Consider the following 51,929-nt stretch of genomic DNA (forward strand, 5'->3'; position numbering starts at 1 on the left):
GTGGTGCTACGTCGTCGCGGGCACGGGCGTCGCGACCGTCGACGGCGCGGACGATCGGATCGAGCCCGGCGACCTGCTCCTGATCGAGGCCGGCGAGGCCCACGCGATCGAGAACGACGGCGACGAGCCGCTGCGGACGGTCACCTTCTACACCCCGCCCCGATCCGATCGGTGAGTCCACAGGAGTTGCTCGACCGCACCCCGGTGCTAAGGCGGTGGCCGTCGAACCTCGAACCATGCCAGATCCGTTCGTCGCGATCGGTGGCGACGCAGCCGGCCTAAGCGCCGCCAGCAAGTGCAAGCGCGAACAGCCAGAGCGGGACGTGATCGTCTTCGAGAAGGGGTCGTGGGTGTCCTATTCGCACTGCGGGATGCCCTACTTCGTGAAAGGCGAGGTCGAACGGCTGGACGAGCTGCTGTCGCTGTCGCCCGCGGAGATCCGGGAGCGCGGGATCGACCTCCGACGAGGGCACGAGGTCGTGGCGATCGACAGCGACGAACGCGTCCTCACCGTCGAGACGAGCGCGGGCGACCGTCTCGAACAGCCCTACGGCGACCTCCTGATCGGGACCGGCGCGCGTGCGGTCACGACGCCGATCGAGGGGAGCGGTCTCGACGGCGTCCACACGATGCACGGGCTGGACTCGGCCGCGGCCGTCCGTGCGCACCTGCTCGATCCGGCGGTCGACGCCGTCGCCGACGTGGGCGGCGAGGAGTTCGTCGACCGGGAACCGGTCGAGCGCTACGCCGCGTTCGAGCCCCCCGAGACCGTGGCGATCGTCGGCGGGGGCTACGTCGGCATCGAGATGGCAGAGGCGTTCAGCGCCCACGGGCTGGACGTTCACCTCTTCCAGCGTGGCGAGCACGTCCTCCCGCCCTTCGGCGAAGCGGTCGCCGAGGTCGTCGAGGCAGAACTCGCCGCCGAGGGCGTCACGCTCCACCTCGGCGAGGAGGTCCAGCGCCTCGACGGCGACGACGGCCGAGTCGAGCGCCTCGTCTGTGCCGGCGGCGCGTCGCTGGCGATCGATCTGGCGCTCGTGGGCATCGGGATCCGCCCCAACACGGACCTCCTCGCCGACACGCTGATCGAGACCGGGGTCGCCGACGCCGTCGCGGTCGACGACTACGGCCGGACGAACGTCGGCGGCGTCTACGCGGCGGGCGACTGTGCGACGATGCGCCACGCGGTCACCGGCGAGCACGACTGGGTGCCGCTGGGCCTGACTGCGAACCGGGCGGGGCGATCGATCGGTGCGACCGTCGCAGGCGACCCGACGCCGGTGGGCGACATCGCGGGGACCGCCGTCGTCAAAGCCTTCGAGCAGGAGTGTGGCCGGACCGGTCTCGTCGATCCCGAAGCGGCCAGCGACGCCGGCTTCGATCCGGTCAGCGAGACGATCACCGCCGGCTCGCGGTCGGGCTACTATCCCGGCGGGGCCGAGACGACGGTGACGCTGGTCGCCGACCGGGACAGCGGCCGGCTGCTGGGCGGGACCATCGTCGGCACCGACCGCGCGGCGATCCGGATCGACGTCGTCGCGGTGGCGCTGGAACAGGACGCGACCGTGGGAGAACTGGAGCGGTCCGACCTGGCCTACGCGCCGCCGTTCTCGCCCGTCTGGGACCCCGTCCTGACGGCCGCGAAGGTGCTCAGTTCGTCGGTCGAAGAGCGCTACTGACCGAGCACGCGGGCCGACTCGAACCGGTCGTCGGTCAGGTAGACCGCGTCGTCGTCGACCGCGACGGCGACCGCGTCGAGCGCGTCGCCGGCACAGGGACCGTGCGTACACGTCCCCTCGCCGCCGGAGAACTGCGCACCGTGTTTGTGACAGACGAGATCGTCGCCGCGGACGATCGCGCCGGTCCCCGGATCGAGCGGGACCTCCGGTCGGTGGGGACAGGAGTTGCGCCAGGCGACGACCGCGTCGTCGATCCGCCGCAGGATGCAGTCGACGCCGTGGGACGGGCCGCGGGCCTCGAACCGAATGGTCGAGTCCGACGGGACCGCGTCGAGGTCGACGATCCGTCTGGGGTCGTCTCCGACCACCGGGCCGTCGTCGTCCGACGCGCTCTCACCGAGGTCGAACCGGACGGTCGCGTCGCCGGCCGAGAGCGCGCACTCGCCGTCCGAGAACAGCGCCGTCTCGGTCTCGCCGTCGTGTTCGACCGTCACACGGAACCGGTCACTCATCGCCCACACTCGATTCGGCTAGCCTAAAAGATTGCCGATCGGCGGGAGCGTCGTAACGGTGTAGTGTCGTCGGGTCGAGTGACTACGTATGGACTCCGAAGACGTCGCCGTCGACGTGGAAGTCGAGGTAGAACTGGACACGGCCGAACTCGAAGCCGAGATCGAGGACGCGACCGAGTACGAGGCGACTCTCGAAGGCGACGGCATCGAGATCGAACTGGAGGCAGCAGTCGAGTTCACCGGCGAGGACTGATCGGCGAGGCGAGACCGTCGCTCGCACCGTCTGCGTCGGGCTGACAAACGGTAATTGCGGCAGCACTCGCCGCCGTGTCACTGGGCCGGGACGCTCTCGTCGCCGTCCAGCAGGAGGTCGTCGAGTCGGTCGGCGACGATGGGACTGACCGTGTCGACGACCTCGCGGGCCTCTCGTTCCGGAGCGTCCAGTTCGAGCACCTCCTCGAAGAACGCCGACAGCGTCCGGTAGGTGTCGTACAGCTCGGTCGCCCGCTCGCGCCCGCGATCGGTCAGCGTGACGCCCTCGTACGGTTCGTAGTCGACGAGTCCGTCGTCTGCGAGGCGCTGGAGCATCTCCGTGGTTGCCGACGGAGAGCGACCCATCGTCCGTGCCACGGTGCCCGGCTCGACCGGCGGTCCGTCGGTCCGTTCTCGATCGTAGACGACGACCAGGTACTGAGCGACGCGCTTCATCGGGCTCAGCGGCGCACGTCGACGACGAGGTCCGTCGCGATCCACCCCTCCGTGTTGTCCGACTCGATGAAGGTGCGCGTCCCGGGGCAGGTCTCGCACACGTCGATCGACGGGCGATCTGTCGCCGGCTCGCCCGCGCGGTCGTCGGGCGCAGTCGTCGTTGCCATACCCGTATTTTAGGCACACCTAAAATTAAAGCTTCGGGTGATCGCGGCCGCCGGCAGACGAGAGTCCCGTCGCTGTTCGACGTTTGTTTAGTCGCGCCTAAAAGTGTGGGGTGTCGATCGCCGAACGCTTACTGCATCGCGCTCTCGGTGACGAGCGTGTCGTCTTCGAGGTAGTGTTCGATGTGGTGGACCGCGTCCTCCAGCTCGACCAGCTGCTCGCGGAGCATCTGTGCGCTGGCGTGGTCGCCGAGTCCCTCGGTGAGCTCGATGTGGCTCCGAGCGGACTCGATGATCTCGCCGTACACCTCTACGTCGTTGGCCAGCGAGGTTCGGATGTCGTACACGTCCTCGTCCTCGGGCTCGACGGTCGCCTCGGATTCGAGCGTCGCGGCGCTCGCGTGCGGGACACCGCCCAGCGCCTGGACGCGCTCTGCGAGTTCGTCGGCGGCCTCCTCGGCCTCTTCTGCGGCCTCGCCGAGGAACAGGTGGAGATCGCGGAACTCGGCACCCTCGACGTTCCAGTGGTGCTTTCGGAGCTGGTGGTACAGCACGTAGACGTTCGCCAGGTCGGCGTTGAGCGCGTCGACGATCTGCTCGACTTTCTCCTGTTCGAGTCGGAGTGCTTCGCTGGCTTCGACGGTACCGGCCTGCTTCAGGGTCGACTGTTTCTGACTCATACTCAGTGGTTCGTCCCCGACCCACTTCAAACTTTTCAAAATTTTTATATTTTTTCGCACCGCCTAAACCGGGCGACGCGTCCGGCGGCGTCACTCCCCGTCGCGCTCTTTGAGCCACTCGTCCAGGAGGTCGCGGATCGCCGCCTCGCGGTTGTCGCGGTGCTCGGCGAAGGCCTTCTCGTCGATCGCGTCGAGCAGCTCCTCGTCCAGTTCGAGCTCCACGGCTTCCAGATCCAGGTACGCCTCGTCCATCGGGTGGGAGCGACGAACCCCGCAGATAAATAGCCTCGTCAGACGACCGTCTGGCGTTCGTGTGACGCCCACCACGCGGCGAGATCGGGTCCTCGACGGGCGGAACGGTTTCGGCACCGGAGTACGTACGGTAACATATGTCACACAGTGTCGACCGCTCCGAGCTGACAGACACCGAACGGGCGGCCTTGCACCGGCTGCAGCTGGGTGTCGAACACGTCCACCGAGGGTACGGGTCGCTGCTGGCCTGTCACCACAGCATCGGCCACGGGATGGACCACTTCGAGGCCGCCCGCGAACTGCTCTCTGAGGCGGGCCACGAGGCGTACGCCGAGGCGTTGCGAGAGGACATCCTCCCGGCGGGACTCGTCGACGACCGGTGGACCTACGAACTCGTCGACGCGGCCCGGACGGGGTTCGTCGACGACGTAGCGACGCTCGAAGCGGCGATTCGGGCGGACCTCGCCGACGGCGAACGACACGTCAGCGAGCGACGGCTACAGCGCCGCTGGCGCAGGCGAGCCGAGGGCAGAGACAGAGAGTAGCGACGACGGCGTCACTCGGTGAGGCTCGGGTGCGTCTCCGGCGGCTCCGGGTGGGGCTCGGCGAGCGTCTCGCGTAGTCGCTCCCGAGCCCGTTCTTCCCGCCGACGGCGTTCGTCGGCGTCGATCTCCTCACATCCCGGCGGCAGGTCGCGACCGCGGTCGGTGAAGTAGCCTTCGGGGGCGACCCAGTCGTGGTAGAACGGCGCGTCGTCGTCGGTCAGCAGCGTCACGGCCACCTCGGCCCCGTGGCCGGCACAGACGACGGCCTGGTGGGGTTTCTCGGCCAGCCGACCGGCCGCGTAGAGGCCCTCGACGCCGGTGCGTCCGTGCTCGTCCGTGTCGACGAAGGTCTTGCCCCGGTCGAGCAGACCGACGCCGTCGATCTCGCTCAGGTAGCTCGTCTCGTTTTTCGTCGCCGCGATCACGTAGTCGCTCGTGTACCGCTCTCCGGCGTCGGTCTCGACGGTGAAGCCGTCCGACGAGTGGGTGACGGTCTCGACGGTCGCCAGCCGCCGCTGGGCTCCCGCCCGCTGGACCTGTTCGCCCAGCAGATCGAGGAACTGGCGGGCGTCGATCCCGGCGGGGAAGCCGGGGACGTTCTCCAAGTGGGCGTTACGCCGGAGGATCGAGCCGCCAGCGTCGAGCACGAGCGTCTCGAAGTCGGCGCGAGCGGTGAAGACGCCGGCCGACAGGCCAGCGACGCCGCCGCCGACGATCAGTACGTCGTAGTGTTCGGGCATGTGTCAGGGTCGTGTTCGGAGTGAGTATAGCAGCGTCGAATCGTTCGGTCGGCTGTGGAACGTCTCGGTCGAGCACCGCCGGTCGACACGTCAGCGCGTGACGATCTCGGCGACTCGCTGGCGGTCGAAGAGCCGTGCGCCCTCGGGGATCTCCGGGTAGTGATCGCCGTCGGTGTAGGCCGGCCACTCGCCGAAGATCTCGGGGTAGAGCTGTTTGGCACCCATCTCCAGCTGGAAGAGATTCATGATCGGCCCCTGGTAGCGCATCCCCGCCGGGTAGACGCGATCGTTCTCGACCGCCGAGAGCTGGCTGCCGGAGGCGCTGTCTTCGAGTCGCGTGCGCGTGTCGGTGATGCTGTAGTCGGGCGTCATCCCCCAGAGGTGGAGGAACACGTCCGGATCGGCTTCCAGCATCGTCTCGTAGTCGACCGTCCCCCAGAGGCCGCCCCAGTCCTGATCGGCGAAGGCGTCGGTCGCACCGAGCGGGCGTGTGTCGGCCAGCCAGTAGCCGGGCTCGTTGAGGTGGTACGTCCAGAAAGTCTCGCCGTCGCCCGAGAGGGTCGCACGCACCGCGGTCGGCCGGTCCTCGACGGGCGGGAGCTGTGACTGGATCCGTTCGACGAGATCGGCGTGGACGGCGGCCAGCGCCTCGTAGCGTTCGCGCTCTCGAAACACGTCGGCGACCGCGCCGAACAGCTCCCAGAGGTCGTAGTACTGGTAGTCGTCGTACCCTTCGGGCGGCTGGCCGTGGGTCCCGCTGTAGAAGTTCCCGAACCACGGACCCAGCTGGGTCGCGACCTCCTCGATGTCGTCTGTGTCCCAGTTGTCCTGTGTCGTGACCCACGCCGGATCGGTCAGGTGGACGTCGGCGTCGTGGGTGTACAGCCGTTCTTTCGAGAAGCCGTCGGCGAGCGGGTCCGACAGCCGCTCCCAATCGAGCGAGACGCCGTCGAGGTGATGGTAGTAGTGGTTCATCGTCGTCCCGGACATCTCGGGGACGTAGACGCTCTGGACCGCGTCGCCGTGACCCAGCGCGACGGCCATATCGAGGTACTGCGGGTAGACGGTAAACACCGTCTCGGGGACGGCGTCGAACGACACCGTACCGGCCGGCGACAGCGTCGCGGTGTGACCGGCGTCGGTCGTCGTCTCCGTCCGAGTCCGAGGCTGGGCCGTGTCGTCGGAGGTCGATCCGTCGCTGCCGTCTGGTTCCGTCGCGTCGCTGCCCGCACAGCCCGCGAGGGCCGTCCCGGCGGCGATCGAACTCGCGACGAACCGTCGACGTGTCGAGGAGTGGTCGTCTGCCATTGCTTTTCGGCTTGCCTAAAACGGTAAATGCCTTGCGATTTTTAGGTGTGCCGAATAAACCGGAACTGATACAAGTGATGTTAGGGACACCTAAAACATACATGGCCGGGACCCACCCAACCGACACGCCCACCGAGGCGGGCCACCAGCGCAGTTGGCTCACCGGCCGTCTCGCGGCCTTCTGTCTCGCCAGCGCGGCGATCACAGTGTTCGCGGGACTGCTACAGGTGAGCTTCGGCTCGTACTCGATGACGATCGCGGCGGCCTGGCGCTCCGTGTTCGACCCCTCGATCGTCTTCGACCCCGCCGTCTGGAACGCCCTCCTGCTGGGCGGAGAGTTGCCCGAGATGTCCAACGAATCGCTGATCGTCTGGAACATTCGCCTCCCGCGAGTGCTCGTCGCCGTCGTCACCGGCGCGACGCTCGGCGTCTCGGGTGCCATCTTCCAGGCGGTGACCCGCAACGAACTCGCCAGCCCCTACATCCTGGGCGTCAGCTCCGGTGCGGGGCTGGCCGTCCTGCTGACGCTGGTCGTGTTCAGCGGCCTCGCGCCGTTCCTGCCGCTGATCGCGGCGGCCGGCGGGACCGTCGCGTTCGCGCTCGTCTACGCGATCGCCTGGAAGGGCGGGACCAGTCCGGTCCGGCTGGTGCTTGCCGGCGTCATCGTCGGCACCGTCTTCCAGTCGCTCCAGACCGGCCTGTTCTTCTTCGCGGACGACCTCGGGGTCGTCCAGTCGGCGATCGCCTGGACGACCGGCTCGCTGACCGGCACCGACTGGGAGCAGGTGCGGCTGTCGATCGTTCCGGCGACGTTCGCGATCGTGCTCGCGCTGGCCGGCGCGCGACAGCTCAACGTCCTCCTGCTCGGCGAACGCACCGCTCAGTCGCTCGGCATGCGAGTCGAGCGGGTGCGCTTCCTGCTGTCCGGCGTCGCGATTCTCGCGGCCAGTACGGCCATCGCCGTCGCCGGCATCGTCGGCTTCGTCGGGCTGATCGTCCCCCACATCGTGCGCAACGTCGTCGGGGGCGACTACCGCCGGCTGATGATCGGTTGCCTGTTCGCCGGACCCGCGCTGATGGTCGTCGCCGACGTGGGCGCACGCCTCGCGCTGAGTCCGGTACAGGTCCCGGTCGGCGTGGTGACGGGACTGATCGGTGGCCCGTACTTCCTGTACCTGATGCGCAAACAGCAACAGATGGGTGAGATCTGATGGCGGAACTGGACGACCAGCCCGGAACGGTCCGGGAGTGGGCTACCGACGCCGACGGGGTGCCGATCGAGAGTGCGATCGTCGCCGAGGACCTCGACTTGCGCTATCCGACCAGCGAGGAAACCGTCGTCGACTGTGCCCGTCTCGACGTGCCGGAAGGCGAGGTGACGGCACTGGTCGGCCCCAACGGGAGCGGGAAGTCGACGCTGCTGAAGGCGCTGGCGAACCACCTCGAACCCGAGGCCGGGACGGTCCGACTCCACGGCGAGGACATCCAGACGTTCCAGCAGTCTCAGCTGGCGCGGGAACTGGGCGTGCTCTCCCAGGAGAACGAGTCGCCCGATTCGATCACCGTCGAAGACCTGGCCTACCACGGTCGCTACCCTCACCGAGGCTTTTTCGACGCCGTCGGCCCGGAGGATCGCCAGGCCGTCGAGCAAGCCCTGGAGCAGGCGGGCGTCGAACACCTGCGAGACACCGAACTGGGGCAGCTCTCGGGCGGCCAGAAACAGCTGGCCTGGATCGCGATGGTGCTGGCCCAGCAGACCGACGTGCTCTTGCTCGACGAGCCGACGACGTTCCTCGACCTGCACCACCAGTTTCGGGTGCTGGAGACGGTCCGACAGCTCAACGAGCGCGAGGACGTGACCGTCGCCGTCGTCCTCCACGACATCGCGCAGGCCGCCCGCTTCGCCGACAACCTCGTCGCGATGCGAGACGGCCAGCTGTACGACTGGGGGCCGCCCCGCGAGGTCGTCACCGAGCAGCTCCTCGCCGACGTGTTCGGCGTCGAGGCCCGCATCCAGCACGAACCGGAGTTGCAGATCCTTCCCCAGCGGGCTCTCTCGGAGTGACTCCGCCGGACAGAATTACCCTGTCGTCACCGCCACCTTGAAGTCGTACTCGACGCCGGTCAGGTCCTCGGAGACGTGCCAGAGTTTGCTCGCGGTCGCCGTGTTGTACGAACGGGCGCTCGAATCCTGCACCGCGGGCGCACCGCGCATGTGCAGCAGTCCACCGGGGCCGACGTACTCGCCGCCGGAGATCTCGTCGTGGGTCGCCGCGTACAGCATCGGGAGTGCGCCCTGGGCCGCCGACTGGGCGACGAGAGCGTTGGCGGCCTGTGCGATCGCAGCGCCGATCGCCCCCGCCCCCGCCTCGCCGGCCCGTCGCTGGAGGTCGCTGTCGGCGTAGCCGGGGTGACAGACCACGCTCGTCACGTCGATCCCCGCCTCGTCGGCCCGTCGGTCGAGTTCGTAGCCAAAGAGGACGTTCGCGAGCTTGCTCTGTGAGTAGGCCGACCATCGACCGTACGATCGCTCGCCCTGGAGGTCCTCGAAGTCGATCTCGCCGTTCTGGTGGGCACCGCTGGACTGGGTGACGACGCGCGCGCCGTCGGTCGCGGCGAGCGTATCCAGCAGGTGACCGGTCAGCGCGAAGTGACCCAGGTGGTTGATCCCGAGTTGCCGTTCGAAGCCGTCGGCGGTCTCGCCGCGGGGCAGCGCCATCACGCCCGCGTTGTTACAGAGCACGTGTAGCTCGTCGTATGCAGACGTAAACGCCTCGGCGAAGTCGGCGACGGCGTCGAGATCGGCGAGGTCACACGCCATCACGTCGAGGTCGGCGTTGGCGACGCTGCGGTCGATCTCGCGTGCCGCGCGCTCGCCGCGCTCGGTCGACCGACAGGCCATGACGACGGTCGCGCCCCGCCGGGCGAAGGCCTTCGTGGCCTCGTAGCCGATCCCGCTGTTCGCGCCCGTGACGACGACCGTTCGGTCGTCCAACGACGGCATGTCGCGTGCTGTCCAGTCAGTCATCACTCGCTCTAGCGGGTCGCCACACAGAAAGGTGGTACCAAACGGCGGGAGAAGAGCGACCGCACACAGTCCGTGTGACACGCTACCTTGTCTCGCCGAATAGTTATCTGTCTCGGGCTCGTCTTTACGTTGTGAGCGAGAATTCCGGGCGTCGAAACCTTCGAATGCCCAACGACGACGAGCTGTTCGCCGTAGTGACAGAGCACAACGGCGGCAATCACGTACGCGTGCAGTGCGAAGACGGCAAGGAGCGCATGGGTCGGATCCCCGGCCGAATGAAGTTCCGGACGTGGATCGAGACGGACGACGTGGTCCTCGTGGAACCGTGGGACTGGCAGGACGAGAAGGCCAACATCGAGTGGCGCTACACCAGCCAGGACGCCGACCAGCTGCGCGACGAAGGCCACATTCAGTGATCTAGCCGCCCGGTCGGGCGTGCAAAGGCGATATTTCTGCACTGCAAACGACGGGTAGCGACGCGAGCGGTGGCACAAGATGTGGTCACAGACGAGACGACGATTACTCCGAGCCAGTCTGTGCGCCCCACAGCTCCGCGTAGCGCCCGCCCTGCTGGCGAAGCGTGTCGTGGTCGCCGCGTTCGACGACCGCGCCGTCTTCCAGCACCAGGATCGTGTCCGCACCGATCACCGTCGAGAGGCGGTGGGCGACGACGAAGGTGGTTCGGTCTTCGGTCAGCGCGTCGAGACTCTCCTGGATGCGCTGTTCGGTGTCGGTGTCCACGTCGCTGGTGGCCTCGTCGAGGATGAGGATCTCGGGGTCTTGCAGGACGACGCGGGCGATGGCGATACGCTGGCGCTGACCACCCGAGAGCTTGACGCCGCGTTCGCCGACGCGGGTGTCGTAGCCGTCGGGGAGGCGCTGGATGAACTCGTGGGCCTCGGCGGCTTTGGCGGCCTCGCGGACGGCCTCGTCGGGCTCGTCGAAGCGGCCATAGCGGATGTTCTCGCCGATGGTGCCGTCGAAGAGGAACGCGTCCTGCGAGACGTAGCCGACGTGCTGGCGCAGGCTCGCGAGTTCGAGGTCCCTGATGTCGGTGCCGTCGACCGCGACGCGGCCCTCGTCGACGTCGTACAGCCGCAAGAGCAGCCGACAGAGCGTCGACTTGCCAGCGCCGGTCGAGCCGACGAAGGCGACGGTCTCGCCGGGGTCGGCCTCGAAGGAGACGTGCTCGATCACGTAGTCCTCGTCTGTCTCGTCACCGTCGAGGGCCGCGAACCCGCCGTCGGTCTCGGTCTCGTCCTCGGGGACGGCGGGGCCGTGGTCGTCGGTCAACAACTCCGGATAGGAGAAACACACGTCCTCGTAGGTGACCCGACCCTCGGGGTCGCCGAGACGCGTTGCGTCCTCGCGGTCGGTGATCCGCACCGGGATGTCGGCCAGGCCGAACACGCGGGCCGCAGAGACCTTCGCGTTCTGGATCTGGTCGACGATGTTCGAGACCTCCGCCAGCGGCGCGACGAACCGCTGGGTCATGAACACGAAGGTGACGAAGACCCCGACGCTCAACTCGCCGGTGAGCGGCCCCGGGGCGTCGAAGATGATCCAGTAGCCGCCGACGAGGAAAGTCGCGGCGAAGGAGAAGCCGGCCAACAGTTCCATCCCCGGCCGGTAGAAGTACGAGAGCTTCAGCACGTCCATCGTCGTCTCGAAGACGCCGTGTGAGGCGTCACGCACGCGGTCGACCTCGTAGTCCTCGCTGCCGGTCACCTTCGCGAGGATGACGCCAGTGATCCCGTTCTCGATGTGGGTGTTGAAGTCGGCCATCGCGGACTGGCGTGCCTCGTAGCGGGGTTCGATCACCCGCATGAACCAGACCGTGAAGCCGCCGATCAGCGGGATCGCCACGAGGGTCACCAGCGCGAGTTGCCAGTTGAGCGCGAAGAGGATCGCGGCGATGCCCAGCACCATCACGATCAGGCGCACTCCGTTCATCAGCGCGTTGTCGAGGAACAGTTCGAGGTTCTGGGAGTCGTTGCTCAGAATCGACATCACCTCGCCGGTCTGCTTGTCGTCGAAGAAGGCGGCGTCGAGTCGGAGCATCTTCTCGAAGCTATCGGAGCGGACGGAGTGCATCACGCCGTGGGCGAAGAAGTTCGCCGAGACGCCGTAGATCCAGGTGAAAAGGGCCGTCGCGAGGAAGGAGCCGGCGATCAGCGCCACCGAGAGCCAGAACTGTGCGACCTCTCCAGGGGGAATCCAGGCCTGTGGCAGGAACAACAGCGAGTACTCGCTGGTCTCCTCGCGGAACAGCGCGTCGATGGCGGTCCCGAGGACGACCGGCGGCGACAGCGAGGCCATCTGGGCCAGCAGGTTCGCGACCAGCCCGAGCACGAGCCAGCGCGTTCGCGACGTACCGTAGTCTGCGAACAACCGCATCAGCGGCCGGTCGATCCGCGTCCGGTAGCGATCGAACGGCGTCTGATCGTCGGTAGACATGTTCGACTGACTATCCAGTCAGGGGTAAAATGGCGTCGGAACGATGCCGTCGCCCCATTGTGACCGTCCGTCGCGAACCTCGTCACCGCTGGCGAGTCGCGTCACGAAGCGAGGCGTCACTCCCGCGCGTCGTCGACAGTCTCGGCCAGCCGTCGGGTCGCCGCCGCGGGGTCGTCGGCGGCGGTGATCGCCGTGATGACCGCGACGCCGTCGGCACCCGCCTCGACCACCGGAGCGGCGTTGTCGGGCGTGATGCCGCCGATGCCGACGACCGGGATCGAGACGGCGTCCGCGATGGCCGCGATCCGCTCGGGGCCGATGGCGTGCTCGTCGTCGTCGATGTCGTCCTTGCTCCCCGTCGCGTACACCGCGCCGACGCCCAGGTAGTCCGCACCGGCGGCCTCGGCGGCGACGGCGTCCTCGACGAACGAGACCGAGCGCCCGAGCACGGCGTCCTCGCCCAGCAGCTCCCGAGCCACCGAGAGCGGGAGGTCGTCGTCGCCGAGGTGGACGCCGTCGGCGTCGATCGCCCGGGCCAGATCGATCCGGTCGTTGACGATCAGCGGGACGCCGGCCGCGCGAGTCTGTTCGCGAACTCGACGGCCGACGGCGAGACGCTCGCGCGCAGCGAGGTCCTTCTCTCGGAGCTGGACGACATCGACGCCGCCGTCGATCGCCGCCGCGACGATCTCGGGGGTCGACCGCTCTGCGGAGTGGCTGGCCTGCGTGACGAGGTAGACGCCGTAGTCCATGTGGGTGGCGTCGCCCTCGGGGGAGTCACCACTTTCGTTTGTCCCCGAGAGGAGCGACGGCGGCGGCCGAAGATAAAGAGTCAAACGTGGCAATCGGCTGGGGCTCGATATGGACTCGCTGTGGGCACTCGGGGCCAGCGTCGACCTCGATTTGCTGGGGCGGTTCGCCTACATGCTGGCGCTGGTGGCCGCCGGCTTCGGCGCTCGCCGCCTCGGCGTGCTCACCGACGTTCGCAACGAGCGACTCGGACAAGTCGCCTTCTACGTCCTGTTGCCCGCGCTCGTCTTCACTTCGACCTACGACAAGCGACTGGGCGAGCTGCTCTCGGTCGCGCTCGTGGCTGGACTGGTCGTCGTCATCGGGACGCTGGTCGCCCTCTCGCTGGTGAGCAACCGCGGTGGCGACGACGACGTTCGCAGCGTGGCCGTGATCCAGTCGTACCACGGCAACTTCGGGTACTTCGGCGTGCCCGTCGTGGCGGCGACGCTGGGCTCGACCGCCGCGGCGACCGCGAGCATCATCCTCGGACTGGGGGCACTAATCCAGATCCCGCTGACGATCCTCGTCCTCGTCCGGATCAACGAGACCGAGGCCGACTTCCTGGGCGAACTCCGGAATCTCGTGACGAACCCAATCTTGCTGACACTCGGCGTCGGCCTCGCCTTCGCGACGCTGCGGCTGGACCTCCCGACGGCCGCGGGGACCGGGCTCGACTGGCTGTCGACGCTCGCGCTCCCGGTCGCGCTGCTCGCGGTCGGGGGCTCGCTCGACCCGCGAGGCCACGAGATTCCGCTGACCCGGACCGCAACGGTGGTCGGGCTGAAGGTGCTGGTGATGCCACTGGTCGCGTGGCTCGTGTTCTCCGGGTTCGGAGCCGACGCGCTGACGCGCAACGCCGCGCTCGTCATGTTCGGCTCACCCACCGCCGTCTCCACGTACGTCTACGCCACCGAACTCGGCGGTGACTCGGCGTTTGCCTCCGTCAACGTCTTCGCGACGACAGTCGCCTCGATCGTCTCGCTGTTCTTCCTGTTGCTGGTGATCGCGTAGCTGCCGGCGGGAGCCAGACGGAAGCACCGCGGACGGATCAGACACCGCGCACCCACCGGCCCGAAGGTATGTATGTCGTGGGCGAGGACCTTCGCACATGGTACTTTCCGGCCTCGTCGGATCGGTGGTAACGTTCCTCGTCAGCCTGCTGATCGGCGGGCTGGGCATCTACGTCGGTGCGAGAGTGATGACCGGCGACGGCGACTTCGAGCAGGCGGTGTGGACGGCGCTGTTTGCCGCACTCGGCGTCGGCGTCGTCTCGCTGCTGGTCGGCTGGATCCCGCTGCTGGGCGGGCTCCTGGCGACGGTGCTCGGCTTCTTCGTCTACCTGGGCATCATCAACTGGCGCTACCCCGGCGGGTGGATCGACGCGGCCGGCATCGCGCTGATCGCGTGGCTCGCGTCGGTCCTCGTGTTGACCCTCGTCAGCCCGTTGCTGCCCGGCGGCGTCGGCGCGCTCGGCGTCGCGGGCGTCTGATCGCGCGACGAGCGGAGCGGCCAGACCCGTTGTCGCGACCCCGACACGTATCACTGCGGAGCGATAGCTACCGGTATGCGCTCGTTCAAAGTCGCACAGGTGTGGGGGATTCCGATCAAGATCCACATCTCGTTGCTCGTCGTGTTGCCGCTGTTCGCGTGGCTGCTGGGCAGCGGCCAGCAGATCGAACTGTACGCCGGCCTCATCGAGGGGCTGACGGGTGCGCCACTCGACACCGACGCGCTCACCGTCGACGGCGCGATCCCCTGGATCATCGGCTCGGCCGCCGCCGTCGGCCTGTTCGTCAGCGTCGCCTTGCACGAGTTGGGCCACGCCTGGGCCGCGCTGCGCTACGATCTGGAAGTCGAATCGATCACGCTGTGGATCCTGGGCGGTCTCGCCAGCCTCAGTGCGATCCCCCGCGAGTGGAACAAGGAGTTCTGGATCGCCGTCGCGGGACCGGCCACCAGCATCCTCACCGGACTTGCCTGTTACGGCGCGCTGTTCGTGATCCCGGCCTCCCAGCCCGTGGTCGTCTTCGTGGTCGGCTGGCTCGCGGTGACCAACGTCGTGCTCGCGGTGTTCAACATGGTCCCGGCGTTCCCGATGGACGGCGGTCGGGTCCTGCGGGCACTGCTGGCCAGGAACCGCAGCTACGCCGGGGCCACCAGGACGGCTGCGACCGTCGGGAAGCTGTTCGCGATCCTCTTCGGGGCGGCGGGCCTGCTCGGCGGGTTCAATCCGATGCTCGTGTTGCTGGCGCTGTTCATCTACGGAGCCGCGAGCAGCGAGTCTCGAACCGTCGCACTGGGTGACCTGCTGGAGGGGCTGACTGTCACCGACATGGCGGCCGCGCCCGACGCCACCATCGAGGCCGACGCCACGGTCTCGGAGCTGGTGACTCGCATGTTCGCCGACCGCCGCACCGAGTTCGCGGTCGTCGAAGACGGGAACGTGGTCGGGATCATCAGCGGCGACGACTTCCGGGCGGTCGCGCCCGAGGAACGAGAGACGACGACCGTCGCCGACCTGATGGCGACGGACCTGCCGACCTTCGACGGCTCGATGCCGGCCTTCGACGCGCTCGTGGCACTCGATCAGGCACGGGCCAGCGAGGCGTTCGTCTCGACGCCGGACGGGACCCGCGTCGTCTCGCGGACGGACTTCGCGGCCGCGATGGAGATGCGGAAGGTGCTCGGCCGGGGCGAACCGCTGTAAGGCGTCGGACCCCCGACGGCGTCACGGCGCACGCCAGCGGTCGATCCCGCCACCGACGACCAGTACGAGTCCGACCAGCGAGAACCCGAGGTGGGCCTCGCCGAACCAGAAGGGCGTCGACGGGACGGCCGCGCGCAACACCGTCATCCCCAGCGAGAGGACGGGCACGTCGCCCCCCGGCGTTTCCGGCGTCGCCGTCGAGGGGTCGTCGTCCGTCTCTCCCACAGTCTCTCCGGCGGAGTAGCGCTGCCCGCCGACCCGCTCGCCTTCGGGTAGCCGTTCGGCCTCGTAGGGGATGCGGGGCGTCTTCGTGCTCCAGACGACGGTGCCGTTCCGGTCGATCTCGAAGATGCGGGTGTTGAGCGTGTCCGTCACCAGCGTGTTTCCGTTGGCCAGACGGTCGGCGTCTCGGGGCCAGTCCAGCTGGATGCCACCCGCCCGTTCCAGGGTCCAGGCGGGCTCCCACTCGCCGCTGTCGGTCCGGTGGAGTTCGACGACGCGGTCGTTGTCGCTGTCGGCGACCAGCACCGCCCCGTCGCCGAGCCACTGGGGGTTGTGCTGGTGGTTCAACACGTCCGGATCGCCACACCGAACGTCGCCCTCGGCGTCGGGAACGAGCTGTTCGCCCCGGACGAGACAGCTGTCGTCGCTGCCGCCACGGTCGGCGTTGATCACCTCGACGGCACCAGCGCCGCGCTCGACGACGACGAGCTGGTTGGCGTTGCGCACCGAGACGAGGTAGTGGCTCTCGTTGATCACGTCCACGTCGTTGATGTGGAGCCAGTCGCGACGGGTCGGGTCCTCGGGGGCGGTGTACAGCTCGCTGGCTCGCCACTCCCAGGTCACCTCGCCGCCACGGACGGCCACGAGGCGCTCGGCGTCCATGTCGGTCATGAGGTACTCGCCCGAGGGGAGCCGTTCCACGTCGTGGACCTCGCTGTTGCCCTCGCTACGGACCGGGAAGGCGTGCTCCGAGACGACGCGCGGGCCGCCGTCGGCGTCGGGGTCGACGATCCGAAAGCCGGTCTTCGTACAGGGCGTCTCGTAGGGGCCACAGCCGGCCTCGTAGCCAGAGTGCATGAACCCGGCCATCACCGACCCGTTCGGGAGCATGGTCACGTCGAAGTAGCTGTCGGCGCTGTCCTCGCGCCAGGCGGTCGCGTCGCTGTCGACCAGGTAGACGCTCCCGTAGTCGTGCCAGCCGGTACCACCGCCCTGCGAGCCGACGAGGGTCTGTCGCCCGTCGCCGTCGGTCACGCTCCGGTCGGGCGCGGTCACGGCACCGACGGCGAGTGTGCCGACGATCACCAGCACGCCGAGGCCGACGAGCGCGAGTCCGCGAGCCCTGCGGTCCATTGGGTCGGCCTGCGCCGAGCGCGAGCAAAAGCGTTCCGCCACGGATCCGACAACAGTTAAATCCTCCCGGGAGTGGGTGCGGTATGCTACAGACGATACCGGAGCTGTTCGTCCGAGTCGTGGGGACCGATCCGGTGGTCCAGGGACTGGTCGGCGGGATCGTCATCGCCACGATGAACCTCTTCGGAGCGTCGCTGGTGCTGGTGTGGCGCGATCCGTCGGAACGGGCCTTGGACGGCGCGCTTGGCTTTGCCGCGGGCGTCATGCTGGCAGCGGCGTTCACGAGCCTCATCATCCCCGGCATCGAGCAGTACTCCGGCGGGGACCCGCTCCCGACGCTGGCCGGCGTCGTCCTCGGGGCCCTCTTTCTCGATCAGGCAGACCGGTTCGTGCCCCACGCACACTACCTCCTGACCGGCAGCCGGCGAACCGACGCCGCGGACCCCGGCGATCGACTGCCGGGCGTCGACGAGCGACTCGGCGCGGTCGTCCTGTTCGTGCTGGCGATCACGCTGCACAACATGCCAGAGGGGCTGGCCGTCGGCGTGGGCTTTGGCTCGGGCAACGTCGAAGAGGCGATCCCGCTGATGATCGCGATCGGGATCCAGAACGTGCCGGAGGGGCTGGCCGTCTCCGTGGCCGCGATCAACGCCGGGCTGGATCGTCGCGCCTACGCCGTCTTCGCCGGGATCCGGTCGGGCGTGGTCGAGATCCCGCTGGCGGTGCTCGGAGCGGTCGCGGTCAGCGTCGTCGCACCGCTGCTGCCCTACGCGATGGGCTTTGCTGCGGGGGCGATGCTGTTCGTCATCAGCGACGAGATCGTCCCCGAGACGCACACCAGGGGGTACGAACGCGTCGCGACGCTGGGGACGATGGCCGGCGTCGTCGTGATGCTGTACCTCGATATCGCACTGGGATAGTCGGGCGGCATCGTACCGAGCACTGACGGCGAGGGCCGCGAGCGTGACGCTCTGCCGTACCGCGGGCGAGCCACGGTGCTTTTGTAGCTGACTGGTGTGGGTCTAGACATGGGATTTGGTAGCTACGACGAGTCCGAACAGAAGGATCAGGACAACGACATCGACGAGGACGAGGCCGTCAACGTCCACAACAACGACCACGACGGCGACGTCAGCTTCGAGTCCGACGCCGACCAGGACGAGCTGATCGGCCGCCTCGACGAGATGCGCGACGAAGAGTAAAAGACCGCTCTCACACTGTCGGCCGTCAGTCTGGAGCGACCGTCGCTATTCCGGGTGGCGACGAACGCGACACGGCGACAGTAGCCACTTTCGATGGGCCGTCTGCCGGCGAGTTCGAGGAACCGAAAACCACAATCCATACCACACAGCCCCCGAGAGCTACCGGTATGGAACTCGGCGTTATCGGACTCGGGCGGATGGGACGGATCGTCGTCGACAGGACACTCGCGGCCGGCCACGACGTGGTCGCGTTCGACATCTCCGAGGAGGCCGTCGCCGACGCCGCCGAGGCGGGTGCGACGCCGGCCGACTCGATCCCGGACGTGGTCGAGCAACTCGACGCGGAGAAGCGCATCTGGCTGATGGTCCCGGCCGGCGACCCGATCGACGCCGCGCTGGAGGAACTCGACGGACTGGTCGACGCCGACGACGTGATCGTCGACGGCGGCAACTCGAACTTCCACGACACGCTCCGGCGCGCCGAGCGCACCGACGCCGCCTACGTCGACTGTGGCACCTCCGGCGGCCCCGCGAGCGCCGAAGAGGGTTTCTCGCTGATGGTCGGCGGCCCGGAGTGGGCCTACGAGGCACTGGTGCCCGTCTTCGACGCGGTCGCGACCGGACCGGCGGGCCACGACCGCATGGGTCCGACCGGCAGCGGCCACTACGTGAAGATGGTCCACAACGGCGTCGAGTACGCCCTGATGCAGGCCTACGGCGAAGGGTTCGAGCTGCTCGCGGAGGGGCGCTTCGACCTCGATCTCGAATCGGTCGCGCGTACGTGGAACAACGGCGCAGTCATCCGCTCGTGGCTGCTGGAGCTGTGTGAGGAGGCGTTCCGCGAGGAAGGCACCGACCTCGGAGACGTGGCCGACCGCGTCGAGGGCGGCTCGACGGGCACCTGGACCGTCCAGGAGGCCCTCGAACAGGAGGTGCCGACGCCGCTGATCTACCAGGCGCTGGCAGAGCGATTCTCGTCGCGCTCGACCGACGGCGACGATCCCGGCCGCTTCGCCCGGCGGCTGGCCAACCGGCTCCGCTACGGATTCGGTCGGCACGACGTGCCCCGCCGCGAGGAGTGAAGCCGGGGACAGTGCGGTCGTGTACCGAGAGGCGGTGGGCTACGAGGCCGTGACCGTTACCTCGTGAATCTCGTGGGCGGCGAGCGTCGAAGACGTGTCCGGTCCCTCGTAAACGACCCTGATGCGGTCGCCCGGCTGGGTGTCGACGGTGATCGAGTCCCCGTCGATCACCTCGCCGTCGTCACCGCTGGCGGCACCACCGCCGTCGGCCCAACCGACGCTCTGCCCCGCGACGACGACCCTGAGCTGGCTCGCCGGGATCGAATCTCCCGCCTCGTGACGGATGGTCGTCGTCGTTGTCGAGTCGTCGTAGTCGAACTCGAACGAGGCCGCCGGTGCCGTCTGGGCAGTGTCGCCCCCGACGCCGAGGACGAACGAGGCCAGCACCGCCGCGAGGACGACCAACACCACGAGCAACACGGCCAAGAGGACGACGCCGACGGCCAGCCCGACCAGTATCTTCCCACCGGTTCCGAGTTCGTTCCAGGACTCGCGTACTCCCATACGGTTGCTCCCGAGAGTTCCTATTTTAATTTTTCCACATGGCAGGCGGGTGGCGTCACAGACGGGAGCCCCGCCCTCAGCCAAAACAACAGCTAAATAAGCCAGTGCTCCAAAGCTTCGCGCATGGTAGAACCAGTGAGTGTCGCCGCTGGGGCCGTGCTCACCATCGTCGTCGTCGCGGTCCACTACAGCTCGGGCACGGGCTGGGAACCGAACGAGGATATCTCCCAGAACGTGATCGAGAAACGAGCGGCGACGGTGCCGGAGACGGAGTTCCCCGAGCCGTACAACCGCTCGATCGGCGGTGGCGGCAGCGCGGCGGCGATCCCGGCGGGCGAAGAGGGCGCAGAGCTCGAAGAGGGCCAAGAGGAGGCAGACGACGGATTCGACCCCGACGAGATCGCCGACGACGAGGTCGAGTACTACGAGATCGAGTTCGCCAAGGAAGGCGAGACGATCGAGGTCGCGAACAACGAGACCATCCTCGACGCTGGCGAAGACGAAGGCTGGGACATGCCCTACGCCTGCCGACAGGGCCAGTGTGTCTCCTGTGCCGGCCAGATCACCGACGGTGCCGCCAGCGACTACATCCGCCACAGCCAAAACGAGTCGCTGTTCGACGACGACATGGAAGAGGGCTACTGCCTGACCTGCGTCGCCTACCCGACCGACGAGTTCACCATCGAGACCGGCGAGCAGCCCTGACCGAGCCGGAGCTGTTCTCCGCGACCGATCGATTCAAACCGATTCGAGAGCAACGGTTTTGCGAGGGCGGCTAGTTCAGTGGACAGAACGCCTGGTTCCGGACCAGATGGTCGGGGGTTCGAATCCCCCGCCGCCCGTACAGCGAACGCAGTGAGCGAACCGGCAGCGCGGGATTCGAAGCACGGAACGAACGAGCGAACGCGAGTGCGTTCAGGCGGTTCGAATCCCCCGCCGCCCGCTATTCTGTGAGGAGTGACACGTCGAACGAATAGCTGACCGAAGGCGGTTCGTCTTCCCGCGGCACAGCACCAGAGAGGGTTCCAGCGTGTCACTCGCCGCTGGCCAGGCCGGCCAGCGCCGAGCCGATCGTCTCCAGCGTCCCGGCCCGGTCGTAGATCCCGTGGCGCTGTGCGAGCCAGGCGGGATCGTTGTAGGTGACGGTGACGGTTCCCTCGACCGCCGTGACCAGGAGCTTCTGTGGGAGATCGATCGCCACGCTCCGGGCAGACTGCATCAGCGGTGTCCCGAGCTGTGGGTTCCCGAACACCAGCAGCGTCGTCGGCGGGAGCTCCAGCCCGGCCGAGGCGGCGTTTGCGGCGTGATCGACGGTGGCGACGAGCGTCAGGTTCTCGTTGTCCTCGATCGCCGACGAGATGCGATCGACGGTCGCATCGAAGTCGTCGTCGCTGGTCACGGTGACGAGCCCGTCGGCGGCTCGGCGACCGCTCGGCCGCTCGTCTCTGTGGGTCGCGCGGCCGCGCTGTCCCGTCGCAGTGCCCGCGAGCGTGAGCCCCGTCCCGGCGAGCGCGAGACGGAGGAACTGTCGTCTGTCGTGGTCGGACATCACGCTTCCGAGTTCGAAGCCGACGAGTAAGTTATACGCCCAGTACGGGGCGAAACGGACGCTTTCCGGCACCGCGAGGTGAGAAAGCCGGTCTTTCTGCGCGACGGATCGGACCCCGTAATTCAAACCGATGCCGAACGCAGAGACGGACATGACCGAGTGGATCGGCGAGACGTTCACGAGCGACGCGGGCTGGACACACCTCACCGAACTGGTCGATACGGGCACCCGGATGGCCGGCAGCGAGGGGGAACGGGCGGCCGCCGAGGCGACGCGGGACGCCCTCGCGGCGTACGCCCGCGACGCCGGGCTGTCCGCGTTCGACATCCAGGGCTGGGAGCGCGAGACGAGTGCGATCACGGCCGGCGACGAGGCCGTCGCGAGCGACGACCGAGCGGTGATCGCGCTCCCGCGCTCGCCGGCCGGGACGGTGACCGGTCGGCTGGTCGACGCCGGCCACGGCCTGCCCGAGGAGTTCGACGAGGCGGACTGCGAGGACGCGGTGGTGATCGCGCGCTCGGACGTGCCCGACTGGTACGACCGCTACATCCACCGCCGAGAGAAGTACTACCACGCCGTCGAGGCGGGTGCGGCGGCGTTCGTCTACGTCAACCACGTCGAGGGGATGCTGCCGCCGACCGGCAGTGTCGGCACGCCCGAGGAGCCACTCGGCGAGATCCCCGCCGTCGGTGTCGCCAGCGAGACCGGTGCACGGCTGGCTCGCCGCCACGAGGGCGACGAGGTGACCGTGGCCGTCGACTGTGAGACACGGCCCGCGACGAGCCAGAACGTCCACGCCGAACTCGGGCCCGACACCGACGAGGCGGTGCTCGTGACCAGCCACGTCGACGCCCACGACATCGCGGAGGGAGCGATGGACAACGGCGCGGGGACGGCGACGCTCGTCGAAGTCGCGAAGGCACTCGCCGCTCGCGAGGACGAACTGGACACGCGCGTGGAGTTCGTCGCCTTCGGTGCCGAGGAGGTCGGACTCGTGGGATCGAGCCACCTGGCCGACCGGCGGGAGTTCGAGACCGTCGCGGCGGTCCTGAACCTCGACGGCGTCGTCCGCGGCCGGACGCTCCAGTGTTTCACGCACGGCTTCGACGGCCTGAGCGAAGCCACCGACGCCGTCGCCGACCGGCTGGAACACCCGATAACGACCACCCCGACGATGAGCCCCCACAGCGACCACTGGCCGTTCGTCCAGTGGGGCGTCCCCGGCATCCACGTCATGAGCGAGACCGACGGCGAGGGCCGTGGCTGGGGCCACACGCACGCGGACACACTGGACAAACTCGAACCACGGACGCTACGCGAGCAGGCAGTCCTCCTGACTGAACTGGCGGTCGAGCTGGCCGACGACGAACGGGCGGTCGACCCCAGACCGCCCGCAGCCATCGCCGAAGCGCTCGAAGAGCAGGACCTCGCGGAGGGGATGCGGATCGTCGGCGACTGGCCCTACGACGACTGACAGCGCCAACTCCGCACCGATCGACTGCGGCGGGACGGCGATCGGGGAGAACACGTCACAGAGCGCCGTCGTCAACACTGAAGCCGGAGGACCCCTCACCACACACTTATATACAAGTCTAAAGTGTGCGGGATATAATGAACGACCGCACCAGCAAGGCGGTGGCGTTTCTCGCCGTTGGAGGCACCATGTCGTTTATGAAGGTCCTTCCTGTGTTCGGATCTGTTGCGGACGCACCGGCGGTCGCGTGGCTGCCGGAGTTGACCATTGGTCTGCTGTGGGGAGTGTGCGGTGTCGTCGCCGCCCTGACTGCACTGACCGGTGCAGGGATCGACCGTCGTGACGACGGTTCGTTACCGTGGTACGCCTGGGGTTTCGCCGGCCTGCTGGTCGCGACGCTCGTCCTCGGCCTCGCGTTCGGCTATCTGACGAGGGATTTCTCGCGATTTAGGGCCGAGGTGGTTGGGCCGATCGTTGGCCTCGTCGTGATTGCGTACTTCGCTCTCCGATCTCGTTGATCGATAGAAGCGGCGAATTGCCGGGCATCCTCCTCTATCTCGGTAGGGCCAGATCAACCACTGTGACGGCGAAGCCACCTCGGCAAGTGTTTTCTAGCAGGGTATCTCTCTCGACCGAACTGTTACGAACATCTCGCCCGGTGAGTGATGTCAGCCCTCGCCGGCTCTGGTTTCGACGCCCGACAAGCGGCGTCAGGTGCGCCGGCGAGAACTGTTAGTCGTCGTCCTCCTCGGCTTTGGCTTCGACGCTCGATAAACGAGCGTCGGGTGCGCCGAAGAGATCAGTCGTCGTCCCCGACTTCCGCATCCACCTGCGAGCGGCGTTCGGTCGCGCGCCGGACGAACTCCTCGGGGAGTTCGTCGATCTCGCCGGCCTGGACGGCCCAGAGGTTGGCGTACAGGCCGTCCTCGCCCAGTAGGTCGTCGTGGGTGCCTCGTTCGACGACCTGGCCGTCTTCGAGCACGACGATCTGGTCGGCGTCTTTGACCGTCGAGAGGCGGTGGGCGATGGTGAAGGTGGTTCGGTCGGCGGTGAGTCGGTCCAGCGAGCGCTGGATCAGCATCTCCGTCTCCGTGTCCACGTCGCTGGTGGCCTCGTCGAGGACGAGAATCTCGGGGTCTTTGAGGATCGCGCGGGCGATGGCGACGCGCTGGCGCTGGCCGCCCGAGAGCTTCACGCCACGCTCGCCGACCATCGTCTCGTAGCCGTCGGGGAGATTCTGGATGTAGCCGTGGGCCTCGGCGGCCTTGGCCGCCTCGCGGATCTCCTCGTCGGTGGCGTCGAAGCTCCCGTAGGCGATGTTGTCGCGGACGGTGCCGTGAAAGAGGAACGTCTCCTGGCTGACGTAGCCGATGGCGTCCCGCAGGCTCGGGATGGTCACGTCGCGCACGTCCTGGCCGTCGATCCTGACCGCGCCGTCGTCCACGTCGTACATCCGCATCAGGAGTTTCATCACGGTCGACTTGCCCGCGCCAGTCGGCCCGACGAGTGCGAGCGTGTCGCCGCCGTCGACGGTGAAAGACACGTCGTCGAGAATCATCTCCTCGTCACTGGGATCGCTCCCCTCTCCGTACCCGAACGTGACGCCGTCGTACTCGACTTCCCCGTCGGTGACTGCCAGCTCCTCGGCGTCGTCGGTCTCCTCGATGAGGCTGGGCGTGTCCATCAGGCCGAAGATGCGCTCGGCGGAGGCGTAGGCCCGCTGGTACATGTTGATGATCTGCCCGAACTGGGCCATCGGCCAGATGAACCGCTGTGAGAGGAGGATGAAGACGACGAACTCACCTTCGGACAGCGTCCCGGTGAAGATCCACGGTCCTTCACCGCCGTACACCCAGAGCCCGCCGACGAGGAAGGTGACGACGAAGCCCACGCCCGCGAGCACGCGCAGGCCAGGGAAGAACTTGATCCGGGTCTTGATCGCGCCCCAGTTGGCGTCGAAGTAGTCACGAGAGGTGTCCTCGACGCGGTCGGACTCGTAGCTCTCGGTGCTGTAGGTCTTGATGACCTGGACACCGCCGAGGTTGTTCTCCAGCCGGGAGTTGAGCTGGCCGACTGAAGAGCGCACGTCGGCGTACTTGGGCTGGATCGCTTTGATGAACCGGTAGGTGAAGAAGCCGATCGCCGGGACGATCACCAGTGTCAGGAGTGCGAGTTGCCAGTTGTAGTAAAAGAGGATCGCCGAGATCCCCAGGACCATCACCGACAGCCGGAACGCCGAGTTCATCCCGTCGTTGAGGAACCGTTCCAGACGGTTCACGTCGTTGCTGAGGACCGACATCATCTCGCCGGTCTGCTTGTCGGCGAAGAAGTCCATGTTCAGGCGCTGCATCCGGTCGTAGGTGTCGGTCCGGACGGCGTGTTGGATGCGCTGAGCGAAGGCGTTCCACCCCCAGTTTCGGGTCCAGTGGAACCCGGCACCGAGGATGAACGCCCCGGCGATGATACTCGACGCGAGTATCACCTGGGATTCGGGATCGGTGGCGTACACGGAGAGGTCGACCGGCCCCAGCGCGAACGGTCGATTGTCCCGGAAGATCGCGTCGACGGCGATCCCGAGCAACACCGGGGGCAGCAGATCCAGCAGCCGCGCGACGATACTACTCAGTAGACCGACCGTGAACGCGCCGGTGTTGTCCCGGCCGTACTCGGCGAACAGCCGGCGCATCGGGTGATCGACGTTTTCTCGAACGTCCTCGAAGGCGTCGTCGTCCCCGGCGTCGACATCCATGCACGCTTGTGAATGGGTCGGTCACCTAAAGCCCGTCGTCTCCGTGAGAACAGCACACACGGAGCAGCTACGACGCGGTGACGTTCGGGAGTCGCAGTCGGTCGCCGACGGAGACGCCGGTCTCGTTGGTCCAGCCGCGGTTGACCTCCAGCACGTACTTCCCGGTACCGGGATACCGGCGCTCGTACTCGCCGTCGGGGACCGGCGCGTGGTGAATCCGGGTGACCGTGCCGTTGGGCGCGACGTAGACGATGTCCAGCGGGAACGACATCTCTCGCATCACGAAGGCGTGCTCGCCGGTTTCGGGAAAGACGAACAGCATGCCCTCGTCGGCAGCCAGCGAGTCGGTGTCGCTCAGCCCGGTGATGCGTTCGCTGTCGTTGTCCGCGATCGCCACGGAGACGGTCCCCAGCGGCGTACACGCCTCGTCCAGTGCCGTCACGGTCGCGTTCGTCGGCGACGGCGTCCCCGTCGGCCCCGCGTCACAGGACGGAGTCGATGCGGTCTGTCGGTCTGGGCCGCTCTCGTCGCCGGTCCCCGCAGGATCGGTCGTCTCGCCGGGAATCTGTACCCGGTCGCCGACGCGGACGCCGGTCTCGTTGGTCCAGCCGCGATTGACCTCCAGGACGTACTTGCCCTCGCCGCTGTACTCCCGGAGGTCGCTCTCGCTGGCTCCGTCGGCGGGCGTGGGCGCGTGGTGAATCCGCGTGATCGTCCCGTTCTCGGCGACGAAGACGATGTCCAGCGGGAACGACATCGCGCGCATCACGTAGCCGTGGCGCTCCTGTCGGTCGTGGACGAACACCATCCCCTCGTCGGCAGCCAGCGACTCGGTCCGGCTGAGCCCGACGAGTCGCTGCTGCCACGTGTCGGCGATGCGGGCGTCGACCGCGCCGAGTTCCGTCCCGTCCTCGTCGACGACCGTCACCGTCGTCCGCTCGTAGCTCCCCGGATCGACGAACTGGAGCCAGACGCCCGACCAGACGACGAGCGCTCCGACGACGAGGAGGGCGATAACTCCCCCGACGACCGCTGTCGACCGCTCCATGCTCGACCCGTAGGGTGTGATCGGGGTAACGCTGTCGCCTCCAGAGAGAAAGGGTTATTTCCCCGCATCGTTTCTCTGCCGGTGTCGGGCCCGTGGTCTAGTGGTTATGACGCTTCCCTTACAAGGAAGAGGCCGGTGGTTCAAATCCGCCCGGGCCCATTCTGCTGCGAACGACAGTGAGCAGCGAATGGCACACGCGGATTTGCACCCTGGAAGACGAGCGAAGCGAGTCTTCCTCCGGTTCAAATCCGCCCGGGCCCACTGCTTCTGCGACGAGTGGACACGAGGAGCGGAGCAATCACGCCGGGTGAGGATTTGAGCCTTGCGAGACGAGCAGCGTGAGTCTCGCTTCGGTTCAGATCCGCCCGGGCCCATTCTGCTGCGAACGACAGTGAGCAGCGAATGGCACGCGCGGATTTGCACCCTGGAAGACGAGCGAAGCGAGTCTTCCTCCGGTTCAGATCCGCCGAGAGCGCACGGCGCAAAGCGCCGTGAACGCCCGGTCACGATCCGTCGCTCACATCGCACCGGCGACGCCGCTGCCGATCGCGGCCCCACACTCGCCGCAGGCGACGAGGTAGAACCGCTTGGAGGCGGTGAAAAAGCCCGTCGTCGAGTCCATGTCGACGAACTCCACGTCGTCTTGCTGATCGAGCGTCGCCTCGCACTCGGGACAGTGGGCCATCAGACCGCACCTCCGTTCGACTTCGCACCGGCGACGCCGCTGCCGATCGTCAGGCCACAGGCGGCGCAGTTGGCCGTGTAGAACCGTTTTGAGGCTTTGATGAAGCCAGTCGTGGCGTCGGTCTCGGCGAACTCGATGTCGTCGGCCGTTTCGAGGGTCGTCTGACATTCAGGGCAGTGTACCATGCGGCCGGGCCTGCGCCGGCCTGCGGTAAATACTTCGTGGTGATACTACCGGCTGTAAATCTGTGAACGATTTCGCCACCCCGGGGTGGCGAAGATCTTCACGAAGTTACAGCCGTCAGTATGAGTGTCACCCCGAGACGTTTGTCCCACGAAGTCGTAGGGTGCCACATGCCCACCTGCTACGCCGCGCTGGACGACCGTCTGCTGGTGATCGAGGACGACGGCTGGATGGCCCGGGAGCGACCCGTGGCGGACTCACTGGAGTGTGTCGCCGCCGCGCCGGAGCGTCCCGGGCGGGTCTTCGTCGGGACCGTCGACGCGGGCCTCCAGTACAGCACCGACGGCGGTGACAGTTGGACCACTGGACTGGACACCGACGACCGTGTGACCGCCGTGACGGTCAGTCCGCACGATCCCGACGTGATCTGGGCCGGGACCGAGCCCTCGCGGGTGTATCGATCGACCGACGGCGGCGACTCCTGGAGCGAGCGGCCCGGGTTGCAGGACCTCCCCTCGGCGTCGCGGTGGTCGTTCCCGCCGCGGCCGGACACCCACCACGTGCGCTGGATCGCCGTCGATCCGACCGATCCCGACCGTCTGTCCGTCGCAATCGAGGCGGGCGCGCTCGTCCGGACGGACGACGCGGGCGAGCACTGGGAGGATAACCCGGACGGAGCGCGGCGAGACAACCACACGCTGGGCACCCACCCCGACGCGCCCGAACGCGTCTACACGGCGGCCGGCGACGGCTACGCCGAGTCGCGAGACCGCGGCGACACGTGGTCGTTCCCCCAGTCGGGACTCGATCACCGCTACGTCTGGGGACTGGCAGTCGGCGCGGACCCAGACGATGTCGTCGTGTCGGCGGCCACCGGTGCCCGTGATGCACACAGCACGGAAGGCGAGTCCTACGTCTATCGGCGGACCGAGGACGGCTGGGAGCGGGCGATGTCGGGACTGCCGGGCCCCGACGGGCTCGCGCGGGCGGTGCTGGCCGCCCACGACGGACGGTTCTACGCGCTGACGAACCACGGGCTGTTCGCGAGCGAGGACGGGACGGCGTGGTCGGCGCTGGATCTGGCCTGGCCCGACGAGTATCGCCAGCTTCCCCGCGGACTGGCGGTCGTCTGACCGCGAGCGCGGTCGACGGTGAGACGAGGGTCACCACTATGTGTTTGCCACTTGACGATCAGAATGTATGCCAGAAGAGACCATCCACGAGTCCAGCGAGACGCGCAGTCGAAACGGTATCGCGTCGTACTTCCGGCGGCTCGCCCGCAGGTTCGCCAGGGGCGAGCCCGCACCGGCCGACGAGGAACAGACGGTGACGGTGTCGGCACCGCCGGAGGCCGACCTGGAGACCGAAGTCGAGCGCGAAGGCGAGCGACTGAGCCTCGAAATCGAGGTCGGCTGGACCGAAGAAGCGGGGGCCGTCGACACCGACGCGGCCGCGAGCAAGGCGACGTTCGAGTTGTACGAGGACAGCGCCGAAGAGTGGCGCTGGCGGCTCGTCCACGACAACGGCAACGTCATCGCCGACGGGGGCGAGGGATACTCGTCGGCCCAGAAGGCAGAGCAGGGGTTAGAGAGCGTCCGCTCGAACGCACCGGGCGCGAACGTGATCGACCAGTCGAAAGACGAGGAGAGCCAGGACGGCGGGAGCGACGCGACCTTCGAGCTGTTCGAGGACAGTGCCGGCCAGTGGCGCTGGCGGCTGGTCCACGACAACGGGAACATCATCGCCGACGGCGGTCAGGGATACGCCTCGAAGCAGAAGGCAAAGCAGGGACTCCACAGCGTCAAGCAAAACGTCCGGGGTGCAGAGATCGAGCGCGAAGAGTAGGGCGGTGTCAGAACGGGAGTCGCCGCCGGAGCCCGCCGACGAGTCGCTTGCGCCGCAGGATGGCTTCACCGCCGGCCCAGCTCACTGCGAGTAGGCCCGCGCCGACGAGGAACGCGGCGTCCCACGAGGAGAGCCAGACCGGGCGGAACCACGGCATGTAGTGGCCCCACAGCTGTGCGAGGGCGTTCGCGGGACCGGACAGCAGCGTCCCCGAGAACGTCGCCTGGAGTCGAGCCGGGAAGTCGAGGTTGTCGCCGGTCCCGGGGCGCAGCCCCGCACTGCCGGAGAGTTCGTAGCTGCCGGTGGCGTTTTGCTGGCGGATCGTCGGGCCGTTGGACTCGTCGCCGGTCCCCAGTCGCTCGGCGTCGTACGGTCCCCAGGTGGCGTAGTACTCCCAGACGATCTCGCCGGTGGGCGTGACCTCGATCACGCGGTGGTTGAGGCTGTCGACGATCAGCGTGTTGCCGTTCGGGAGTCGGTCGGCGTCTCGTGGCCACTTGAGCGAGTTCGTTCCGACCTCCCAGGTCCGTTCCCACGAGCCGTTCAGGTGGGCGTACTCGACGACCCGGTCGTTGCCGCTGTCGGCGACAAGCATCGTCGGCGTCCCGTTCTCGCCGACGAAGTAGTCGGGGTTGTGCTGTTCGTTGAGCACCGAGTAGTCGTCGTCACGACCCAGTCGCTGGACGATCTCGCCGGACCGTCGGTCGACGACGATCGCCTGATCGAAGTTGCGCGGCGACAGGAGCAAGCGGTGCTCGCCGACCTGGTCCACGTCGTTGAGGTGGCTCCAGTCGGCGTTCATACCGCCGTCGGTGTCGTTGTCGAAGTGCTCGCGGAATCGCCAGCGCCAGGTGATCTCGTCGGTGGTCAGGTTGTAGACCACCACTTCGTCGTTGCTGACCTCGCTGGTCTCGTTCCAGGCCCGCATGTGGCCGATCACGAGTTCGTCCTCGCTGAGCATGTCGGCGTCGTGCGTGTCTTCGAAGGGGAAGCGCCGTTCCCAGACGCGCTCTCTGGTCTCGGGATTTAGCTCGTAGATCAGCGTCTCGCCGCTGCGGGGCGAGACGACGAGCAGGTTCCCATTGTCGAGGGGATCGACGTCGAAGAATCAGGCACCGGACCCCTGTCGGCTCTGGTAGGTCCAGTCCGTGTTCGCGCGCTCGTCGGCCGCGATCAGTCGAGCGGGCTTCTTGTCGTTGACCGAGCCCTCGAAGGTGTACCCCTGAACGCTGACGATCGTCGTGTTGTCGGCCGGCTGGGTCACCGTCCCGCGCTGGAGGGTGGTGTCCTCGGCCGACGTGGAGGTCGCTACGTTGACCGCGACGACCGCGAGCAACACACAGATCGTCGCGAGCAGAGCGAATCGGAGGCAGTCGGCGGGGGTAGCGTTCGCACGCGCTCGTGCGACGCGAGCAGTCAGTCCTGTCCCGATCCGTCGACAGGAAGCGAGCAGGCCGTCGGAGAACACGGGTGCGACTACTCCGACGGCACCTCTATACTTTTCGACTCCCCCGGCTCTCGCGGTCGTTGCGGACGGCGATCAGGACAGGAAGCGCTCGGCCGCGTGGTCGAGTTCGCCGACGGGATCGTCCTGTGATCCGTTCTCGTAGATGCGCCACTCGATGCCGGCGCGTTCGGCGGCGTCGAAGACGGCGTCGTAGTCCACGTCACCCGCGCCGAAGGCGGCGTGGGCCGGTTCCGGGGCGTCGACGTGCGTGTCCGTGCAGTGCAGCAGGTCGATCCGGTCGGCGTGGCTGTCGATCACCGCGGCCGCGTCGACACCGGCGTAGGTCGCCAGCCCGACGTCGAGTTCGAAGGCGACGCTGTCGGTCGCCTCGACGAGCACGTCGAAGGCCGTCCGACCGTCGAGATCGGCGAACTCGGCGTCGTGGTTGTGGTACAGGAGTGGGTAGTCGTGGTCCGCGAGCTGGTCGGCGAGCCCGTCGAGGCGGCGGGCCGTCTCGCGGACGCGCTCGACGGTGCCGAACGACTCGCTGTCGAGATAGGGGACCACGAGCCGTTCAGTCCGGAGCGAGCGGTACTGCTCGACCGTCGCCGCCAGATCGTCTTCGAGGGCGTCGACGGGGACGTGTGCGGCCGGCACCGCGAGGCCGGTTTCGTCGAGTGCCGTCCGGACAGCCTCGGAATCTGCCTCGGGGACGCGGTATGCGTACTCGACGCCGTCGAAGCCGGCCTCGGCGACGCGATCGAGGAGTTCGGGGACGGAACAGTCCATGTCTCGGAGCGTGTACAGCTGGATGGCACTGGCCATTGACAGAGAGGAGAGAGGGGATCGCCTTCAGCGTTGGTCTACGTGTCACGCGAGCGATGGACGGGGCGTCACTCGGCGGGCGTCGCCGGGTCGCGGCGCGTCTCGACGATTTCGAGGTCGCCGTCGACGACGACAGCGAGCCGGTCGCCGTCGCGAGTCACGTCGACGCGGAGCCGCCAGGGATCGTCGTCGACGACGGTGACCGGGTGGTCGTCGACACACCAGTCGAGTCGCCAGTAGGGCGTCTGCGCGAGGTCGACACCGTGGTCCTCGTAGAAGCTCACGACGGGCGACTGGTCGAGGAGTCCCAGCCCGACCGCCGAACAGAGTTCGTGAGCACACTGCCGGCAGCGGTGGGTCGCCCGCACCGAGACGCCCAGACAACAGTCCTCGCCGCGTCCGATCGTCGTCGCCATCCGGCCGTTACATTCCGGACAGACGCCGTCCTTGGCGAGACAGTGGAGGTGGCGCACGCGCTGGTCGAACGCCGACAGGATCTCCGCGTCGGTCCGATCGTGGAGTCCCCCCGGCGGGAACGGATACTCGCCGTGGCCGTGCCCACACGCCGGGCAGGTGATCGACAGCTGCTCGTCGACGTAGTGGGCCGACAGGGTCGCGCCACAGCGGACGCACGGATCGTCGATCTCGATCTCGCGTTCCGGATGCTGGGTGAACGAGCCGGCGAAGATGGCCTGGACGATCCGCTCGCCCGCGGTCCGAAGCTCGTACCCGTCGTCGGTCTTGCGGACGAACTGGTCGGTCAGCTTCCCGAGGTGGTAGTTGAACTGCGCGCTGTCGGTCATCCCGACTTCCGCCCGGATCTCGGAGAAGGCCGCCGGCTCGTCGAGTCGCCACAGCGCTTCGAGGATCGAGAGGCGCGTCTCCTCGCCGACGATCGCGAAGGCGTCGGCCGGCGCGAGACAGTCCTCACAGTCCTGGAGGTCGTCTGCCCTGCTCATACCCGACGGACGGGAGCGACGAAGTAAACTGTTCGCCAAAGCGTCTTTTTGTAACACGACAGTCAGGATCCGGGACGGTGCCCCCACACAGCGCCGCCCGAGGAGGACGCGGGCCGAGAACGGTCGATTTATCTCCGCTCCCCACGACGATGCGGGCATGAACGTCAAGTCGCGCCACCACCTCAGGGCCGACGAGATCGACGCCATCGAGGAGGCCGTGGTCGCGAACCTCGGCGTGGAACTAGACGCCGACACCTTCGAGAAAGTGGAGTTCGAGGACAGCGACTGGGACGTGGTGCTGGTCGACGGCGACCCGCTCGTGCTGTACGTCGACGGCGAGCCGTTCCTCACCGTCGAGGGACTCAACGCGTACCCGCCCGAAGACCACGTCGTCACCGTCGACAGCGGCGCGATCTCGTTCGTCTCTGACGGCGCAGACGTGATGCGGCCCGGCATCACCGACGCCGACGACGACATCGCCGCGGGCGATCTCGTCGCGATCAACGAAGAATCACACGGGAAGTTCCTCGCCGTCGGGCGTGCGAAGGCGAGCGGCGACGAGATGGTCGGCGACAGCGGGAAGGTCGTCGAGTCGATCCACCACGTGGGCGACGATCTCTTCGAGTTCTCCGTCTGATCCGAAGCGACCGGACGAGCGAAGCGAGTCCGTCTTTTCACCCATGTTTTGCGAGGAGTGGTCGCGCCAGCGACCCGACGAGTCAAAAGATGGTTGCGCGACGACCTCTTCGAGTTCTCCGTCTGATCCGAAGCGACCGGACGAGCGAAGCGAGTCCGTCTTTTCATCCATGTTTTGCGAGGAGTGGTCGCGTCAGCGACCCGACGAGTCAAAAGATGGTTGCGCGACGATCTCTTCGAGTTCTCCGTCTGATCCGAAACGACCGGACAAGCGAAGCGATGCCGTCAGTTCGGGGAGCCCCGCAGGCTCGGAGCAGCTATTTCCGTGTCGTGGTCGTGTGCAGCGTATGGAGACAGCGACGCGACTGTACGACCGCGTCGACGCGTGGTTGCGAGACCGCTCTCGCGTGCCGTACGCGGCGATACTGGGGACGGCGACGGGACTCGGTGTCCTCGTCGTCGGACTGGTGTTGGGCAGCGGATTGCTCGTCGTCCAGGCCGTCACGATGGCAGTCGTCGTGTTCGGGCTGGAGTGTGTGTTCGGAGTTCACCAGACCGACAAGTGACGGAGTCGGCCGTCATCACCCAGAGACAGTTGGGGCGGAGTGACGACCACCGCTGGTGCTTTCCCGGACAGTGACGACGTGAGCGGCGACCGAGAGATGGGTCTGAGCGGTAGCTTTATATGGGTGTAAAGTATTCTTTACTGTAAAGGGTGCTTTACACCCGCGATACCCATGAGCGAGGAACTCACCGCCAGACAGCGAGTCGAGAAGCGCGAGCAGTACAGCCAGTGGATCAACAGGTCGGTCGGTTTCGGCGTGCTGAGTTTCTTCGTCGCGACCGCGCTGTGGATGTTGACCGACAGAGCCGTGGTGCTCTTTGCGGGACTGGGACTGTACTGGCTCGGTTGTCTCGGGATGGCCGTCGGGTACTGGCAGTCGCCCGTGTCGGTCGGCGACGAACTCGAACGGCGGATGGAGCGCGAGGCGAGTCAGACGACGTTCCTGTTCGTCACCGTCGTGGCGATACTCGGTCTGCCGGCCGATGTCGTCCTCTCGACGACCGGCGTCTACACCGCTCCCGCCGCCGTCAGGGGTGCGCTCTGGGGATATCTCCTGTTGATCCTCGTGTTCGGAGCCGTCCACTGGTTCGTGAAGCGACAGTACGAGTGAGCCAGCGAGGAGCATGAAAAACGAGATCGACACCTACCGGGAACGAGCGGGGTTGAGCCAGGGCGAACTGGCAACAGCCGTCGGTGTCTCACGACAGACGATCAACGCGGTCGAGCGAGAGCGGTACGATCCGTCGCTGGCGCTGGCGTTCAAGCTCGCCGCCTACTTCGAGTGCCGCGTCGAGGCGCTGTTCGAGCCCGACCTGGAGCCGGTCGGAGAGTGAGCGAACGCACCCCCAGATTGAAGCGTGGGGGTCGGCGGCCGAAGTCGGCGCGAAAACAGTGTAGGGCGAAGGTTTATTCCCACCATACCACTAGCAGCGGGCGTGGCGTCCCCGTTCGAAGTTCTCGCCGTCGACCCGGACGCGAGCGACGAGGCAATCGAGCGCGCTTACAGGGAGCGGGTCAAAGAGACCCATCCCGACCACGGCGGCTCGCTGGAGGCCTTCCAGTCGGTGCGGGCCGCGTACGAGCAGATCCTGTCGGGCGAGGCCGACGGCACCGAACGACAGCGCGCCGACGACGCCGACAGCGACGACGACGGCGGCTCGATCCACCCGCGCGTGGAGTATCTCAACTACGAGGTACTGGACGATCACGGCTGGCACGCGGACGACGACGACCTCTTCGAGAAGGCGGCCGGGGCCGGACTCGACGACACCGACTACGGGAGCTTCCACGTCTACCCCCGCGAGTCGGTTCTGGAGGCCGCAGAGCGCAACGACTTCGCCTGGCCCTTCGCCTGCCGTGGCGGTGCGTGTGCCAACTGCGCGGTCGTCGTCCTGTCCGGAGAGCTGACGACTCGCGTCGATCACGTACTGCCCGACGAGATGGTCGACCGGGGCTTTCAGCTGGCCTGCAACGGGATCCCGACGAGCGACGAGTTGCAACTGCTGTACAACGTCAAGCACATGGCCGAACTCGAAGAGCTGCTGTTGCCGCCACGGCCCTTCGAGCAGGCCCACTCCGACGACTGAGACCGACCCCTCGGTCTGTGAGAGAGTTGGGCAGTGAGCGCGCGTGCCAGAGCCCGCCGAGTGGTATCAGTCCAGTCGGTCGGCCAGTAGCTCGCTGACGACTGCGCCGGGCGACTCCCCGTCGAGCGCCGCGCGCCGACGCAGTTCGCGGTACACGGCCGGATCGAGCGCGAGTTCGAGTTCGCCCAGTCGGACCCCTTCAGCTTCGAGCGCGCTGGCGACCGACTGACCCTCGTTGACGTCGCTCGCGACCGAGCGGACCTGTCGGACGGTCAGGTCGTGATCGAGCGCGGCCCAGGCGAGCTGGAGGCGGGCTTCGCCGCCGACCCGAGCGATGTGTTTGGCCGCGGTAGGGGCGATGTGTCCCATCGCGACGTGCCGGCGGATCGAGCGCGGGAGGTCGTGGACGCGAGACCACTTGCGGATGAACGAGACGGTGGCGTCGCCCCCAGCGCGTTCGGCGGCGGCCTTGTACGATCCCTCACCCCGGACCAGCGCGGCACAGGCGGCCGCACCGCGCAGCATGTAGACGTTGTCGTCGGCACCAGCGGTGTTCTCCGAGAACGCCCGGACGGTCCGTGCAGCCAGGTCGAGGCTCTCGGGGTCGTCGGGATCGAACTCCACGGCCTCCTCGGCGCGCTGGCCGGTCAGGGAGGGGTCACCGCGGATGACCGGCTTCCCGACCGGCGACTCGCGCTCGGCGTGGCTGGGGCCGTCGTGGCCATCGGCAGTCATCACTTTCCGTTGGGAACGGTCCGATAAAAGGGTCCGGTCCGACGTGCGCTGGGACACGTCGAGACGCGTCTCACAGCGACTCAGTCGTCTGCGGCAGCGTCGTCCCGGTTCTCCGAGAGGTGCTCCCAGATCTCGGTACAACCGCATCCGTCCTCGACATCGTCGAGGTGGTCGGTCGCTGGCTCTTCGGCTTCGACGTCTTCGCGTGAACTCTGTTGTGCGTCTGTCATTGGTTTGTGCATCGCGCCAGTGAGCGCGGTGTTTCGGTACTCACCCGTACTACCTACACCCGCATAAAGCCGCTCTCACCCGTAATCCCTTCCACCACTCCCGTTTGTCGGCGATTTTTGCAGGTACCTCCGACGGCGGGCCACGAGCGCCAGCCAGTGGCACGAACACACATGGACCACCAGAGGGAGCGGGGATCGTCGCAGTTGCGGCGAAACTTGGCTACGTCGAACGACTGACGTGGCCGGCGGATCTAATGACATCTAATGACGACCGACGTTCACCAGCTCGACGACGGGGCCTGGATCAGCGTCAACGACTCCCGAGAGGTGAACGTCAGCGACCTGTGGTTGCTGGCGGAAAGTGAGTTCTGCGGGTGTGAGCCGACCGATTTCCTCGCCGAAGGGTTCGTCGATACGGGCGTCGATCCCCCGAATATTCAGGCCCGTATCGCCGGTCGCTGTATCGCCTGTGGAACGGAGGGCGTGACCGACTGGCTCACCGTCGGACGCGTCATCGACCCCGGATCGGGCGAATTCTACGGTGTCGTCCACGACAGCGTCCACATCCCGGAGAAGCGCCACCGACTGGCCGACCCGGAAGAGTAGGCAACATTATCCTGTTGCGGGGAGAGGTGGGGAGCCTTGTCGAGAAGGCGTGTTGTATATGGGTGGGTCCCAAGAATAGAGGTACACTAACCATGCCGACGAAAGTCGAGAACTGGAAGGACGAGGTGTACGGCAACGAGATCCGTGACCACCTCATGGAGTTTGCCGAAGAGGGTTGGGACGCAATTCCCGAGGACGAACACGACGCCTGGTTCGAGCGCTTCAAGTGGTGGGGCCTGTACCACCAGCGCTCCGGCCAAGAGTCGTACTTCATGATGCGGATCGGGACACCGAACGGCGTCATCGAGCCCGGACAGCTGGAAGTGATCGCGGAGGTCGCCGACAAGTACGCCCGCGGCCCCGAGGAGAACCCGGAGTTCGGCGACGCCTACTGTGACTGGACGACCCGTCAGTCGATCCAGCTCCACTGGATCAAAATCGAGGACATTCCGGAGATCTTCGAACTGCTCGAATCTGTCGGTCTCTCGACCCAGCAGGCCTGTGGTGACTCCTGGCGGAACATCGTCGGCTGTCCCGTCGCCGGCAAGGACAAACACGAACACATCGACGCCTGGCCGATCGCCGAAGACCTCCACGAGACGTTCAAGGGCGACGACGACTACGCGAACCTCCCGCGCAAGTGGAAGGTCTCGGTCACGGGCTGCGATCAGGGCTGTGGCCAGGGCGACATCAACGACCTCGCCTACGAGCCAGCCGAGAAAGACGGCGAACTCGGCTTCAACGTCCGCGTCGGCGGCGGCCTCTCCCGAAAGGAGCCCCGCCTCGCCCGCGACATCGACGTGTGGGTGCCCCCGGAGAAGGCGGCCGACATCGGTCACGGGATGTCCGCACTGTTCCGCGAGTACGGCGACCGCGACGACCGGTTCAACGCCCGCATCAAGTTCCTCATGGACGAGTGGGGTCCCGAGAAGATGCGGTCGGTCCTCCAGGAGGAGTTCGTCGACTTCGAGCTTCCGCGGGCCGGCGAGGACATGCGCGACCAGTACACCTACAACGCCGGGGGCAACGAGCACGGCGACCACGTGGGCGTCCACGAACAGCCAGACGGCAACTACTACGTCGGCCTCGACGTCCTCGTCGGTCGGATGGGCGTCGACGACGTGTACGAACTGGCCGAACTCGCCGAGGAGTACGGTTCCGGCGAGGTCCGGCTGACCCAGCGCCAGAACGTCATCGTCACGGACGTCGACAGTGACCGCCTCGACGCGTTCCTCGACGAGCCGCTGCTGGAGGACTACTCGCCCGACCCCCACCCGTTCATGCGGGGCTCGATCGCCTGTACGGGGACGGAGTTTTGCTCGCTGTCGATCGTCGAGACCAAGAACCGACAGGTCCGCTACGCCCGCTGGCTCAAGGACAACGTCTCGCTGCCCGAGGGTGTCGAGGACTTCCACATCCACCTCTCGGGCTGTACGGCGTCCTGTGCCCAGCCCCAGATCGCCGACATCTCGCTGCGGGGTATGAAGACCCGCAAGGACGGCGAGCCGGTCGAGGCATTCGACATCGGCCTCGGCGGCGGCCTCGGAGAGAACCCCCACTTCGCCGACTGGGTCGAGATGCGCGTCGCCGCCGACGAAGTGCCGGGCTACATCGAGAATCTCCTCGACGCCTTCGAGGCCGAGCGCGAGGGCGACGAGACCTTCCGCGAGTTCGTCGCGGACCGCGACGAGGAGGCCCTACAGTCCCTGGCAGACCCCGAAGAGACCGGCTACGACGATCCGTACCTGGGCAACACGAAGATGACCTGGTACCCCTACGCCGAGGACAGCGACATGCAGTCCTCGCCGGCACCGACCGACGCCAACGACGAGCCGCTGCCGTCCGACGACTGATACCGTCGGCTGTCCATCTGTGACCGATTTCGCATGGGGTGGCGAATTTCTCCACGAAGGGACAGCCAACAGTACGAGACGAATCGCCGGAGTCCCCTCGTCGACGGTGTACCATCGTCGTCGTTCGTCCGTGCGACCAGCGCGGAGAGACGATCGCGCTGGACGGGCTCGTCAGTGCGTTGCCCCAGTGCTTTTGTACTGGCCCGCGAACGCTCTAGCATGGGATCTGACGGCGGTCGGAGCAACCTCAAGACGATCGCGCTGGGCCTCGCGGTGCTGTTCGTGCCCGCACTGATCATCGTCGCGACCCTGGAGTTTCTGATTCTCACGGGCGATCTCGTGTTGAACGAGCTGACGCCGCTCCAGCTCGTCGAGTTATATCTCATCGACCTCGTGCTGTTCGCTGGCGGCGCGTACCTCCTCTATCGACTCTTGCTGTACTCGATCGGGGGCCCGCTCGGCGGCACGGACGACGAGGAGTGATACTGCCGGCTGTCACTTCGTGAAGAGCTTCGCCACCCCGGGGTGGCGAAATCGTTCACAGATGTACAGCCGGTAGTATGAGTCGCCGTCGATCGTGCAGTGTCGACGACGGATCGGCAGTCACCGACGCTATAAGTCCGAGCCACTACTGTGTAGCATATGGTCGATCGGATCATGCGGGTCAACGCGTACACGACCTTCGACCTGCTGGAAGGACACGTCGAGGGACACGGCTTCGAGGAAGACGCCTACGCCGTGTTGAACGTCAGTACGGACACGCGTGAGGACCCCGACGCCGTCGAGGTACAACTGGAGATGGACAACACCGAGGTCGACGCCGTCGAGCCTCACGCCGACACCGTGTCGCTGTCGCCGGCCGAGGCTCGCGAGATGGCCGCCGAGTTAGAGAAGTACGCCAGCAAGGTCGAAGCCAGCGAGGAGTAGCGCGGATCTGGCACGGACCGGTAGAACGATCCCGTGGTTCTTTGGTGTGTCGTGACATACCGCAGAGTATGTCGACGGATTCGCCCGGAAACCCTGCCTCCCGCGAGCTGGGCTTTTGCCCGTGTTGTGGCTACCGGACACTGCCGGAGGGCCAGCCCGGTTCCTACGAGGTCTGTCCGGTGTGTCACTGGCTCGACGACCCCGTCCAGTTCGGCGACGCCGAGTACGTCAGCGACACCAACCACGTCTCGCTCAGCGACGCCCGCAGCAACTTCGAGAAACACGGAGCCTGCACGCCCGAGGCCGCAGACCAGACTAAGACGCCCGCCGACGCGCCACGTGACCCGAACTGGCCCTACGCCGAGGAGTGACCGGCATCGAGGCCGTGAGACGGTGTCCCGTTCGCTGCATGCACAACGATTAACACCACGTGTACTCCCATCCTAGACGATGTCGCATCCAACGCGTACGCTCCCGAGCGGTGACGAGCTTCCGATCGTCGGCGTCGGCACCTGGAACATCGACGGCGACACGCTCCGTGATTCGGTCCGGGCCGGACTGGACGCGGGCTACACCCACGTCGACACCGCGGAGGGGTACAAAAACGAAGACGAGATCGGCGACGTGCTGGCCGACTACGACCGTGAGGAACTGTTTCTCACCTCGAAGGTCCTCCCCAAGAACCTCGACTACGAGTCGGTGATCGCCTCGTGTGAGGCCTCGCTGGAGCGACTCGGGACCGACTACCTCGATCTCTATCTCGTCCACTGGCCCAACCCCGCGATCTCGCTGCGCGAGACGATGAACGCGATGGCGACGCTACACGACCGCGGGCTGATCCGGAACGTCGGCGTCTCGAACTTCAGCGCCTACCAGCTCAGCTGTGCCCACCACGTCAGCGACGTTCCCATCGCGGTCAACCAGATCGAGTTCCACCCCTACCTCCAGCGACCCGACCTCGTCGACTACTGCCGCGAGACCGACACCGTGATCGAGGCCGCCGCGCCGCTCGCCCGGACGGAGATTTTCGACGACCCAGTGGTTCAGGAACTGGCCGAGACCTACGACAAGTCGCCGGCACAGATCGTCCTGAAGTGGGCCGTCGAACAGGACGTGGTCGTCCTCCCGAAATCGTCCTCGCCCGAACACGTCCGCCAAAACGGCGCGCTGTTCGACTGGGAGCTGGCCGCCGAGGACCGCGAGCGCCTCGACGACCGGGACCGCGACCAGCCCGTCTACGACCATCCCGCTCGCGACTGGACCGGCGACACGTACGGCATCTCCCAGTAACTGGCACCGCTGCGACGAGTCCACGCCGAGACGAGTCGGAGTCGTCGCACTCGTCTGACCGTCGATCCCAAGCGATAGGTGAGTGGCACTCTCAGCCCCCGGTGATGGACGCCGACATCGACGCCGCCGCCGAAGACCCACCACTGGGACTGCTCGCCGTCGCCGTCGTCGGTCTCCTGCTCACCGCGGCGGGCGCGCTCGCCTTCGTCCTCGACCTGGTGGGCACCAGCGATATCGTCCTCGGGGTCGTCCCCGCCCTGACGCCGCTGTTCGATCTGGCGCTGTTGGTCACCGTTCTGGGCGTCGCTCTGTTCCTGTTCGCGATGACCGAGTGGAGCCCGGATCTCGACACCCGATAGCTCCACTCCGACCGACGAGAAGAGAGTGACCGGAGCGACGGACCTCGCCACAGACACGCGACGGTATCAGTACCGGACGGTGTCGTCGACCCGCTCCCAGTCCGGTGCCTCGACGAGCGTCCCGAGCGCGTCGTCCAGTTCGGACCGCGTCGCTCCGTAGAATCGTTCTCGGCCCACGGGCGTCCGCACCCGAACGAGATCCGTGTGATCCGTCACGTGGAACAGCGACAGCGTCCACGGCCTGTTCGTACAGTCCCACCTGCTGTGTACCGTCGCCTCGTCGTCCGCGACGACACGCGCCCCCAGCTCCCAGCTCAGCCGCGTCAGAATCGGGAGCTCGAACGGCACGGCGTCGGGAAGAGTAGCGCTGTCTTCGTCGCCGGGTCGAGCGCTATGAGCAGCCATACCACGCTATCGGACAGCTGTGAGTAAAAGCGTAGCTATTCGCCGACGATCAAGGGCGGCGCTGTGTCGGACGACGAGAGAACGACTGATGGAGCGAAGCGACGGAAGGAATGGACTCGCCGGGTTGGATAACGAAAACTACTGGACGTAGTGGGGTTGTGTTTAGTAACCATTGTGTCAGATCTGTTCTAATTGCTTCTTTCGAACCGCCATCTTCTCCTGATTCGTCCGGACGTCGTAGTGCTCGTAGAGCACTTCCAGAGACACGTCACAGCGCTCGCTGACGATCTCCGGGGACACGTCGCTGTTCAGGTGGTAGGTGATACTCCCGCGCCGGATTCCGTGGGGTGATCTGGACGAGGGACACTTGCTGTAGGCCGCTTTCGTCCCGAGTGCCTCGCATGTCGAGGGGTCTGACGGGTCGGCGTCGTGGGGACAGCCACCGATCACGCACGGTTGGGTCAGCTTGTTCACCCACTTGTAGATCGTGTCACCCGTGGGCCGGCCGTGCATGGACGTGATGAGTGGCTTCCGGCCGTGGTCGTCCGTGCGCTCGTAGCGGTCGGGGTTGTTCAGGTAGTCTTCGATCACCCGGTAGTTCGTCGGGCCGAGGAACACCCAGCGCTCGCCGTCCTCGCCGTTCTTGAGTCGCGTGCCCTCGTCGATCCGGTGCTCCAGCACGAGCGCGTTGTCGTCGGGCCGACGGTCGTCGACATCCAGCGACCGAAGCGCCGATCGACGCATTGCCGTCTTCCACAGGATCAGGAAGACGACGTGATCCCGACTCGCGTAGCGGTACTCGTGGAGGTAGTCGAGAATCCGGTGCGCCCGATCGGCCGTGATGTGAACATCTCGACTCTCCGCGCCGTCGGGCAAGCTCGGGTGCGTGGACCTTCTCGGCCAGTCCCTCGTCGACGCCCTCGATGTCGGCCCAGTACCGGAGCGCTTCGCGGATCGTCGACAGTTGCTTCTGCAGGGTCAGTGCCGCGATGTCGGGGCGACGCCACGCGACGAAGTCCGCGAGGTCGCGCCCGGTCAGCCGATTCAGGTTCTCGATGTCGCGCTCCTCGCACCACTCCTGAAAGAACCGAAGCCGGGTCTTCGCGTTCCGCATCGTCGAGTCGCGCACTGACGGCTCACAGTGCCGGAGGTACCGCTCGATGCCCTCCTCCGGCGAGAGGTCCATCAGGTCGTCGCTCATGCCCGCCCCCGCTTTCGCTTCCGGTAGCACCCGAGACAGTGGGGCTCGCCGGGGTAACAGAACTCCTCACACCCCTCGCTGGCGCACTTGTCCACATCCTCGATGACACGGTCACTCACGCGGACGCACCCCCGCGTGGCGTCGTCGGTCGAATGGCTATACCGCTGGTCGGTGGGCTACTTTCAATAGCCCGGTCGTTGTCGTACTTCATGGCTTCTCGAATCTCTCACTGGGATTGGAAGCCACCCCGGCGTGTACCAGCACGCCGGACCTTCTGCGAGGCCCGCGAGCGGGGAGGCTTCATTCCACTATTAGCAAGGTGCCACTTATAGATACCGTTGGTAGCTACTTTAGATAGCCACCGAAGTTATCACATTGCTTGATACCATTGGTACTTTTGGATGACTGCCCCCCAGAACCCGGTAGTGAAGCTGAAACGCCCGGTCGACTTCGAGGTTTTGGAGGCTCTTAGCGACGGTCAACGTGATGTCGGCGTGAACGTCGCGCAGCGTCTCGACCGAAACCGGAGCTACATCAACACGCGACTTCCGCAAGCTCGAAGACTACGAACTGCTCAACCGCGTGGGGCCGTCCGAACGGTCTGGCCTGTACGAGATCACGCCCAAAGGCGTGGCCGCTCTGCGACTTCAGGACCAGTACGAACAGGACGACTTCGTGAATCTCGTCGATGAACGCGCGAAGCGCATCGAGATTCAACCGCCCCAGATCGTCGAAGACGCTGACTGACATTCTTTCAGACCCTCGTGAGTCGTGCCGTCACGTCGTCGGCCCACTCCGGTAGTTCCAGATCGGCCAGTGATCCGTCCCGCCAAGCTCGTTACGATCTCCACGTCGCCGCTCCGGCTCACGTCGACGCGCCACCTCCGCCCATCGTCGGTGGTAATGTCGAAGCGTGCGCCGTCGCCGGAGAGGGTCTTCACGTGCTCTACGGTCACCTCTTCGCCAGTGTAGACCTCCATGCTGTCCTGCATACAGATGGGTCGAGGGGCGGATTCGGGTTAAAAAGGTGCTAGATTTCCGGGAGAATCATTCAGCACTGGTCTCAAGGGTTTGCTCAATTAGAAAGACCATATCCGGAAAATTATACTGTTTTTTGACCTGAGCAAATTCAGTAATGACCACTCGTTGGCACACAATTATAGGGGCGGATACTCATCCTAACACAAATGGCAGAACTCTTTATTTTCACCATCTTTGCGACCATCATCGCCGTCTATAAAGTCCTCCCCCGTTACCGTCAACTTCGGATTGGATACAGCCTCTACAAAGGGGGATTCTGGCCTGACGGCCGTTTTCCTACTGCTCACTGTTGCGACATACATCGCCAGTCTGTATTTACAACACCGGGAGGTCGAGTCCCTTGGTAGCTATCCAACCCCATACATGGTTGTGAATCTTGATCCACTCGCCATCAACCTTATCCAACTTGGCAGCGCTAGTGCTATCTTCGCCATTTTTGTCATAACAATAATGAAATCGGACGTTCGAATCCGAAATGAAGAATACCTGCTCTCAACCCTACGTGACCTCTACAATCAGTCAGAATTCGCTACGCTAATTGGAAGTCATCGGAGACAATTATAAACCACTAATTGACCACCCGACAAAACCTCAATCCCCAACTGCTTTCGGGAGTTCCTCAATTGCTGAGGTACTGTCTGAAGTAGACGATCAATACCCAGAAGCGGAGGTACACAAAGTAGAGAGTGCGGATAGATTTACAGCAGGAGCCAGGGATTGGTTGAAAAACCGGCTTCCCGAACAGTGGGTGGAACGGTTCCAAGAATCATACAACAGAACCACAGAACAACTCAATTATCGCTGGCGGTTATCACGCTACCGTGCACAAGAAACAGCCGAAGAAGCAGTAATTACACCGAAACGCTTCTTCTAGACCCGGTGTTCGGTCAGGAGCATCCACTAATTGACCCATATCTCGGTATTGATATCATATCAGATCAGCATATCAATTTCCCGCGAGAAGATTTCACAGAGGTCTATTTGAGCACATTACTTCGTGCTGAGAACAGCCTCTTATACCGAAATATTAAACAAAATATGTCCCTCGATGGAATTTATCGATACCATATTGATCCAGAGAATCAGTTGATTCACGCGCTCTTTTCTGATTGTGAGGTCGCTAAAGACCTCAATGTGTACCGCCCCATAGGAGAGACCACAAAGACGATTCTCCGGGAACAAGCCGGTAAAGACTACGATAAGTATAACGGACGGCAGTTTACGGAGTCCGGATTTATTGGTAATTCTGGGTCAGTAGAATCGGAAACACATATTTTCAGTGACCCACTTTACGTTGCCATCATGTTTTTCGATATAATGATCCGTGAATCGTTCGCTCAGGAGATGAAGTGGCATATGTGGTTGTACTACTACGAGTCGTTTACACAACAGATTTGCGACAATTACGAACTCACTGACGAAGCTGATCAGGCGGCAGAGTGGCCGAACGATTACTCACGGCTACTTTATGAGATGACGAGCAATATGCGGGATTGGTTGAGCCTCTTGGAGCAAATGGTTCAGGACGATGATGGTGAATTGAAGACGGTGAACGATGATGGTGAGGAGGTATATAAGGAATTTATTCGACTGGATGAGGATAATATTGATGACGACCGGGCTTCGGGAAATCTCCCGAAAGCTACAGTGATCTGTTTAATGTCGTGTCTCAAGTCGATAGTTCTGGCTGATAAGATTCCTATGCAGTTCAAGGAGTACATTACTGAACAGATTTTCATTACCGGTGTTGGTCTTAGCCAACATGAAGACGACTCACTGCCGGATCGATACAGCCAGCTCGATGTTGGCGAATTTGCGTGCGAATATCGAAGACAGGGAGACACGGCGCTGCATTCCAAGACGAATTGCGTAGAGTGTATCGTGGGGACGTTCGTGACGAGGTACGTATTCAAGCAATGACGGGTGGAGGGATTCAAGATGAGTTGGACGACATCATCCTCTGAGTCCCCATTAGGTAGGGAATAGTGGCGCGAATGGTGGTTTAGGCTCGTCGGAGCTATCATTGGTTATGTATTCTCGAATCCGTTGCCCAAGCAGTGGTTGGAACGGGAGTTGTTGAACTACATCGCGAATTACAGCCCGGTGTCGTATTTGACGCAACATAGTTCGTTCAACGATTGGATAGAGATGTGGAGTGCGCAAATTTCAGTACTGCTCGGCAGAACCTGGCCGAACTTGAGCTCGATTGTTGCACCCGATGACAGACCAACTTCAGCAACAACCGACGACTGCTGAATATGCGTCCTGTATCTTATACGCAAGTCCTGACAAGACTCGGATAAACAGACATGGGACATCACATATTCTATGACACGCTCTAAAAGACCAAATTCAGGGCAATCGCGGCTTTCACACGCTCATCACACACAGTATACCGTCGATGCCGATTATCTCCCTCCACCTCGATCAACTCGTAATCCTCCAGCTTCGAGAGCTTCAACCGCCTCGATCGCTCCGAGATCGGCGTCAGCCCACGCCCACGGTACACATCATCGGCCACCACCTCGTACCGCTCGTGCAATTCCCCAGCCTTCAGTCCACCGCCCACACGGATCGAGCTCGTAGAGTAGCTGATGGTGGAACGGCAGCGACCCGAGATTCTGCTCCAGAATGTACCGCTGGGCGCGCTCGTAGGAATCGGCCACGTCGTCGCTCCCGATCTCGCTGTGGTCCCGCTCCTCGGCCAGCAGTGCCGCCTGTCGAAGCGCCTGAATGCCCTTCCGGGCGACACCGGCCACTTCGTCGGCGATCGCCTCCAACTGCTCCCGTGTGACGACGCCCGACGGCAGCCCACGCCGCGCCCGCGCTTCGAGGATGTCCGCCAGTTCGTTCACGCCGAAGCGGTCCAGCGCCAGCCTCCTTCAGCAATAGCCGCCGACGGAGCTTCCCCTCCAACTGGGAGAGCCACTGCTCGTGATCGTGGCAGATCGCGACCAGCGAGAGCCCGTCGACATCGGCCAGCCGCTCCAGGGCCTCGGTCGCCGGCAAGTCGTCGGCTTCGTCGAGGATGACGATCGTCGGCTGGTCGACGCGCTGGCGCAAGCTCGATGCACAGATCCTCGCGGGGCGTGTTCGTCGCCGGGTCACTGCCGGGGAGATCGTGGAGGATCGACCGAACGACGCCGGCCGTACTCTTGCCGAGGCTCTCGACGTGGGCCGAGTGAATGTCTGCCTGTCTGGTGAGCTTCTGGAGCGTGAAGCGGGCGAGCGATGTCTTCCCGACGCCAGAGGGACCGTACAGTAGTACGTCGTGGGCTTGATCGCCCTGGAGGGCCGGCTCCCACGCTCGGGACAGGTGGTCGACGGCGGCTTCACGGTGGAGGAGGCGACGCGGCAACTGCTCGTCGTCGAAGACAGCGGAGTCCGTGATCATCTCGGTTCGACGTGACGGCGGACGGGGGTAAAAATTAGTGCGGCATTTCCGGGAGAATTACCTTGATTAATACATCATAATACCTAACTGCCATCGGTTCGAAAGTAGTTGAAATGTCTGAATCCTCTACACCTCCCCGAAAGTACATGATGAAGACCGATTTAGCAGTAGAAATCGCAGCCATGGCCGGTATCACGAATTATGATCCATCCCGAGCAGAAAAGTCGGGACCAGCCTGTTTTACGCGAGAAGAACGACGCCAACTGTACGAGATCCTGACTGGACAAGACGGTAGTGATCTGGCGCGAAAAGAACTGACCCCTCTAATTATGGCTGAACTGGGGACGGAACTTGACTCTGCATATCCTTACGAGTTTACGCGGACAGATCTAAAAACCATTCACAAGGAACTAAGTGAGAAAGAATAGGCTCTAAGGATTCGATTGAAGTGCCAATCAAGTCAAATGTCGACTATCTAGAATAGTTCTACAGATCAAGCGTAACTTCAGTTTCCTCAAGAATTGTCTCAAAGATCTCCTGATTGATTTTGTATATCCCACTTTGGGGCACTCCAGAAAGACCATTCCGGTCCCTGAGAAATGGAATCTTGTCTTTGATCTCCCTTACTTGAATTTGAGGGACGATCTCCTGATAGTCCTCAATTGAGGCATAGTATTCAGTGTGAAATCCAGATTTTTCTTCGAGCTTGGATTCTATTTCGCTGATTCGTCCAGTACCAAATATTACGAAGTCTCCAGGCCGGTAATAGACGAATCTATCTCCTTCAGAGAGTTGTTTTGAGCCAGGTGTGGTACCACGGTAGTGGTATATCTCACCAGTCTCGTCTTTGTAGTTGCTGCCTCTGCCTTTCTCGTTCAGCCAAAAGTATTCTGTCCCCATGTTATCTCTCGTCGTTCGAGCATCTATTCGTCTGGCTTTCCAGTAGGCTCGAGGATGATATTACCCTCGTCATCTTCAAAGAACGCAACCTTATCACCGACATTCGTTCGGTCTTCGCCCCACTTTTCTCTTACCTCTTTGATGAGCTTGGATCTTATGCCCCTGCTGGATGGTACTGACGTTCAGAATGTACTTACTCATGAAGCACCCTTGGCTACTGTCCGGTAAATGAGTAAGGTTATCGGGCCCAGTAGTCTAATTAGTTCTATTAGTTCAAAAAGTTCTAATACACTTGGACAGTGGGTATAGACACAGGTTATTATAAACATGACTAACCAAACTACCCGTGTTGAACTTATGGACGAAGATGAGGTTCTTGAGGAAGATCTGGTATACGCTGACTTATTCAGTGGATGTGGAGGCATGAGTCTCGGTTTTGAGCAAGCAGGGTTTGACTCTGTAGGGGCCCTCGACAAGAATGAGGAGGCTGCCGAGACCTACGCCGCCAATATTGGTATAGATCCAATTGTTGACGATATTACGGAATATAATGCTCAAGATTTGCTTGACGAATTTGGAGTGAACCGAGGTGACCTGGACGTTCTCATCTCCTGTGCCCCTTGTCAGGGATTTTCTCAGCATCGTAACAAGCATGATATTGAACACGACGAGAGGAACACACTCGTCTCGTACAGCGCAGAATTGGCAGTAGATATGGAGCCCGAATTCTTCGTGATGGAGAATGTGCCTGAACTTGTACGAGGGTCTAAAGAAAAGTATTGGAATCGGACGTATGAGATTCTGAAACAGCACGACTACCTCGTTGACTATGACATTCTCAACGCTGCTGATTTCGGGGTTCCACAGCGACGCCGACGTGCCATCATCATTGCTAGGAAGGAAGGCCGAAAAGCTGAGCTACCGTCGCCAACGGTTGACGAGCATCGCACTGTACGAGATGCAATTGCAGATCTACCGTCTGTTGAAGCTGGCGAAACACACTCGTCTGACCCAATGCATCAAGCCCCCAATCACACGACGCGCATTGTAGAGATGCTCGATTTGATCCCTGAAGATGGTGGGTCTTGGATGGACATCCCCGAGGAGCATCAAGAAGAGTACTGGCTCGATTCAATGAAAAGAGGGCTGAAAAAGGCGATTTGAAATCATTCTGTGATACGTATGGTCGGATGCACTGGGATAGACCATCTGGTACGATCACTCGGAAGTCAAGTACCCCCTCTTGCGGTCGGTACGTCCATCCAGAACGGAATCGCAATATCACCGTGAGAGAAGCAAGCTCGGTTACAATCGTTCCCCGATGACTGGAAGTTCAAAGGTTCATTCGTCGAGCTGGTATGAACAGAACGGTAACGCTGTCCCCCCGAAGTTGGCCAAGGAAGTAGCTAAGCAAATAAAATCTCTAATCCCTATCCGCGAGAAGGGAACACGTCAGGCCACACTTGATACGATTGGCTGATTATGGCGCTTTGATTTGACCCACATCGTAGCCAAGTAGCTCCCTAATATACGCTCCAAAGAAGTCACGTGACTCCTCATCAGCGATTATCTGACTGATATTGAATGGTACGTTAAGTAATCCGTCCTCAATGAGGCCGTGTACTCCGACATCTTCAGCGTTGCTCCCACGCTCTCCTTCTATCATCCGCTGAGTGTATACTGGTTGTAGAATCATTCGTTTAGCGCTGGGACTCCGAGATTCGAAGTCTTCCAGTTTACTCCGGATGAGAGGTAGCCATCCTTCCCACTGGTTGCTGGTGTCTTTCCTGTCCTTGATTTCACCATACCCAGTGAGTTCAGTTGGTGAACGGACGACCATATCAGGTTCAGTTTGGTCAACGTTCACCACGCCACCGTTGGTCGTGCGCAGTTCCTTCACGTCGTAGGCCCCTGAGAGATCTCCGAGTGTGTATTTGTCCCCAAGTTCAGCAGCCGAGATTGTAACAAACGAATCTTGTGAAGTCTGTTTCACGTCGAAAGAATCCAGAACATCGTAATCGTCGAAGTCCTCAGCAAGTACCGAAGCCACGTTGACAACTGCCTTGCGACCACCAGCGTTCCGCGACGACCCCTCTATTGCGGCACCCTCTGTAAGGAGCGCACTGATCAATGCGCGCAACTCGGGATCATCGTCGGTCAGGCTTGTCGCCCATGTGCTGATAAGCGAATTAAAGAAGCGGCACAAACGTCGCAACGAGTCGCTTGTTCGAAGCGACTGATTGGATGAGTCTAACTCTCTGAGAGCAGGCTTGATGCTGTCCATCCCACGCAAGCGATTCTCAGAGACTCCTGCAAGCGTCCTGTAATATTTTAACAAGTCCGTTCTCTTCAGGATCTCTGGATGAGCGAAGTAGTGATGCAACTCTCCTTCAGAAACACCATTCTCCCCCAACGTCTCAACAGCCTGATCAGACACACCTAAATTATCCCAATCAAACGCTTCGCTCTCTATCGCCATCGCTCTACAGCGTGCTGGTGTACTATTCCTCGACGTTCCAGTTGCGATTCTCTATACGAGATTTTCCAGCGAGACTCTTGTACAAGCTGTTCTTCAATATTATCCTCGTTAACAATCGATTGAAGATACGAATCTAAATTCACAGTATCCCAAACATTCCGCATAATACCGGGATACCATCGGATACTGGTTATAAATTCTTAGACTATTTACACTAATACCACTATTAAGTCCTTTAGAACTGGTTAGATAGTTCCAATTGTTACCGAATTCGATCTCAAGCGTGCTAAGAACCTCTTCAAAATCAATCAATAGGCTCAACAGTGTTCTTTGGACCTGCGATCTAAAGTTTAGACCATCGTCCAGCTATCGCCACTTGCTCTCGACACTGGTTCGATACCGTAACCCGATCACGCTCGTATTGAACTGCTGGATCGTCTCGGGGTCCAACTCCCCGCGTGCGTCGTCGATATTCGTCTCGCTTTCGACGAGGTGGGTCAGCGCGGCATCGAGTACGTCGGACATCGGCGGGTCGTCGTGAGGGTCACTGGCGACGATCGCGCTGGCCTTGTCGAGGAGTCGCTGCCGTTCGTCGGTGATCTTCAGGCTGGTGCGTCGAGTCATGTTTTAAACTGGTGTATGTACGGGGGTCGAATCGCGTCGCTCGCGAGTGAGCGACTGGGTGGTTCTTCATAAGCGGGGGGTCGGGGCGTCGGCGTGATCGGTGCGAGCCACCGGCCCATCCGACTCGATTCTATGCACCATCGCCCACGGCCCACAGCCCACAGGTGCATACATTGAGGATCGGCGATACATCTGGCTCGAACCCCACGGGGTCGGGCTCGGATCATGGACTCACCAACTCTAAGCGATAGTCGCCCTCGTCGTTCTCGTCGAGGCTCTGGACCTCGCCCAGTGGTCGCCGTTCAGCTTCGCCATCCTCGTCGACGATCCCACGCTCGCGGAGGTCGTCGATCGGGATGGAGACAGTCACACAGCCGCCCGCCGGGGAGAGTTTTCGCATCTCCATGCAGCCGGCCCTGCAGTCTTGCTACTAAAACTTTCCGTGAGTCCCGGGAATCGGACACCTGCGTTCGTTGACCCTGTCTCTATATGGTAGCCCATTCTCTATTAGCTTACTTCATTTGAGATATTTTGTATTGCTAAAATAAGTTAACAAACGTATCTGTTCAGGACAATATTATTGCCGAAACTGCCAAAAACACAAGTGGTAGAATTAAA

60 protein-coding genes, 2 tRNA genes and 6 pseudogenes (1 of these 68 only partly in view) are annotated in these 51,929 nt (G+C 64.2%); 36 read left to right on the forward strand and 32 right to left on the reverse strand.

Annotated features, from left to right (window positions below; all coding sequences use genetic code 11):
- A protein-coding gene (locus AC5FRZ_RS14915) for a cupin domain-containing protein (RefSeq protein WP_493564978.1) crosses the window boundary here: on the forward strand, positions 1–175 show its 3' portion. It extends 137 nt beyond the left edge of the window; the window shows 175 of its 312 coding nt (coding positions 138–312); its start codon lies off the left edge, out of view; the stop codon is at positions 173–175.
- A gap of 61 nt (positions 176–236) precedes the next feature.
- Complete coding sequence (locus tag AC5FRZ_RS14920) at positions 237–1,679, forward strand: FAD-dependent oxidoreductase (RefSeq protein ID WP_493564979.1); 1,443 nt, start codon at positions 237–239, stop codon at positions 1,677–1,679.
- On the opposite strand, the gene AC5FRZ_RS14925 is transcribed toward AC5FRZ_RS14920, so the two are convergent.
- Positions 1,673–2,191, reverse strand: coding sequence for a Rieske (2Fe-2S) protein (locus AC5FRZ_RS14925; RefSeq protein WP_493564980.1), 519 nt, complete (start codon positions 2,189–2,191; stop codon positions 1,673–1,675). The two genes, AC5FRZ_RS14920 and AC5FRZ_RS14925, sit on opposite strands and share 7 nt — an antisense overlap.
- An 88-nt stretch (positions 2,192–2,279) precedes the next feature.
- Between AC5FRZ_RS14925 and AC5FRZ_RS14930 the strand changes: the two genes are divergently transcribed.
- Positions 2,280–2,444, forward strand: coding sequence for a hypothetical protein (locus tag AC5FRZ_RS14930; RefSeq protein ID WP_170092654.1), 165 nt, complete (start codon positions 2,280–2,282; stop codon positions 2,442–2,444).
- A gap of 77 nt (positions 2,445–2,521) precedes the next feature.
- Here the strand turns inward: AC5FRZ_RS14930 and AC5FRZ_RS14935 are convergent, their stop codons facing one another.
- The 4 genes from AC5FRZ_RS14935 to AC5FRZ_RS14950 all read right to left on the reverse strand — a co-directional run bounded on the left by AC5FRZ_RS14935 (position 2,522) and on the right by AC5FRZ_RS14950 (position 3,995).
- Complete coding sequence (locus tag AC5FRZ_RS14935) at positions 2,522–2,899, reverse strand: metal-dependent transcriptional regulator (protein WP_493564981.1); 378 nt, start codon at positions 2,897–2,899, stop codon at positions 2,522–2,524.
- A 5-nt stretch (positions 2,900–2,904) separates the two neighbouring features.
- Positions 2,905–3,066, reverse strand: a complete 162-nt coding sequence (locus tag AC5FRZ_RS14940; protein WP_493564982.1) for a hypothetical protein — start codon at positions 3,064–3,066, stop codon at positions 2,905–2,907.
- Positions 3,067–3,194: 128 nt separating this feature from the next.
- Positions 3,195–3,743 carry a DNA starvation/stationary phase protection protein DpsA gene (gene dpsA / locus AC5FRZ_RS14945; RefSeq protein ID WP_170092656.1) on the reverse strand — a complete coding sequence of 183 codons (549 nt, stop codon included), beginning with the start codon at positions 3,741–3,743 and terminating at the stop codon, positions 3,195–3,197.
- A gap of 90 nt (positions 3,744–3,833) precedes the next feature.
- Positions 3,834–3,995: a ribbon-helix-helix protein, CopG family gene (locus AC5FRZ_RS14950; protein WP_170092657.1), complete on the reverse strand. Its 162-nt coding sequence runs from the start codon at positions 3,993–3,995 to the stop codon at positions 3,834–3,836.
- A 137-nt stretch (positions 3,996–4,132) separates the two neighbouring features.
- Between AC5FRZ_RS14950 and AC5FRZ_RS14955 the strand changes: the two genes are divergently transcribed.
- Positions 4,133–4,540, forward strand: a complete 408-nt coding sequence (locus AC5FRZ_RS14955) for a hypothetical protein (protein WP_493564983.1) — start codon at positions 4,133–4,135, stop codon at positions 4,538–4,540.
- Positions 4,541–4,551: 11 nt separating this feature from the next.
- Here AC5FRZ_RS14955 and AC5FRZ_RS14960 read toward each other — a convergent pair whose 3' ends face one another.
- Both AC5FRZ_RS14960 and AC5FRZ_RS14965 read right to left on the reverse strand, forming a co-directional pair.
- Positions 4,552–5,280 (reverse strand): NAD(P)/FAD-dependent oxidoreductase, encoded by a 729-nt coding sequence (locus tag AC5FRZ_RS14960; protein WP_372480151.1) that lies wholly within the window; start codon positions 5,278–5,280, stop codon positions 4,552–4,554.
- Between the two features lie 90 nt (positions 5,281–5,370).
- Positions 5,371–6,588 carry an ABC transporter substrate-binding protein gene (locus AC5FRZ_RS14965; RefSeq protein WP_493564984.1) on the reverse strand — a complete coding sequence of 406 codons (1,218 nt, stop codon included), beginning with the start codon at positions 6,586–6,588 and terminating at the stop codon, positions 5,371–5,373.
- A 101-nt stretch (positions 6,589–6,689) separates the two neighbouring features.
- Here AC5FRZ_RS14965 and AC5FRZ_RS14970 point away from each other — a divergent pair, with 101 nt between their 5' ends.
- Positions 6,690–7,799: a FecCD family ABC transporter permease gene (locus AC5FRZ_RS14970; RefSeq protein WP_493564985.1), complete on the forward strand. Its 1,110-nt coding sequence runs from the start codon at positions 6,690–6,692 to the stop codon at positions 7,797–7,799.
- The gene (locus tag AC5FRZ_RS14975) at positions 7,799–8,653 is read left to right on the forward strand and encodes an ABC transporter ATP-binding protein (RefSeq protein ID WP_493564986.1); all 855 of its coding nucleotides are present in this window, start codon (positions 7,799–7,801) and stop codon (positions 8,651–8,653) included. Before AC5FRZ_RS14970 ends, AC5FRZ_RS14975 begins: the two co-directional genes overlap by 1 nt.
- A gap of 15 nt (positions 8,654–8,668) precedes the next feature.
- On the opposite strand, the gene AC5FRZ_RS14980 is transcribed toward AC5FRZ_RS14975, so the two are convergent.
- On the reverse strand, positions 8,669–9,616 hold the full coding sequence (locus tag AC5FRZ_RS14980) for an oxidoreductase (protein WP_493564987.1): 948 nt from the start codon (positions 9,614–9,616) through the stop codon (positions 8,669–8,671).
- A 131-nt stretch (positions 9,617–9,747) separates the two neighbouring features.
- Between AC5FRZ_RS14980 and AC5FRZ_RS14985 the strand changes: the two genes are divergently transcribed.
- Positions 9,748–10,032: a translation initiation factor eIF-1A gene (locus tag AC5FRZ_RS14985; RefSeq protein WP_153554531.1), complete on the forward strand. Its 285-nt coding sequence runs from the start codon at positions 9,748–9,750 to the stop codon at positions 10,030–10,032.
- 103 nt (positions 10,033–10,135) lie between these two features.
- On the opposite strand, the gene AC5FRZ_RS14990 is transcribed toward AC5FRZ_RS14985, so the two are convergent.
- Positions 10,136–12,073: an ABC transporter ATP-binding protein gene (locus tag AC5FRZ_RS14990; protein WP_493564988.1), complete on the reverse strand. Its 1,938-nt coding sequence runs from the start codon at positions 12,071–12,073 to the stop codon at positions 10,136–10,138.
- Between the two features lie 116 nt (positions 12,074–12,189).
- Positions 12,190–12,825: a thiamine phosphate synthase gene (thiE, locus tag AC5FRZ_RS14995; protein WP_493564989.1), complete on the reverse strand. Its 636-nt coding sequence runs from the start codon at positions 12,823–12,825 to the stop codon at positions 12,190–12,192.
- Positions 12,826–12,934: 109 nt separating this feature from the next.
- Between thiE and AC5FRZ_RS15000 the strand changes: the two genes are divergently transcribed.
- The 3 genes from AC5FRZ_RS15000 to AC5FRZ_RS15010 all read left to right on the forward strand — a co-directional run bounded on the left by AC5FRZ_RS15000 (position 12,935) and on the right by AC5FRZ_RS15010 (position 15,572).
- Entirely contained in the window at positions 12,935–13,876 is a 942-nt protein-coding gene (locus AC5FRZ_RS15000; RefSeq protein WP_170092667.1) for an AEC family transporter, read from the forward strand.
- A gap of 97 nt (positions 13,877–13,973) precedes the next feature.
- Positions 13,974–14,354 carry a hypothetical protein gene (locus tag AC5FRZ_RS15005; protein WP_153554537.1) on the forward strand — a complete coding sequence of 127 codons (381 nt, stop codon included), beginning with the start codon at positions 13,974–13,976 and terminating at the stop codon, positions 14,352–14,354.
- A 75-nt stretch (positions 14,355–14,429) separates the two neighbouring features.
- Complete coding sequence (locus AC5FRZ_RS15010) at positions 14,430–15,572, forward strand: site-2 protease family protein (protein WP_208627270.1); 1,143 nt, start codon at positions 14,430–14,432, stop codon at positions 15,570–15,572.
- Between the two features lie 21 nt (positions 15,573–15,593).
- On the opposite strand, the gene AC5FRZ_RS15015 is transcribed toward AC5FRZ_RS15010, so the two are convergent.
- The gene (locus AC5FRZ_RS15015; RefSeq protein ID WP_493564990.1) at positions 15,594–16,928 is read right to left on the reverse strand and encodes an aryl-sulfate sulfotransferase; all 1,335 of its coding nucleotides are present in this window, start codon (positions 16,926–16,928) and stop codon (positions 15,594–15,596) included.
- An 83-nt stretch (positions 16,929–17,011) separates the two neighbouring features.
- Between AC5FRZ_RS15015 and AC5FRZ_RS15020 the strand changes: the two genes are divergently transcribed.
- From AC5FRZ_RS15020 to AC5FRZ_RS15030, 3 genes are all read left to right on the forward strand, one after another.
- Positions 17,012–17,848, forward strand: coding sequence for a ZIP family metal transporter (locus tag AC5FRZ_RS15020; RefSeq protein WP_153554540.1), 837 nt, complete (start codon positions 17,012–17,014; stop codon positions 17,846–17,848).
- Positions 17,849–17,956: 108 nt separating this feature from the next.
- Entirely contained in the window at positions 17,957–18,130 is a 174-nt protein-coding gene (locus tag AC5FRZ_RS15025) for a DUF5786 family protein (protein WP_012807936.1), read from the forward strand.
- A gap of 134 nt (positions 18,131–18,264) precedes the next feature.
- On the forward strand, positions 18,265–19,212 hold the full coding sequence (locus AC5FRZ_RS15030) for a decarboxylating 6-phosphogluconate dehydrogenase (RefSeq protein ID WP_493565091.1): 948 nt from the start codon (positions 18,265–18,267) through the stop codon (positions 19,210–19,212).
- Between the two features lie 39 nt (positions 19,213–19,251).
- Here the strand turns inward: AC5FRZ_RS15030 and AC5FRZ_RS15035 are convergent, their stop codons facing one another.
- Positions 19,252–19,716 (reverse strand): type IV pilin N-terminal domain-containing protein, encoded by a 465-nt coding sequence (locus tag AC5FRZ_RS15035; RefSeq protein WP_170092671.1) that lies wholly within the window; start codon positions 19,714–19,716, stop codon positions 19,252–19,254.
- Between the two features lie 123 nt (positions 19,717–19,839).
- Here AC5FRZ_RS15035 and AC5FRZ_RS15040 point away from each other — a divergent pair, with 123 nt between their 5' ends.
- Together AC5FRZ_RS15040 and AC5FRZ_RS15045 are read left to right on the forward strand one after the other, a co-directional pair.
- Entirely contained in the window at positions 19,840–20,421 is a 582-nt protein-coding gene (locus tag AC5FRZ_RS15040) for a 2Fe-2S iron-sulfur cluster-binding protein (protein WP_153554543.1), read from the forward strand.
- Positions 20,422–20,485: 64 nt separating this feature from the next.
- Positions 20,486–20,558, forward strand: a tRNA-Arg gene (locus AC5FRZ_RS15045).
- Positions 20,559–20,749: 191 nt separating this feature from the next.
- Here the strand turns inward: AC5FRZ_RS15045 and AC5FRZ_RS15050 are convergent.
- Entirely contained in the window at positions 20,750–21,265 is a 516-nt protein-coding gene (locus AC5FRZ_RS15050) for a DUF302 domain-containing protein (protein WP_170092672.1), read from the reverse strand.
- Between the two features lie 151 nt (positions 21,266–21,416).
- Between AC5FRZ_RS15050 and AC5FRZ_RS15055 the strand changes: the two genes are divergently transcribed.
- Positions 21,417–22,739 carry a M28 family peptidase gene (locus AC5FRZ_RS15055; RefSeq protein ID WP_493565092.1) on the forward strand — a complete coding sequence of 441 codons (1,323 nt, stop codon included), beginning with the start codon at positions 21,417–21,419 and terminating at the stop codon, positions 22,737–22,739.
- Positions 22,740–22,876: 137 nt separating this feature from the next.
- Positions 22,877–23,257, forward strand: coding sequence for a hypothetical protein (locus AC5FRZ_RS15060; RefSeq protein WP_493564991.1), 381 nt, complete (start codon positions 22,877–22,879; stop codon positions 23,255–23,257).
- Between the two features lie 281 nt (positions 23,258–23,538).
- Here AC5FRZ_RS15060 and AC5FRZ_RS15065 read toward each other — a convergent pair whose 3' ends face one another.
- The 3 genes and pseudogenes from AC5FRZ_RS15065 to AC5FRZ_RS15075 all read right to left on the reverse strand — a co-directional run.
- Positions 23,539–25,488, reverse strand: a complete 1,950-nt coding sequence (locus AC5FRZ_RS15065; protein ID WP_493564992.1) for an ABC transporter ATP-binding protein — start codon at positions 25,486–25,488, stop codon at positions 23,539–23,541.
- Positions 25,489–25,555: 67 nt separating this feature from the next.
- Positions 25,556–25,930: a DUF192 domain-containing protein gene (locus AC5FRZ_RS15070; RefSeq protein ID WP_493565093.1), complete on the reverse strand. Its 375-nt coding sequence runs from the start codon at positions 25,928–25,930 to the stop codon at positions 25,556–25,558.
- 120 nt (positions 25,931–26,050) lie between these two features.
- Positions 26,051–26,536, reverse strand: a pseudogene (locus AC5FRZ_RS15075) (DUF192 domain-containing protein); the annotation flags it as partial.
- 86 nt (positions 26,537–26,622) lie between these two features.
- Here AC5FRZ_RS15075 and AC5FRZ_RS15080 point away from each other — a divergent pair.
- A tRNA-Val gene (locus tag AC5FRZ_RS15080) sits at positions 26,623–26,695 on the forward strand.
- A gap of 358 nt (positions 26,696–27,053) precedes the next feature.
- On the opposite strand, the gene AC5FRZ_RS15085 is transcribed toward AC5FRZ_RS15080, so the two are convergent.
- Both AC5FRZ_RS15085 and AC5FRZ_RS15090 read right to left on the reverse strand, forming a co-directional pair.
- Entirely contained in the window at positions 27,054–27,221 is a 168-nt protein-coding gene (locus AC5FRZ_RS15085; protein ID WP_012807947.1) for a hypothetical protein, read from the reverse strand.
- A complete protein-coding gene (locus AC5FRZ_RS15090; protein WP_153554548.1) occupies positions 27,221–27,406 on the reverse strand; it encodes a hypothetical protein in 186 nt (61 codons plus the stop codon). The genes AC5FRZ_RS15085 and AC5FRZ_RS15090 overlap by 1 nt, the downstream gene beginning before the upstream one ends.
- Before the next feature lie 168 nt (positions 27,407–27,574).
- Here AC5FRZ_RS15090 and AC5FRZ_RS15095 point away from each other — a divergent pair, with 168 nt between their 5' ends.
- Positions 27,575–28,537, forward strand: coding sequence for a WD40/YVTN/BNR-like repeat-containing protein (locus tag AC5FRZ_RS15095; protein WP_493564993.1), 963 nt, complete (start codon positions 27,575–27,577; stop codon positions 28,535–28,537).
- A 67-nt stretch (positions 28,538–28,604) separates the two neighbouring features.
- Positions 28,605–29,249 carry an HVO_2922 family protein gene (locus AC5FRZ_RS15100; RefSeq protein WP_493564994.1) on the forward strand — a complete coding sequence of 215 codons (645 nt, stop codon included), beginning with the start codon at positions 28,605–28,607 and terminating at the stop codon, positions 29,247–29,249.
- Between the two features lie 7 nt (positions 29,250–29,256).
- On the opposite strand, the pseudogene AC5FRZ_RS15105 reads toward AC5FRZ_RS15100, so the two are convergent.
- The 3 genes and pseudogenes from AC5FRZ_RS15105 to AC5FRZ_RS15115 all read right to left on the reverse strand — a co-directional run bounded on the left by AC5FRZ_RS15105 (position 29,257) and on the right by AC5FRZ_RS15115 (position 32,480).
- Positions 29,257–30,669 (reverse strand): annotated as a pseudogene (locus AC5FRZ_RS15105) (aryl-sulfate sulfotransferase).
- Positions 30,670–30,789: 120 nt separating this feature from the next.
- Positions 30,790–31,521 (reverse strand): sugar phosphate isomerase/epimerase family protein, encoded by a 732-nt coding sequence (locus AC5FRZ_RS15110; RefSeq protein ID WP_493564995.1) that lies wholly within the window; start codon positions 31,519–31,521, stop codon positions 30,790–30,792.
- Between the two features lie 68 nt (positions 31,522–31,589).
- Positions 31,590–32,480 (reverse strand): winged helix-turn-helix domain-containing protein, encoded by an 891-nt coding sequence (locus AC5FRZ_RS15115; RefSeq protein WP_153554553.1) that lies wholly within the window; start codon positions 32,478–32,480, stop codon positions 31,590–31,592.
- A 157-nt stretch (positions 32,481–32,637) separates the two neighbouring features.
- On the opposite strand from AC5FRZ_RS15115, the gene AC5FRZ_RS15120 reads away from it, so the two are divergent.
- From AC5FRZ_RS15120 to fer, 5 genes are all read left to right on the forward strand, one after another.
- The gene (locus AC5FRZ_RS15120) at positions 32,638–33,117 is read left to right on the forward strand and encodes an RNA-binding protein (protein ID WP_170092684.1); all 480 of its coding nucleotides are present in this window, start codon (positions 32,638–32,640) and stop codon (positions 33,115–33,117) included.
- Positions 33,118–33,463: 346 nt separating this feature from the next.
- Positions 33,464–33,682 carry a hypothetical protein gene (locus tag AC5FRZ_RS15125; RefSeq protein ID WP_493564996.1) on the forward strand — a complete coding sequence of 73 codons (219 nt, stop codon included), beginning with the start codon at positions 33,464–33,466 and terminating at the stop codon, positions 33,680–33,682.
- Between the two features lie 171 nt (positions 33,683–33,853).
- Positions 33,854–34,291 carry a DUF2178 domain-containing protein gene (locus AC5FRZ_RS15130; RefSeq protein ID WP_153554556.1) on the forward strand — a complete coding sequence of 146 codons (438 nt, stop codon included), beginning with the start codon at positions 33,854–33,856 and terminating at the stop codon, positions 34,289–34,291.
- Between the two features lie 13 nt (positions 34,292–34,304).
- Positions 34,305–34,514 (forward strand): helix-turn-helix transcriptional regulator, encoded by a 210-nt coding sequence (locus AC5FRZ_RS15135; protein ID WP_153554557.1) that lies wholly within the window; start codon positions 34,305–34,307, stop codon positions 34,512–34,514.
- A gap of 102 nt (positions 34,515–34,616) precedes the next feature.
- Entirely contained in the window at positions 34,617–35,267 is a 651-nt protein-coding gene (fer, locus tag AC5FRZ_RS15140) for a ferredoxin Fer (RefSeq protein ID WP_372480132.1), read from the forward strand.
- Positions 35,268–35,333: 66 nt separating this feature from the next.
- Here fer and AC5FRZ_RS15145 read toward each other — a convergent pair whose 3' ends face one another.
- Both AC5FRZ_RS15145 and AC5FRZ_RS15150 read right to left on the reverse strand, forming a co-directional pair.
- The gene (locus AC5FRZ_RS15145) at positions 35,334–36,002 is read right to left on the reverse strand and encodes a DUF7119 family protein (protein ID WP_493564997.1); all 669 of its coding nucleotides are present in this window, start codon (positions 36,000–36,002) and stop codon (positions 35,334–35,336) included.
- Positions 36,003–36,082: 80 nt separating this feature from the next.
- Entirely contained in the window at positions 36,083–36,232 is a 150-nt protein-coding gene (locus AC5FRZ_RS15150) for a DUF8595 family protein (protein ID WP_170092686.1), read from the reverse strand.
- Positions 36,233–36,496: 264 nt separating this feature from the next.
- Here AC5FRZ_RS15150 and AC5FRZ_RS15155 point away from each other — a divergent pair, with 264 nt between their 5' ends.
- The 7 genes from AC5FRZ_RS15155 (at position 36,497) to AC5FRZ_RS15185 (ending at position 41,267) form a co-directional block, all read left to right on the forward strand.
- Positions 36,497–36,838, forward strand: a complete 342-nt coding sequence (locus tag AC5FRZ_RS15155) for a DUF8134 family protein (protein WP_493564998.1) — start codon at positions 36,497–36,499, stop codon at positions 36,836–36,838.
- Between the two features lie 92 nt (positions 36,839–36,930).
- Positions 36,931–38,691, forward strand: a complete 1,761-nt coding sequence (locus AC5FRZ_RS15160; protein ID WP_493564999.1) for a nitrite/sulfite reductase — start codon at positions 36,931–36,933, stop codon at positions 38,689–38,691.
- A 219-nt stretch (positions 38,692–38,910) separates the two neighbouring features.
- On the forward strand, positions 38,911–39,174 hold the full coding sequence (locus tag AC5FRZ_RS15165; RefSeq protein ID WP_170092689.1) for a hypothetical protein: 264 nt from the start codon (positions 38,911–38,913) through the stop codon (positions 39,172–39,174).
- Positions 39,175–39,333: 159 nt separating this feature from the next.
- Positions 39,334–39,618: a DUF6360 family protein gene (locus tag AC5FRZ_RS15170; RefSeq protein ID WP_153554563.1), complete on the forward strand. Its 285-nt coding sequence runs from the start codon at positions 39,334–39,336 to the stop codon at positions 39,616–39,618.
- Positions 39,619–39,686: 68 nt separating this feature from the next.
- Positions 39,687–39,989, forward strand: coding sequence for a CPCC family cysteine-rich protein (locus AC5FRZ_RS15175; protein ID WP_170092691.1), 303 nt, complete (start codon positions 39,687–39,689; stop codon positions 39,987–39,989).
- A gap of 79 nt (positions 39,990–40,068) precedes the next feature.
- Positions 40,069–40,908 (forward strand): aldo/keto reductase, encoded by an 840-nt coding sequence (locus AC5FRZ_RS15180; protein WP_208627296.1) that lies wholly within the window; start codon positions 40,069–40,071, stop codon positions 40,906–40,908.
- A gap of 104 nt (positions 40,909–41,012) precedes the next feature.
- On the forward strand, positions 41,013–41,267 hold the full coding sequence (locus AC5FRZ_RS15185) for a hypothetical protein (protein WP_493565000.1): 255 nt from the start codon (positions 41,013–41,015) through the stop codon (positions 41,265–41,267).
- 66 nt (positions 41,268–41,333) lie between these two features.
- Here AC5FRZ_RS15185 and AC5FRZ_RS15190 read toward each other — a convergent pair whose 3' ends face one another.
- The 3 genes and pseudogenes from AC5FRZ_RS15190 to AC5FRZ_RS15200 all read right to left on the reverse strand — a co-directional run bounded on the left by AC5FRZ_RS15190 (position 41,334) and on the right by AC5FRZ_RS15200 (position 42,992).
- A complete protein-coding gene (locus AC5FRZ_RS15190) occupies positions 41,334–41,672 on the reverse strand; it encodes a hypothetical protein (RefSeq protein ID WP_153554567.1) in 339 nt (112 codons plus the stop codon).
- Between the two features lie 177 nt (positions 41,673–41,849).
- Positions 41,850–42,873 (reverse strand): annotated as a pseudogene (locus AC5FRZ_RS15195) (tyrosine-type recombinase/integrase).
- Complete coding sequence (locus AC5FRZ_RS15200; protein WP_493565001.1) at positions 42,870–42,992, reverse strand: hypothetical protein; 123 nt, start codon at positions 42,990–42,992, stop codon at positions 42,870–42,872. The pseudogene AC5FRZ_RS15195 and the gene AC5FRZ_RS15200 overlap by 4 nt, the downstream one beginning before the upstream one ends.
- A gap of 306 nt (positions 42,993–43,298) precedes the next feature.
- Here AC5FRZ_RS15200 and AC5FRZ_RS15205 point away from each other — a divergent pair.
- A pseudogene (locus tag AC5FRZ_RS15205) lies at positions 43,299–43,620 on the forward strand (hypothetical protein).
- A gap of 7 nt (positions 43,621–43,627) precedes the next feature.
- Here AC5FRZ_RS15205 and AC5FRZ_RS15210 read toward each other — a convergent pair.
- Positions 43,628–43,865 (reverse strand): annotated as a pseudogene (locus AC5FRZ_RS15210) (hypothetical protein).
- A gap of 928 nt (positions 43,866–44,793) precedes the next feature.
- On the opposite strand from AC5FRZ_RS15210, the gene AC5FRZ_RS15215 reads away from it, so the two are divergent.
- Complete coding sequence (locus tag AC5FRZ_RS15215) at positions 44,794–45,834, forward strand: hypothetical protein (protein ID WP_493565002.1); 1,041 nt, start codon at positions 44,794–44,796, stop codon at positions 45,832–45,834.
- A 418-nt stretch (positions 45,835–46,252) separates the two neighbouring features.
- On the opposite strand, the pseudogene AC5FRZ_RS15220 reads toward AC5FRZ_RS15215, so the two are convergent.
- Positions 46,253–47,308 (reverse strand): annotated as a pseudogene (locus AC5FRZ_RS15220) (Cdc6/Cdc18 family protein).
- Positions 47,309–47,454: 146 nt separating this feature from the next.
- Here AC5FRZ_RS15220 and AC5FRZ_RS15225 point away from each other — a divergent pair.
- Entirely contained in the window at positions 47,455–47,736 is a 282-nt protein-coding gene (locus AC5FRZ_RS15225) for a hypothetical protein (protein ID WP_493565003.1), read from the forward strand.
- Positions 47,737–47,794: 58 nt separating this feature from the next.
- Here AC5FRZ_RS15225 and AC5FRZ_RS15230 read toward each other — a convergent pair whose 3' ends face one another.
- Positions 47,795–48,208: a hypothetical protein gene (locus AC5FRZ_RS15230; protein WP_493565004.1), complete on the reverse strand. Its 414-nt coding sequence runs from the start codon at positions 48,206–48,208 to the stop codon at positions 47,795–47,797.
- A gap of 357 nt (positions 48,209–48,565) precedes the next feature.
- Between AC5FRZ_RS15230 and AC5FRZ_RS15235 the strand changes: the two genes are divergently transcribed.
- Positions 48,566–49,372, forward strand: a complete 807-nt coding sequence (locus AC5FRZ_RS15235; RefSeq protein WP_493565005.1) for a DNA cytosine methyltransferase — start codon at positions 48,566–48,568, stop codon at positions 49,370–49,372.
- Positions 49,373–49,688: 316 nt separating this feature from the next.
- Here AC5FRZ_RS15235 and AC5FRZ_RS15240 read toward each other — a convergent pair whose 3' ends face one another.
- From AC5FRZ_RS15240 to AC5FRZ_RS15250, 3 genes are all read right to left on the reverse strand, one after another.
- Positions 49,689–50,687, reverse strand: a complete 999-nt coding sequence (locus AC5FRZ_RS15240) for a hypothetical protein (protein WP_493565006.1) — start codon at positions 50,685–50,687, stop codon at positions 49,689–49,691.
- A gap of 366 nt (positions 50,688–51,053) precedes the next feature.
- Positions 51,054–51,311, reverse strand: coding sequence for a DUF7386 family protein (locus AC5FRZ_RS15245; protein ID WP_493565007.1), 258 nt, complete (start codon positions 51,309–51,311; stop codon positions 51,054–51,056).
- Positions 51,312–51,534: 223 nt separating this feature from the next.
- A complete protein-coding gene (locus AC5FRZ_RS15250) occupies positions 51,535–51,717 on the reverse strand; it encodes a DUF8053 family protein (protein ID WP_493565008.1) in 183 nt (60 codons plus the stop codon).
- Positions 51,718–51,929: the final 212 nt, after the last annotated feature.

Source organism: Halomicrobium sp. HArcht1-1, assembly GCF_058933285.1.

What these genes read in the sequence shown, in the direction of transcription:
- AC5FRZ_RS14965 (WP_493564984.1), bottom strand. Translation starts at nt 6,588, where the DNA reads ATGGCAGACGACCACTCCTCGACACGTCGACGGTTCGTCGCGAGTTCG.
- AC5FRZ_RS15090 (WP_153554548.1), bottom strand. Translation starts at nt 27,406, where the DNA reads ATGGTACACTGCCCTGAATGTCAGACGACCCTCGAAACGGCCGACGAC.
- AC5FRZ_RS15120 (WP_170092684.1), top strand. Translation starts at nt 32,638, where the DNA reads ATGAACGTCAAGTCGCGCCACCACCTCAGGGCCGACGAGATCGACGCC.
- AC5FRZ_RS15135 (WP_153554557.1), top strand. Translation starts at nt 34,305, where the DNA reads ATGAAAAACGAGATCGACACCTACCGGGAACGAGCGGGGTTGAGCCAG.
- AC5FRZ_RS15020 (WP_153554540.1), top strand. Translation starts at nt 17,012, where the DNA reads ATGCTACAGACGATACCGGAGCTGTTCGTCCGAGTCGTGGGGACCGAT.
- AC5FRZ_RS15155 (WP_493564998.1), top strand. Translation starts at nt 36,497, where the DNA reads ATGACGACCGACGTTCACCAGCTCGACGACGGGGCCTGGATCAGCGTC.
- AC5FRZ_RS15245 (WP_493565007.1), bottom strand. Translation starts at nt 51,311, where the DNA reads ATGACTCGACGCACCAGCCTGAAGATCACCGACGAACGGCAGCGACTC.
- AC5FRZ_RS15110 (WP_493564995.1), bottom strand. Translation starts at nt 31,521, where the DNA reads ATGGCCAGTGCCATCCAGCTGTACACGCTCCGAGACATGGACTGTTCC.
- AC5FRZ_RS14950 (WP_170092657.1), bottom strand. Translation starts at nt 3,995, where the DNA reads ATGGACGAGGCGTACCTGGATCTGGAAGCCGTGGAGCTCGAACTGGAC.
- AC5FRZ_RS15185 (WP_493565000.1), top strand. Translation starts at nt 41,013, where the DNA reads ATGGACGCCGACATCGACGCCGCCGCCGAAGACCCACCACTGGGACTG.
- AC5FRZ_RS15235 (WP_493565005.1), top strand. Translation starts at nt 48,566, where the DNA reads ATGGACGAAGATGAGGTTCTTGAGGAAGATCTGGTATACGCTGACTTA.
- thiE (WP_493564989.1), bottom strand. Translation starts at nt 12,825, where the DNA reads ATGGACTACGGCGTCTACCTCGTCACGCAGGCCAGCCACTCCGCAGAG.
- AC5FRZ_RS15190 (WP_153554567.1), bottom strand. Translation starts at nt 41,672, where the DNA reads ATGGCTGCTCATAGCGCTCGACCCGGCGACGAAGACAGCGCTACTCTT.
- AC5FRZ_RS14940 (WP_493564982.1), bottom strand. Translation starts at nt 3,066, where the DNA reads ATGGCAACGACGACTGCGCCCGACGACCGCGCGGGCGAGCCGGCGACA.
- AC5FRZ_RS15225 (WP_493565003.1), top strand. Translation starts at nt 47,455, where the DNA reads ATGATGAAGACCGATTTAGCAGTAGAAATCGCAGCCATGGCCGGTATC.
- AC5FRZ_RS15175 (WP_170092691.1), top strand. Translation starts at nt 39,687, where the DNA reads ATGTCGACGGATTCGCCCGGAAACCCTGCCTCCCGCGAGCTGGGCTTT.
- AC5FRZ_RS15050 (WP_170092672.1), bottom strand. Translation starts at nt 21,265, where the DNA reads ATGTCCGACCACGACAGACGACAGTTCCTCCGTCTCGCGCTCGCCGGG.
- AC5FRZ_RS15060 (WP_493564991.1), top strand. Translation starts at nt 22,877, where the DNA reads ATGAACGACCGCACCAGCAAGGCGGTGGCGTTTCTCGCCGTTGGAGGC.
- AC5FRZ_RS14925 (WP_493564980.1), bottom strand. Translation starts at nt 2,191, where the DNA reads ATGAGTGACCGGTTCCGTGTGACGGTCGAACACGACGGCGAGACCGAG.
- AC5FRZ_RS14980 (WP_493564987.1), bottom strand. Translation starts at nt 9,616, where the DNA reads ATGACTGACTGGACAGCACGCGACATGCCGTCGTTGGACGACCGAACG.
- AC5FRZ_RS14990 (WP_493564988.1), bottom strand. Translation starts at nt 12,073, where the DNA reads ATGTCTACCGACGATCAGACGCCGTTCGATCGCTACCGGACGCGGATC.
- AC5FRZ_RS14930 (WP_170092654.1), top strand. Translation starts at nt 2,280, where the DNA reads ATGGACTCCGAAGACGTCGCCGTCGACGTGGAAGTCGAGGTAGAACTG.
- AC5FRZ_RS15005 (WP_153554537.1), top strand. Translation starts at nt 13,974, where the DNA reads ATGGTACTTTCCGGCCTCGTCGGATCGGTGGTAACGTTCCTCGTCAGC.
- AC5FRZ_RS15115 (WP_153554553.1), bottom strand. Translation starts at nt 32,480, where the DNA reads ATGAGCAGGGCAGACGACCTCCAGGACTGTGAGGACTGTCTCGCGCCG.
- AC5FRZ_RS15010 (WP_208627270.1), top strand. Translation starts at nt 14,430, where the DNA reads ATGCGCTCGTTCAAAGTCGCACAGGTGTGGGGGATTCCGATCAAGATC.
- AC5FRZ_RS15100 (WP_493564994.1), top strand. Translation starts at nt 28,605, where the DNA reads ATGCCAGAAGAGACCATCCACGAGTCCAGCGAGACGCGCAGTCGAAAC.
- AC5FRZ_RS14970 (WP_493564985.1), top strand. Translation starts at nt 6,690, where the DNA reads ATGGCCGGGACCCACCCAACCGACACGCCCACCGAGGCGGGCCACCAG.
- AC5FRZ_RS14975 (WP_493564986.1), top strand. Translation starts at nt 7,799, where the DNA reads ATGGCGGAACTGGACGACCAGCCCGGAACGGTCCGGGAGTGGGCTACC.
- AC5FRZ_RS15145 (WP_493564997.1), bottom strand. Translation starts at nt 36,002, where the DNA reads ATGACTGCCGATGGCCACGACGGCCCCAGCCACGCCGAGCGCGAGTCG.
- AC5FRZ_RS15170 (WP_153554563.1), top strand. Translation starts at nt 39,334, where the DNA reads ATGGTCGATCGGATCATGCGGGTCAACGCGTACACGACCTTCGACCTG.
- AC5FRZ_RS14935 (WP_493564981.1), bottom strand. Translation starts at nt 2,899, where the DNA reads ATGAAGCGCGTCGCTCAGTACCTGGTCGTCGTCTACGATCGAGAACGG.
- AC5FRZ_RS15085 (WP_012807947.1), bottom strand. Translation starts at nt 27,221, where the DNA reads ATGGCCCACTGTCCCGAGTGCGAGGCGACGCTCGATCAGCAAGACGAC.
- AC5FRZ_RS14920 (WP_493564979.1), top strand. Translation starts at nt 237, where the DNA reads ATGCCAGATCCGTTCGTCGCGATCGGTGGCGACGCAGCCGGCCTAAGC.
- AC5FRZ_RS14955 (WP_493564983.1), top strand. Translation starts at nt 4,133, where the DNA reads ATGTCACACAGTGTCGACCGCTCCGAGCTGACAGACACCGAACGGGCG.
- AC5FRZ_RS15040 (WP_153554543.1), top strand. Translation starts at nt 19,840, where the DNA reads ATGGTAGAACCAGTGAGTGTCGCCGCTGGGGCCGTGCTCACCATCGTC.
- AC5FRZ_RS15000 (WP_170092667.1), top strand. Translation starts at nt 12,935, where the DNA reads ATGGACTCGCTGTGGGCACTCGGGGCCAGCGTCGACCTCGATTTGCTG.
- AC5FRZ_RS15055 (WP_493565092.1), top strand. Translation starts at nt 21,417, where the DNA reads ATGACCGAGTGGATCGGCGAGACGTTCACGAGCGACGCGGGCTGGACA.
- AC5FRZ_RS15150 (WP_170092686.1), bottom strand. Translation starts at nt 36,232, where the DNA reads ATGACAGACGCACAACAGAGTTCACGCGAAGACGTCGAAGCCGAAGAG.
- AC5FRZ_RS15035 (WP_170092671.1), bottom strand. Translation starts at nt 19,716, where the DNA reads ATGGGAGTACGCGAGTCCTGGAACGAACTCGGAACCGGTGGGAAGATA.
- AC5FRZ_RS15180 (WP_208627296.1), top strand. Translation starts at nt 40,069, where the DNA reads ATGTCGCATCCAACGCGTACGCTCCCGAGCGGTGACGAGCTTCCGATC.
- AC5FRZ_RS15095 (WP_493564993.1), top strand. Translation starts at nt 27,575, where the DNA reads ATGCCCACCTGCTACGCCGCGCTGGACGACCGTCTGCTGGTGATCGAG.
- AC5FRZ_RS15250 (WP_493565008.1), bottom strand. Translation starts at nt 51,717, where the DNA reads ATGGAGATGCGAAAACTCTCCCCGGCGGGCGGCTGTGTGACTGTCTCC.
- AC5FRZ_RS15165 (WP_170092689.1), top strand. Translation starts at nt 38,911, where the DNA reads ATGGGATCTGACGGCGGTCGGAGCAACCTCAAGACGATCGCGCTGGGC.
- AC5FRZ_RS15015 (WP_493564990.1), bottom strand. Translation starts at nt 16,928, where the DNA reads ATGGACCGCAGGGCTCGCGGACTCGCGCTCGTCGGCCTCGGCGTGCTG.
- AC5FRZ_RS15130 (WP_153554556.1), top strand. Translation starts at nt 33,854, where the DNA reads ATGAGCGAGGAACTCACCGCCAGACAGCGAGTCGAGAAGCGCGAGCAG.
- AC5FRZ_RS15160 (WP_493564999.1), top strand. Translation starts at nt 36,931, where the DNA reads ATGCCGACGAAAGTCGAGAACTGGAAGGACGAGGTGTACGGCAACGAG.
- AC5FRZ_RS15240 (WP_493565006.1), bottom strand. Translation starts at nt 50,687, where the DNA reads ATGGCGATAGAGAGCGAAGCGTTTGATTGGGATAATTTAGGTGTGTCT.
- dpsA (WP_170092656.1), bottom strand. Translation starts at nt 3,743, where the DNA reads ATGAGTCAGAAACAGTCGACCCTGAAGCAGGCCGGTACCGTCGAAGCC.
- AC5FRZ_RS15025 (WP_012807936.1), top strand. Translation starts at nt 17,957, where the DNA reads ATGGGATTTGGTAGCTACGACGAGTCCGAACAGAAGGATCAGGACAAC.
- AC5FRZ_RS15065 (WP_493564992.1), bottom strand. Translation starts at nt 25,488, where the DNA reads ATGGATGTCGACGCCGGGGACGACGACGCCTTCGAGGACGTTCGAGAA.
- AC5FRZ_RS15230 (WP_493565004.1), bottom strand. Translation starts at nt 48,208, where the DNA reads ATGGGGACAGAATACTTTTGGCTGAACGAGAAAGGCAGAGGCAGCAAC.
- AC5FRZ_RS14960 (WP_372480151.1), bottom strand. Translation starts at nt 5,280, where the DNA reads ATGCCCGAACACTACGACGTACTGATCGTCGGCGGCGGCGTCGCTGGC.
- AC5FRZ_RS15125 (WP_493564996.1), top strand. Translation starts at nt 33,464, where the DNA reads ATGGAGACAGCGACGCGACTGTACGACCGCGTCGACGCGTGGTTGCGA.